51 protein-coding genes (1 of these 51 cut by a window edge) are annotated in these 56,703 nt (G+C 69.4%); 23 read left to right on the plus strand and 28 right to left on the minus strand.

The features are described 5' to 3' along the window. Positions 1–214, minus strand: the 5' portion of a protein-coding gene (locus tag ACFV6H_RS31080; protein ID WP_093603035.1) for a DUF6716 putative glycosyltransferase. Its footprint begins 1,112 nt before the window's first position; only the first 214 of its 1,326 coding nucleotides appear in the window; it begins with the start codon at positions 212–214; the stop codon falls past the left edge of the window. 188 nt (positions 215–402) lie between these two features. On the opposite strand from ACFV6H_RS31080, the gene ACFV6H_RS31085 reads away from it, so the two are divergent. Both ACFV6H_RS31085 and ACFV6H_RS31090 read left to right on the plus strand, forming a co-directional pair. Further along, entirely contained in the window at positions 403–1,386 is a 984-nt protein-coding gene (locus ACFV6H_RS31085) for a glycosyltransferase family 2 protein (protein ID WP_384981786.1), read from the plus strand. Next, positions 1,386–2,732, plus strand: a complete 1,347-nt coding sequence (locus tag ACFV6H_RS31090; RefSeq protein WP_385548850.1) for a polysialyltransferase family glycosyltransferase — start codon at positions 1,386–1,388, stop codon at positions 2,730–2,732. The genes ACFV6H_RS31085 and ACFV6H_RS31090 overlap by 1 nt, the downstream gene beginning before the upstream one ends. Positions 2,733–2,844: 112 nt before the next feature. On the opposite strand, the gene ACFV6H_RS31095 is transcribed toward ACFV6H_RS31090, so the two are convergent. Next, on the minus strand, positions 2,845–5,184 hold the full coding sequence (locus ACFV6H_RS31095) for a glycosyltransferase (protein ID WP_385548853.1): 2,340 nt from the start codon (positions 5,182–5,184) through the stop codon (positions 2,845–2,847). Beyond that, positions 5,181–6,707, minus strand: coding sequence for a hypothetical protein (locus ACFV6H_RS31100; protein ID WP_385548856.1), 1,527 nt, complete (start codon positions 6,705–6,707; stop codon positions 5,181–5,183). The genes ACFV6H_RS31095 and ACFV6H_RS31100 overlap by 4 nt, the downstream gene beginning before the upstream one ends. Positions 6,708–7,140: 433 nt before the next feature. On the opposite strand from ACFV6H_RS31100, the gene ACFV6H_RS31105 reads away from it, so the two are divergent. Next, entirely contained in the window at positions 7,141–9,279 is a 2,139-nt protein-coding gene (locus ACFV6H_RS31105; protein WP_385548859.1) for a sialidase family protein, read from the plus strand. 33 nt (positions 9,280–9,312) lie between these two features. Here the strand turns inward: ACFV6H_RS31105 and leuE are convergent, their stop codons facing one another. Both leuE and ACFV6H_RS31115 read right to left on the minus strand, forming a co-directional pair. Continuing rightward, complete coding sequence (gene leuE, locus ACFV6H_RS31110) at positions 9,313–10,017, minus strand: leucine efflux protein LeuE (RefSeq protein ID WP_385548862.1); 705 nt, start codon at positions 10,015–10,017, stop codon at positions 9,313–9,315. 116 nt (positions 10,018–10,133) lie between these two features. Then, on the minus strand, positions 10,134–11,744 hold the full coding sequence (locus tag ACFV6H_RS31115; RefSeq protein ID WP_385548865.1) for a methylmalonyl-CoA mutase: 1,611 nt from the start codon (positions 11,742–11,744) through the stop codon (positions 10,134–10,136). A gap of 219 nt (positions 11,745–11,963) precedes the next feature. Between ACFV6H_RS31115 and ACFV6H_RS31120 the strand changes: the two genes are divergently transcribed. After that, a complete protein-coding gene (locus ACFV6H_RS31120; RefSeq protein ID WP_385548868.1) occupies positions 11,964–12,908 on the plus strand; it encodes a L,D-transpeptidase family protein in 945 nt (314 codons plus the stop codon). A gap of 86 nt (positions 12,909–12,994) precedes the next feature. Here ACFV6H_RS31120 and ACFV6H_RS31125 read toward each other — a convergent pair whose 3' ends face one another. Continuing rightward, complete coding sequence (locus tag ACFV6H_RS31125) at positions 12,995–13,720, minus strand: DUF6415 family natural product biosynthesis protein (RefSeq protein ID WP_385548871.1); 726 nt, start codon at positions 13,718–13,720, stop codon at positions 12,995–12,997. 183 nt (positions 13,721–13,903) lie between these two features. On the opposite strand from ACFV6H_RS31125, the gene ACFV6H_RS31130 reads away from it, so the two are divergent. The 3 genes from ACFV6H_RS31130 to ACFV6H_RS31140 all read left to right on the plus strand — a co-directional run bounded on the left by ACFV6H_RS31130 (position 13,904) and on the right by ACFV6H_RS31140 (position 16,128). Continuing rightward, on the plus strand, positions 13,904–15,148 hold the full coding sequence (locus ACFV6H_RS31130; protein ID WP_385548874.1) for a Twin-arginine translocation pathway signal: 1,245 nt from the start codon (positions 13,904–13,906) through the stop codon (positions 15,146–15,148). 1 nt (position 15,149) lies between these two features. Further along, a complete protein-coding gene (locus ACFV6H_RS31135; RefSeq protein ID WP_385548877.1) occupies positions 15,150–15,470 on the plus strand; it encodes a 4a-hydroxytetrahydrobiopterin dehydratase in 321 nt (106 codons plus the stop codon). 112 nt (positions 15,471–15,582) lie between these two features. Continuing rightward, positions 15,583–16,128: a flavoprotein gene (locus tag ACFV6H_RS31140; RefSeq protein WP_385548880.1), complete on the plus strand. Its 546-nt coding sequence runs from the start codon at positions 15,583–15,585 to the stop codon at positions 16,126–16,128. A gap of 54 nt (positions 16,129–16,182) precedes the next feature. On the opposite strand, the gene ACFV6H_RS31145 is transcribed toward ACFV6H_RS31140, so the two are convergent. From ACFV6H_RS31145 to ACFV6H_RS31170, 6 genes are all read right to left on the minus strand, one after another. Further along, positions 16,183–16,815, minus strand: coding sequence for an HAD family hydrolase (locus tag ACFV6H_RS31145; RefSeq protein ID WP_385548883.1), 633 nt, complete (start codon positions 16,813–16,815; stop codon positions 16,183–16,185). Between the two features lie 386 nt (positions 16,816–17,201). After that, positions 17,202–18,344 (minus strand): hypothetical protein, encoded by a 1,143-nt coding sequence (locus tag ACFV6H_RS31150; protein ID WP_385548886.1) that lies wholly within the window; start codon positions 18,342–18,344, stop codon positions 17,202–17,204. After that, positions 18,344–19,237: an RNA polymerase sigma factor gene (locus ACFV6H_RS31155; protein WP_385548997.1), complete on the minus strand. Its 894-nt coding sequence runs from the start codon at positions 19,235–19,237 to the stop codon at positions 18,344–18,346. The genes ACFV6H_RS31150 and ACFV6H_RS31155 overlap by 1 nt, the downstream gene beginning before the upstream one ends. Before the next feature lie 359 nt (positions 19,238–19,596). Continuing rightward, positions 19,597–20,283, minus strand: a complete 687-nt coding sequence (locus ACFV6H_RS31160) for a hypothetical protein (protein WP_385548889.1) — start codon at positions 20,281–20,283, stop codon at positions 19,597–19,599. A 132-nt stretch (positions 20,284–20,415) separates the two neighbouring features. Then, positions 20,416–20,949 (minus strand): hypothetical protein, encoded by a 534-nt coding sequence (locus ACFV6H_RS31165; protein WP_385548999.1) that lies wholly within the window; start codon positions 20,947–20,949, stop codon positions 20,416–20,418. Between the two features lie 177 nt (positions 20,950–21,126). Next, complete coding sequence (locus ACFV6H_RS31170; RefSeq protein ID WP_385549002.1) at positions 21,127–22,737, minus strand: glycoside hydrolase family 20 protein; 1,611 nt, start codon at positions 22,735–22,737, stop codon at positions 21,127–21,129. Positions 22,738–22,936: 199 nt separating this feature from the next. Here ACFV6H_RS31170 and ACFV6H_RS31175 point away from each other — a divergent pair, with 199 nt between their 5' ends. The 9 genes from ACFV6H_RS31175 to ACFV6H_RS31215 all read left to right on the plus strand — a co-directional run bounded on the left by ACFV6H_RS31175 (position 22,937) and on the right by ACFV6H_RS31215 (position 30,104). Continuing rightward, entirely contained in the window at positions 22,937–23,908 is a 972-nt protein-coding gene (locus tag ACFV6H_RS31175; RefSeq protein WP_385548892.1) for a 2-oxo-4-hydroxy-4-carboxy-5-ureidoimidazoline decarboxylase, read from the plus strand. Between the two features lie 189 nt (positions 23,909–24,097). Beyond that, on the plus strand, positions 24,098–24,478 hold the full coding sequence (gene sdhC / locus ACFV6H_RS31180) for a succinate dehydrogenase, cytochrome b556 subunit (RefSeq protein WP_079124857.1): 381 nt from the start codon (positions 24,098–24,100) through the stop codon (positions 24,476–24,478). Between the two features lie 10 nt (positions 24,479–24,488). Further along, positions 24,489–24,983, plus strand: coding sequence for a succinate dehydrogenase hydrophobic membrane anchor subunit (locus ACFV6H_RS31185; protein ID WP_384792565.1), 495 nt, complete (start codon positions 24,489–24,491; stop codon positions 24,981–24,983). Between the two features lie 23 nt (positions 24,984–25,006). Beyond that, on the plus strand, positions 25,007–26,761 hold the full coding sequence (sdhA, locus tag ACFV6H_RS31190) for a succinate dehydrogenase flavoprotein subunit (RefSeq protein WP_384981742.1): 1,755 nt from the start codon (positions 25,007–25,009) through the stop codon (positions 26,759–26,761). Then, the gene (locus ACFV6H_RS31195; RefSeq protein WP_066944320.1) at positions 26,761–27,519 is read left to right on the plus strand and encodes a succinate dehydrogenase iron-sulfur subunit; all 759 of its coding nucleotides are present in this window, start codon (positions 26,761–26,763) and stop codon (positions 27,517–27,519) included. Before sdhA ends, ACFV6H_RS31195 begins: the two co-directional genes overlap by 1 nt. 124 nt (positions 27,520–27,643) lie before the next feature. Continuing rightward, positions 27,644–28,252, plus strand: a complete 609-nt coding sequence (locus tag ACFV6H_RS31200; protein WP_385548898.1) for a hypothetical protein — start codon at positions 27,644–27,646, stop codon at positions 28,250–28,252. A gap of 185 nt (positions 28,253–28,437) precedes the next feature. Then, entirely contained in the window at positions 28,438–28,890 is a 453-nt protein-coding gene (locus ACFV6H_RS31205; protein WP_385548901.1) for a hypothetical protein, read from the plus strand. Between the two features lie 6 nt (positions 28,891–28,896). Further along, entirely contained in the window at positions 28,897–29,310 is a 414-nt protein-coding gene (locus ACFV6H_RS31210; protein ID WP_385548904.1) for a thiol-disulfide oxidoreductase DCC family protein, read from the plus strand. Between the two features lie 29 nt (positions 29,311–29,339). Next, positions 29,340–30,104, plus strand: a complete 765-nt coding sequence (locus ACFV6H_RS31215; RefSeq protein ID WP_385549005.1) for a TetR family transcriptional regulator — start codon at positions 29,340–29,342, stop codon at positions 30,102–30,104. 21 nt (positions 30,105–30,125) lie between these two features. On the opposite strand, the gene ACFV6H_RS31220 is transcribed toward ACFV6H_RS31215, so the two are convergent. After that, positions 30,126–32,597 (minus strand): MMPL family transporter, encoded by a 2,472-nt coding sequence (locus tag ACFV6H_RS31220; RefSeq protein ID WP_385548907.1) that lies wholly within the window; start codon positions 32,595–32,597, stop codon positions 30,126–30,128. A 160-nt stretch (positions 32,598–32,757) separates the two neighbouring features. Between ACFV6H_RS31220 and ACFV6H_RS31225 the strand changes: the two genes are divergently transcribed. Both ACFV6H_RS31225 and ACFV6H_RS31230 read left to right on the plus strand, forming a co-directional pair. Further along, on the plus strand, positions 32,758–33,468 hold the full coding sequence (locus ACFV6H_RS31225; RefSeq protein WP_385548910.1) for a response regulator transcription factor: 711 nt from the start codon (positions 32,758–32,760) through the stop codon (positions 33,466–33,468). A 38-nt stretch (positions 33,469–33,506) separates the two neighbouring features. Next, on the plus strand, positions 33,507–34,988 hold the full coding sequence (locus ACFV6H_RS31230; protein WP_385548913.1) for a sensor histidine kinase: 1,482 nt from the start codon (positions 33,507–33,509) through the stop codon (positions 34,986–34,988). Positions 34,989–35,008: 20 nt separating this feature from the next. Here the strand turns inward: ACFV6H_RS31230 and ACFV6H_RS31235 are convergent, their stop codons facing one another. The 3 genes from ACFV6H_RS31235 to ACFV6H_RS31245 form a co-directional block, all read right to left on the minus strand. Further along, positions 35,009–36,562 carry an ABC transporter substrate-binding protein gene (locus tag ACFV6H_RS31235; protein ID WP_384981713.1) on the minus strand — a complete coding sequence of 518 codons (1,554 nt, stop codon included), beginning with the start codon at positions 36,560–36,562 and terminating at the stop codon, positions 35,009–35,011. 181 nt (positions 36,563–36,743) lie between these two features. Beyond that, positions 36,744–38,060 (minus strand): metallophosphoesterase, encoded by a 1,317-nt coding sequence (locus ACFV6H_RS31240; RefSeq protein WP_385548916.1) that lies wholly within the window; start codon positions 38,058–38,060, stop codon positions 36,744–36,746. 93 nt (positions 38,061–38,153) lie between these two features. Beyond that, complete coding sequence (locus tag ACFV6H_RS31245) at positions 38,154–38,399, minus strand: SCO4848 family membrane protein (RefSeq protein WP_385548919.1); 246 nt, start codon at positions 38,397–38,399, stop codon at positions 38,154–38,156. Positions 38,400–38,574: 175 nt separating this feature from the next. Between ACFV6H_RS31245 and ACFV6H_RS31250 the strand changes: the two genes are divergently transcribed. Continuing rightward, positions 38,575–39,861: a D-alanyl-D-alanine carboxypeptidase family protein gene (locus ACFV6H_RS31250; protein ID WP_385548922.1), complete on the plus strand. Its 1,287-nt coding sequence runs from the start codon at positions 38,575–38,577 to the stop codon at positions 39,859–39,861. On the opposite strand, the gene ACFV6H_RS31255 is transcribed toward ACFV6H_RS31250, so the two are convergent. Then, complete coding sequence (locus tag ACFV6H_RS31255) at positions 39,809–40,804, minus strand: YihY/virulence factor BrkB family protein (RefSeq protein WP_385548925.1); 996 nt, start codon at positions 40,802–40,804, stop codon at positions 39,809–39,811. The genes ACFV6H_RS31250 and ACFV6H_RS31255 overlap by 53 nt on opposite strands. A gap of 169 nt (positions 40,805–40,973) precedes the next feature. Here ACFV6H_RS31255 and ACFV6H_RS31260 point away from each other — a divergent pair, with 169 nt between their 5' ends. Further along, entirely contained in the window at positions 40,974–41,753 is a 780-nt protein-coding gene (locus ACFV6H_RS31260) for a decaprenylphospho-beta-D-erythro-pentofuranosid-2-ulose 2-reductase (RefSeq protein WP_385548929.1), read from the plus strand. A 38-nt stretch (positions 41,754–41,791) separates the two neighbouring features. Here the strand turns inward: ACFV6H_RS31260 and ACFV6H_RS31265 are convergent, their stop codons facing one another. Further along, positions 41,792–42,388, minus strand: coding sequence for a 2'-5' RNA ligase family protein (locus ACFV6H_RS31265; RefSeq protein ID WP_384792523.1), 597 nt, complete (start codon positions 42,386–42,388; stop codon positions 41,792–41,794). A 266-nt stretch (positions 42,389–42,654) separates the two neighbouring features. Beyond that, positions 42,655–43,668, minus strand: a complete 1,014-nt coding sequence (gene trpS, locus ACFV6H_RS31270) for a tryptophan--tRNA ligase (protein WP_385548933.1) — start codon at positions 43,666–43,668, stop codon at positions 42,655–42,657. Positions 43,669–43,837: 169 nt separating this feature from the next. Between trpS and rocD the strand changes: the two genes are divergently transcribed. Beyond that, positions 43,838–45,049, plus strand: a complete 1,212-nt coding sequence (rocD, locus tag ACFV6H_RS31275; protein WP_385548936.1) for an ornithine--oxo-acid transaminase — start codon at positions 43,838–43,840, stop codon at positions 45,047–45,049. An 85-nt stretch (positions 45,050–45,134) separates the two neighbouring features. On the opposite strand, the gene ACFV6H_RS31280 is transcribed toward rocD, so the two are convergent. Together ACFV6H_RS31280 and ACFV6H_RS31285 are read right to left on the minus strand one after the other, a co-directional pair. Beyond that, positions 45,135–45,524 carry a VOC family protein gene (locus ACFV6H_RS31280; protein ID WP_385548939.1) on the minus strand — a complete coding sequence of 130 codons (390 nt, stop codon included), beginning with the start codon at positions 45,522–45,524 and terminating at the stop codon, positions 45,135–45,137. Between the two features lie 163 nt (positions 45,525–45,687). Next, positions 45,688–47,139: a PLP-dependent aminotransferase family protein gene (locus ACFV6H_RS31285; protein WP_385548942.1), complete on the minus strand. Its 1,452-nt coding sequence runs from the start codon at positions 47,137–47,139 to the stop codon at positions 45,688–45,690. A gap of 47 nt (positions 47,140–47,186) precedes the next feature. Between ACFV6H_RS31285 and ACFV6H_RS31290 the strand changes: the two genes are divergently transcribed. Next, on the plus strand, positions 47,187–47,696 hold the full coding sequence (locus tag ACFV6H_RS31290; RefSeq protein ID WP_385548945.1) for a carboxymuconolactone decarboxylase family protein: 510 nt from the start codon (positions 47,187–47,189) through the stop codon (positions 47,694–47,696). A gap of 72 nt (positions 47,697–47,768) precedes the next feature. On the opposite strand, the gene ACFV6H_RS31295 is transcribed toward ACFV6H_RS31290, so the two are convergent. From ACFV6H_RS31295 to ACFV6H_RS31325, 7 genes are all read right to left on the minus strand, one after another. Beyond that, positions 47,769–48,509, minus strand: a complete 741-nt coding sequence (locus ACFV6H_RS31295) for a hypothetical protein (protein WP_385548948.1) — start codon at positions 48,507–48,509, stop codon at positions 47,769–47,771. A 255-nt stretch (positions 48,510–48,764) separates the two neighbouring features. Next, entirely contained in the window at positions 48,765–49,190 is a 426-nt protein-coding gene (locus tag ACFV6H_RS31300; protein WP_385548950.1) for a hypothetical protein, read from the minus strand. Beyond that, positions 49,177–50,958 carry a hypothetical protein gene (locus ACFV6H_RS31305; protein ID WP_385548953.1) on the minus strand — a complete coding sequence of 594 codons (1,782 nt, stop codon included), beginning with the start codon at positions 50,956–50,958 and terminating at the stop codon, positions 49,177–49,179. Before ACFV6H_RS31305 ends, ACFV6H_RS31300 begins: the two co-directional genes overlap by 14 nt. A gap of 227 nt (positions 50,959–51,185) precedes the next feature. Further along, positions 51,186–52,175: a malate dehydrogenase gene (locus ACFV6H_RS31310; RefSeq protein WP_385548955.1), complete on the minus strand. Its 990-nt coding sequence runs from the start codon at positions 52,173–52,175 to the stop codon at positions 51,186–51,188. A gap of 274 nt (positions 52,176–52,449) precedes the next feature. Beyond that, positions 52,450–53,640 carry a DUF2690 domain-containing protein gene (locus ACFV6H_RS31315; RefSeq protein ID WP_385548958.1) on the minus strand — a complete coding sequence of 397 codons (1,191 nt, stop codon included), beginning with the start codon at positions 53,638–53,640 and terminating at the stop codon, positions 52,450–52,452. A 417-nt stretch (positions 53,641–54,057) separates the two neighbouring features. Further along, positions 54,058–54,726 carry a DUF3017 domain-containing protein gene (locus tag ACFV6H_RS31320; protein WP_385548961.1) on the minus strand — a complete coding sequence of 223 codons (669 nt, stop codon included), beginning with the start codon at positions 54,724–54,726 and terminating at the stop codon, positions 54,058–54,060. 29 nt (positions 54,727–54,755) lie between these two features. Next, a complete protein-coding gene (locus ACFV6H_RS31325; protein WP_384981665.1) occupies positions 54,756–55,619 on the minus strand; it encodes a bifunctional methylenetetrahydrofolate dehydrogenase/methenyltetrahydrofolate cyclohydrolase in 864 nt (287 codons plus the stop codon). A 347-nt stretch (positions 55,620–55,966) separates the two neighbouring features. On the opposite strand from ACFV6H_RS31325, the gene ACFV6H_RS31330 reads away from it, so the two are divergent. Further along, entirely contained in the window at positions 55,967–56,575 is a 609-nt protein-coding gene (locus tag ACFV6H_RS31330) for a hypothetical protein (RefSeq protein WP_385548964.1), read from the plus strand. The last annotated feature ends 128 nt before the right edge of the window (positions 56,576–56,703 follow it).

A 56,703-nucleotide genomic window follows, 5' to 3' on the forward strand; every position in this document is an offset into this window, starting at 1 on the left:
TGCCGGTCACCTCACGCAGCGCGTCCGCCTCCGCGCCGACCTCGGCGAGCTGGCGGGCGGTGGGCGTGGCTCTGCCGCGCAGCAGATAGCCGCTCAGCTCGGTGGAGCGGCCTTCCGGGGCAATGCGGCGCGCGGTCAGCGCACCCCACTTCCACCGGGTGTCGGAGTCGGCGAGCACTGCGACCCGGACCGCTTCATTGGTACGTGATGGCACGACGAGGACGTTAGAAAGAGTTTCCGTTTGTCGGCCGAACTCAATGGCAATAAAGGGTTAACAACACATCTACGGATGGCGAAGTCGGCCCAGGAGAGCCGTGCTTCACGGTTCCGCCATCCTTCGTTCACCTTCCATACGCCCAGATGTCAGAACGAATGGTCTTGTGCCGCCTAGCGTCTCCGGTCGTGGTCAAGCTCTCCGTCGTCGTGCCGTTCTACAACGTGCAGACATACGCCCTCGAAACCCTGAGAAGCCTTCGCGCGAACAGCCGCGACGACTTCGAGTTCCTGCTGGTCGACGACTGTTCGACCGACGGAACCCCCGAGATTCTCGAACAGGCCGCCCGCGATCTTCCAGGAGCGGTCCTGCTCAGACATGAAAAGAACGGCGGACTGGCTACGGCACGCAATACCGGACTCGACGCCTCGCGCGGTGAGTACGTGACGTTCCTCGACGGCGACGACTGGGCGGCGCCCGGCCACTTCGAGCGGCTCGTGGCCGCCATCGAAGGGCTGGGCGTCGACTTCGTCCGGACCGACCATGTCCAGTTCACGGCCAGGGAGCGGACGATCCACCGCGTCCCGGTCGGCCGCCGCGACGAGGTGCTGAAGCCGCGCGACGCGATCCTGCCGGTGAACCGCACGAACTCCGTCGACTACGCGTACGCCTGGGCCGGCGCCTACCACCGGCGTCTGGTCGACCGCGGTGTGGTGCACTTCACGGACGGGCTGCGGACCGCCGAGGACCGGCCGTGGATCTGGCGGCTGCACCGCGAGGCGGAGTCCTTCGCCGTCGTCGGACTGCTCGGTGTCTTCTACCGGCGCGGAGTCGCCTCGTCCCTCACCCAGATCGGCGATGTACGGCAGCTCGACTTCATCCGGGCCTTCGACCAGGTCATCGAGGAGACCGCGAAGGACGCGGAGGCCGACCGCTTTCTGCCCAAGGCCGTACGTACGTACTGCGCGATCATCGCCCACCATCTCGCGGCGAAGGACCGGTTCGAACCGGCCGTGGCGCGCCAGCTGCGTACGATGAGCGCCGCCGCCCTGAAGCGACTGCCGCAGGACCTCCTGAAAGAAGCACTCGACTCGATGGATCTGGACCGCTCGGCCCAGTTGCGCCGGCTGCGCCGGCGGATGGTCTCCTCGTCCGGAAAGGCGGCGGCCTGATGGACCGGTCCGACCGCAGGACGACGCAGATCTTCTGCGCCTCCACGCTCTACGGAGCCGCCACGATCGCCGCCGCGATCGACGCCGGTCTCTTCCGCCCGGCCGCCCGGCGGGTGCTGCTCGTCAGCAACAACGCGGGCACGCCCGAGCTGACGCCCTCGGTGAACGAGATGCCGGGATTCGAGCAGCTCCGTGACCGGTTCGACGATCTCGTGTCGTGGAACGAGACGATCGCGCCCTCGCATCCCGGAGTCTGGGAGCCGCGGCCCGAGGACATCCCGATGTGGGAGCGCCATCTGCGGCTGGCCTGGAGTCTGGGCGACGACCGCGTCGAGCTGATCGTGGAGTCGATCCAGGTCAATCCGGCCCTGGCGATCGCGCAGATCCTCACCGACGCGAGCCTTGAGGTGTATGCGGACGGGCTGATGAGCTACGGGCCCACCCGTAACAAGATCGACCCGCTGGTCGGCGAGCGTGTGCGCCGGCTGCTCCATCTCGACCTCGTACCGGGACTCAAGCCGCTGCTCCTCACGGAGTTCGGCGTCGGGCCCGAGCTGGTGCCGACGGACGCGTTCATCCGCGTCCTGGACCAGCTCTCCGACGCCGTGACCGGGATCCGGTCGCCGTCGGCGCCGCCCGCGCTGCTCCTCGGCCAGTACCTCTCCGCGCTCGGCATCATCAGCGAGCGCGAGGAGGAGGAGCTGCATATCCGGATGGTGCGCGGAGCGGTCGCGCTCGGCCACACCGAGGTGGTGTTCAAGCCGCATCCCACCGCGCCCGCGGTCTGGTCGCAGCGTCTTGAGCGGGAGGCGGAGAAGCTCGGCGCCGAGCTGACCATCCTGGACTCGCCGGTGCTCGCCGAGGTGCTGTACCGGCGGCTGAAGCCGGCGCTGGTCGTCGGCTGCTTCTCCACGGCGCTGCTCACGGCCTCCGCCTTCTACGGCATCCCGGTGGCGCGCACGGGCACGGAACTGCTGCTGGAGCGGCTCACCCCGTACCAGAACAGCAACCGCGTACCGCTGACGATCGTGGACGCGCTGCTGCCGCCGCTGAACGGCGAGGAGAAGCAGGAGCCGGAGACACGGCTCGCGGATCTGGTCGCGACCGTCGGCTACGCGATGCAGCACCGGATGTATCCGGAGCTGCGGCCCACGGCCGAGAGCTATCTCTCTGAGCGGCTGAACGACCGGACGTGGCGGTACTTCAAGCGGCGTCGGCTCACCTCGCTCGGGCTGCCCGGCGGTATCCCGGAGCAGCTCAACCGGCTGCCGCGCAACCCGACCGCCCAGCGGATGGTGCGCCGGGCCCGGAGGCTGCGCAGAGCGGTGCTCAAGGGCGCGAGCTAGGACCGCGGCTCCGGGGCCCAGGCCCCGGAGCCGATTTCGTCCTCGAACGCCAACCGCGGGGGGGCCTGGATTCCAGCCCGCCCGGCGTTCGAGGAAAAGGATCAGACAAGGATCAGCGGACCGGAGTCCCCAGGATCGTCCGCAGGTCCGCCGCGTTCGCCTGAGTGATCTTCCACAGCTCCTGCTGCCGGCCGTGCACATCGGCGACGGACGCGGCGTGATCGTCCAGCAGTCCCACCGCGCGCTCGGTGAGCACCGCGCCGAGGTTCTTGTCGTGGACGGAGACGCCCCACTCCGGGCGCTCGATGTCGGACAGGAAGTACGCCATCTTCGGGTGCGAGATCAGGCTGATGATCGGCGTCCCGCAGCCGAACGGGATCATTCCCGCGTGTCCGCGCATACCGATGACCAGCTTCGTCCGGGCGTAGGTGTCCCGGATCTCGTCGTTCTCGAAGTCGTACATCGGGATGACCGGCATCGAGATGCCGTGCTCACGACGGAGATCGAAGGCGATCTTCTCGTCGTCCAGCGAGTGCGCCACACACTTCACCTCGGCGTGCTCGCCCAGCGCGCGCACCGCCTTGGCCATCTCCGCGAGGAAGTGCGCGTAGTCATGGCCGAAGCGCAGCCCGGCCCGGTCGTACGCGGCGTTGATCATGACCGTGTTCTCGCGGAACGCGGGATCGGTCCAGCCGTCGACAAGCTGCCGGGTGACCGTGGTCGGGCAGGGCTGGAAGCGCACCTTGTCCTGGAGCTCGGCCGGCAGCAGCGCGCGGACCTTCTCGATCGAGCCGTGGTTGCGGAGCCCGAAGAAGGCCGCCTGCTCGACCAGCAGACGCAGACTGGCGTTGAAGCGCTCGGCGCGGTACGACTGGCCGTCGAAGGCGTTGAAGCCGACCGCGTACACCACGATCGGTACGTCGATCCCCCTGAGGTGGTCGTCCGGGACGTTCCACTGCCAGGCGCTGTTTCCGTTGGGCGCGGTGTCCGGGATGAACAGCCCGCCGCCGCCGATGACCAGTCCGCGCCGGGAGTTGACGCGCTCCAGCGCCGCCTCGTCGAAGTAGCGGTGGGCGTGGATCGAGTGCCAGCGGCGCGGCCCGGTCTCGGAGTCGAAGGTCAGCCGTACGGACTCCGGCAGCAGCTTGTCGCCCGCGTTGCCCTGCTGAGGCATGTAGAAGGCGACATGGGCGAGCTGGTCCTCGGGCGCGCCCTCGCGCGGTCCCGGCACATCCTGCGTACGGAGCCGCATCAGCCGGTTGGCCCGGTGCGTGGGATCGACGGAGAGCCCGTCCAGCGCGTAGCTGCGCGCCGTCTCGTCGTCGCCGTGGATCCACGCGATCTGGGCCAGCCGGGAGTAGGAGGTCGCGGCCCGGTTGGGAGCCGAGGTCGCCAGCAGGAGCTGGGCCTCCGCCTCCTCGTAACGGGACACGCTCATCAGCGCGTTTCCGTACACCTCGTGCGGCCAGGCGGAGTCCACCGGGATATGCACGGAGCCGAGGATGTCCACGGCTTCCTGGAACCCGCCCGCGCCGATGTGCGCCAGCGCCACCCGGCGCGCGCACTCCACATCGCCGGTACGGGCGACATGCGGCGTGCCGTAGTGCACCAGCAGATCGTGGTGGGTGGCCCCGGATCCCGCCATGTACGCGGCATGGAACTCGGCGTCGGAGAGCTCGAACTCGCGCCAGCGGTCCTCGGCCTTGCCGTAGCCGTGCTCGCCGCCCTGCCAGGGCTTGTGCCGCCCGGTGAAGTGCAGGATCGCGGTCTCGTCCGGTACGGCCAGATCGCCGGAGAGCCGCCGCTTGACGAAGTTGTAGCGGCTGTCGAGCTGGACGAAGTCACCGTCCAGGACGGCGTTGAGGATGCCCTGGTCGTGCTTGTCCAGCTCGTAGTCGCCGCTGCGGCCCACGGCGTCGATCCGCGCGCAGAACTCGTCGCTCAGATACTCGCGCTGGATGACCAGGAGACCGCTGTTGAGCTTGTGCTGGCCGTAGAAGAACTGCGGTACGGCCGCGAGCCCGTCGCGCAGCTTCAGCAGCTCGCCCAGATCGCCCAGCACCACCATGTCGGTGTCCAGGGTGATCACGGTGTCGTAGTCCCGGATACGGAACACATCGAGGATGAAGTACGCCTTGCGCACCAGGTAGTTGTCCTGGTCGCCCTTGGCGTACGAGTCGTAACGGGCCGCGTCGACACGGCGCAGCTCGATACGCGGGTGCAGCGCGCGGATCTTGGCGATGGAGGACGGCCGCAGATCGTCGTGCAGGACGATGAAGTCCTCGCACACGCCGGGATTGGAGAGGGCGAGGCTGCGCAGCAGCACCAGGAAGCCCGGCAGATAGTTCTCGTCGACGAAGCTCGCGAACGCGACGCGACGCTTGCCCGTCAGCGCGCTGGCGGACGCGGCGGCGGAGGGACGGCCGACGGCGGAGAAGGTGGTGGCGGTCATCGCAGGGAGATCCTCGCATCGGTCACGCTCTGGGCGCGTTCCATGACCCACGCCTTCTCGCTGGTGTACTCGTGCACGGAGGTGATGGGCATCTTCATCGCCTCCTTGAGGCGGTAGGCGCCGCTCTCGTAGAAGTCGAAGCCGATCAGATCGAGCTTCGGGCTGACGTCCAGGAAGTCCAGCAGCCAGAGCATGTTGAAACCGCTGGTCGGGATGGAGCTCCAGACATCGGCGCCCAGCTTGCCGATGTTGCGCACCGGCCAGCGCAGGGACTCGTCGCCGAGATACTGCTGCGCTCCGGGCACCAGCCGGTTGCGCAGGGAGTACTTCCAGTCGCCCGAGATCCCGCCGAAGATCAGCCGCGTGGTGACCTTCTGGTCCCAGTTGAAGCCGTGCTTGTGGATGGAGACATGGATGTCGGTCCGCTTGCCGGTGGCCGGCGCGTCGATCTTGTACGAGTTGAAGCGCACGACGAGGTCGTACGCGTCGATCTCGCGGCCCATCGATCCGTTGCCGACGCGCTGGGAGTTGGCGATCAGACAGATCGACTTGCCGGCGATCTGGTTGCGGAACTCACCGAGGGTGAGCCACTCGACATCGCCGAAGGTCGGGTCCGCGACCGGGCCGCGGAGCCGGTTTCTGCGCTGCTCGGCGTAGAGGCCGACGAGATCGCGCAGCTCGGAGGCGTCGCCCGCGTTCACACCGATCCGCAGATCGAGATAGTGCGCGATGGCCTCCTGGAGGTCCTGCACCGGATACGCCGTGTCCCGGGCCATGGTCAGGAGCGCGCCGACCAGCCGCGGCTCGGCCTGGGCCCAGTCGCCGAGGTCGTTCAGGGCGAGGCCCTCGGCCCAGACGTCGGTGGCCGGTCCGCCGTGGAGCGCGGCCCTCGGGGACTCGCTCTCCAGCAGCCGCAGCAGCTCCTCCTGGCGCTGCCGGCCGATGCGCAGGCCGGCGTTCCTGGACACGACGCCGAATCCGTCGTCGTCGGTGAGCGCGAGATAGCGGTCGTACGCCTCGATGGTCCCGGCCTCGTCGCCCAGGGCCTCCAGCGTTCTGGCACGCAGCCGCCAGCCGGCCCGCGATCCCTTGCGGGCGGTGAGCACGGTGTCGCTGATGAGCGCGGCGAGCTTCAGCTCGTCGTCGTAACGGCACTCCAGCGCCTTGTTGCCGACGGCCAGCAGGGCGTCGAGCAGCTCGCTGCTGAGGTTGCTGCCGCCGCTGCCGGTGGCGGCCTTGGCGCTGCGCCGGAGCAGCGCGGTGGCGCCGCCGCCGGAGGTGGCCGAGGCGCGGGCGGCCGAGGACTGCGTCAGGGCGTAGGTGGCGAGCAGACCGCGCAGCTTCTCCGCGAGCTCCGTGCGTTTGCGGTCCAGGCTGGCCACCAGCTTGCCGCTGTGGACGGCGCAGGCCTGAATGCAGTCCTCCAGCTCGACCGGATTGATCCGGGCCTGTGGTGCTCCACTGTCGGGCGTAACGGCCGGACTCCCCCCGTTACGCGGCCTCGGCCATCGGTTACGGCCCATTGTCATGCTTCTCCAAGCGTTTGCTGCCCCGCTGACGAATGGCGGGTCGGCAACAAGCTAGGAAACGCACACGACTCGAAGGTGAACTCAATACATCCGTCCGGGAAACGTCGCTTCTCGGACCGGGCAGGGACCTGCCCGCCCGAGCTGCCGGTCGTCACCGTACGTTCGGAGCCGTCACGTGTCGTGGCGGAAAAAGAGCAGGTAGGACCCGTACGCCCTCGTTGATCCCCCTCTTGTGGACGGATCACTCGCCGCTCAAGATGGTCCGGGCCGCAGCAGCGGGTCAGGAAACACCGACCAGGGGGGTCCAGGTAATTCCATGACCGAGACAAGAAGAAATTGGGGAAACCCGGGAAATCCAGGAAATCCGGGAATTTCATACCGAACCGCTATCGCTGCTCTACTGGCCGCTTTTATGATGGCGGCCCTGATGGTCAACGCCTTTCCGGCCGCCGCCGAAGGAATCTCCGGCGAGACGACCGTCTACTCGAACACCCAGGCCGCGGGCGACGGCTCCCGTACGCCCGACGTCGTGGCCGTGAACGCCAATGAGGCCGTGGTGGCCTGGCGGGAAGGGCTCGACGCCGGGAAGGTGGACATGGGCGTGATCAAGTACGCCTACACCACCGACGGCGGAGCGACCTGGGTCCGTCCCACCACGCCTCTCGCCGCCACCACCGCGGAGTACGCCTGGCACTACGTCACGCTCTACAAGGCCGGTGACGCCCTCTACGCCTATCTCGGCCGGACGCCCGCGACCTCCACCACCGGCCTGCCCGTCACCATGACGGCCAAGCGGAGTCTCGACAACGGCCACACCTGGCAGGACTTCGCCGTCGAGACTCCCGCGATCAACAACCTCGTCATCGCGGGCCGCCCGCTCACCCTGGGCTCCACGCACATCATGCCCTTCTGGTCGGGCAACAACAGCGGTGTGCTGCGCTCCACCGACCTGGTGCACTGGACGCTCGGCGGATATGTCCCGGACCCGTCCGGTTACAAGGGCGGTGAGCCGCAGATCGTGGTGGACCAGAACGATCCGGGCACACTGCTGATGGCGGCGCGCGCCAGGTCGTACCCGGCGGAGGCATACATCGACGGCCCTGCCTACGCGGTCACCTCCACCAGCACCGACGGCGGGCTGACCTGGTCGGACTTCCGGCTCGACACCGACATCCCCAACTACAACACCAAGGGCTTCCTGGCCAAGGACAGCAACGGGCAGTACCTGGCGATCTACAACACCGCGGGCCAGGCCTGGACCGGCCCGACGCCCGCGCTGTCCCGCTCGGTCCTGTACTACAAGGTCAAGCGGCCCGGTGAGCGATGGGGCGCGGGACAGTTCCTGGCGGACGGGCCCGCCGTCACCACCGGCACCGGCGCGGGCTGGGACACCTATGCGATGGCGGACGAGTACGCGCCCGGCAAGTACTTCGTCGCCTGGGAGCACGACACCAGCGGGATCAAGTTCAGCAAGCTGGATGTCTCCGACGCCTTCACCAATGTGACCAGCGAGTTCGACTCCCTGGGCGGCTGGACGACCGATCCCGGCGGCGCCGTCTCGATCGCACCGGCCGGTGAACTCGCCCTGCGCAGCACCGGTTCCGGCGCGGCCTCCGTCAGCCGCGTGTACGGCCCGCCCGCCGGCTTCATCATGACCGTACGCGGCAAGGTGACCGACTACTCGGCTCTCGATCCGGCCACGGGAACCGGCGCGAGCCTGGCGGTACGGGTGAACACCGGCGCCAGGCAGTTCGCGCTGAGCATCCAGTCCGACGGTGTCTACGCGCCGAACGGCAGTGGCACCTGGACAAGGATCCTGACCGGCGCGAACGACAGCGAATGGCACACCTGGAAGGCGGTCGTCGACGCGGCCGGCCGGGCCACGCTCTACAAGGACTCGCTGGAGACCGGCGCCTTCTGGACCGTCCAGGACAGCACCGCACCGCCTCGTACGCAGGTGTGGTCGTCCGGCACGGCCGCCGATCCGGCCGCGGCCCAGGTCGACAGCTTCGGTCTGTCCCGCGACATCACCAGCACCACCTGGAACGATCTGTCCGGCTGGACCGCCACGCCCAACGGCGGCACGGTCGCGGTCACCACGGACAACCGGCTGCGGCTGCGGAACGCGGGCGGCGGAGTGAGCGAGGCGCGCCGGGACACCGCGCGGATGTGTGATCCCACGCTCGACTTCCGCGGGCAGGTCACCGATCCGAGCGTGCTGAACACCAGCAACGGTGTGGGCACTTCCATGGCGGTACGCGTCGACACGGGAGCCCGCCGTCTCATGCTGACCTTCCAGTCCGACGGTGTGTACTCGATACGGAAGGGCGAGACCCAGTGGTCCCGGGTCTACGCCGGCACCACCGCGGGCGCGCTCGCTTCGTGGAAGGTCGTCACGGGCAGCGGCGGCGAGGCCAGGCTCTACCGCAACGGCACGGACACCGGCGCCTCGTGGACGATCCAGGACCTCGCCTCGACGCCGACCGTGCGGCACTGGAGCTCCGGGACGGCGAGCGATCCGGCCGAGTCGTATGTCGAGTGGACCAGGGTCACCTGCACCGACTAGAGCCCCTGGTTCGGCCAGGGCCTCTCGTTCGGCTCAGGCGCTGCTCAGGGAGAGCTTGACGGCGAAACCGAGGAACAGCGCGCCCGCCGCCGAGGTCATGCCCGCCGAGAGGCGCTTGCGGCGGCGGAAGGCGGCGGCCAGGTGTGTGCCGCCGAAGATGAGGGCGGAGAGATAGAGGGCGCTGGCCAGATTGGCGAGAAGCCCGAGCAGGACGAACGACAGCGCGGGATGCGCGTATCCCGGGTCGACGAACTGCACGAAGAAGGAGATGAAAAACAGAATCGCCTTCGGGTTGAACAGGCTGATCACCAGGGCCCTGCGGTACGGCCGCTCGACCGCGGCCGGCGAGGCGACCGTCACGTCCGACGGCGTACCGGACGCTTCGCCGGACGCGGCAGCGGCGCCGGACGCGGCGGTCTGCTCGTGCTGGTGCCGAGTGCGCCAGAGCGACCGGGCCGTGCGCAGCATCCCGATCGCGAGCCAGGTCAGATATCCGGCACCCGCGTATTTGACGATCCCGAAGAGGAGTTCATTGGCCTGGAGGAGCGAGGCGACGCCCGCGGCCGAGAGCACCATCAGCACCGTGTCGCCGCACCAGACACCGGCCGCCGCGGTGTAACCCGCGCGTATCCCGCGGCGGGCCGCGACCGAGAGCACATAGAGCGAGTTCGGTCCCGGCAGCAGAACGATCAGAACGAGGCCCACCAGATAGGTCGGCAGATCAGTGACACCCAGCATGGAGCGGAGTGTCGCACACGCGCACGAACGGACGCATTTGGGTTCGGCCATGTCGAGTTCAGCACGCGCTCAACCGCTCGTTCATCCGCCCGGCCGCCCGGCTCTCCGGCCGCGGATCAGCCTCGGAACGCGTCCGTCGTCACGTACGTCCCCCACACCTCACGCAGCGCGTCGCACACCTCTCCCACCGTCGCCCGCGCCCGCAGCGCCGACTTCATCGGCGGGAGCACATTGTCCATGCCCTCCGCCGCCTTCTTCAGCGCGGTGAGCGCTCCGTCCACCGCGCGCCGGTCGCGCTCCGCCCGCAGCCGGGCCAGCCGGGCCGCCTGCTGGGCCTCGATCGCGGGATCGACGCGCAGCGGCTCGTACGGTTCCTCCTCGGTCCCGTCGATGGTGAAGCGGTTGACGCCGACGACCACGCGTTCGCCGCTGTCGGTCTCCCGGGCGACGGTGTACGCGCTGCGCTCGATCTCGCCCTTCTGGAAGCCCCGTTCGATCGCCTCGACCGCGCCACCGAGCTCCTCGACGCGGCTCATCAGCGCGACCGCCGCGGCCTCCAACTCGTCCGTCATCCGCTCGACGGCGTACGAACCGGCAAACGGATCGACGGTGGCGGTGACATCGGTCTCGTACGCGAGCACCTGCTGCGTACGGAGCGCGAGCCGGGCCGCCTTGTCCGTCGGCAGGGCGATGGCCTCGTCGTAGGAGTTGGTGTGCAGCGACTGCGTACCGCCGAGGACCGCCGCGAGTCCCTGCACCGCCACCCGTACGAGATTGACCTCGGGCTGCTGCGCGGTGAGCTGCACGCCCGCCGTCTGCGTGTGGAAGCGCAGCATCTGCGACTTGGGATCGCGGGCGCCGAACTCATCGCGCATGATCCTGGCCCAGATCCGGCGCGCGGCACGGAACTTGGCGATCTCTTCGAGGATCGTCGTGCGGGAGACGAAGAAGAAGGAGAGCCTGGGCCCGAAGTCGTCGATGTCCATGCCGGCGGCGACGGCGGTCCGTACGTACTCGATGCCGTCCGCCAGCGTGAACGCGATCTCCTGCGCGGGCGTGGCTCCGGCTTCCGCCATGTGGTAGCCGGAGATGGAGATGGTGTTCCATCTGGGCAGTTCGGCGCGGCAGTAGCGGAAGATGTCGGCGGTCAGCCGCAGCGAGGGCTTGGGCGGGAAGATATACGTACCGCGCGCGATGTACTCCTTCAGTACGTCGTTCTGGACGGTGCCGGTCAGCGCGGCGGCGGACACGCCCTGCTCCTCGGCGACGAGTTGGTAGAGGAGCAGCAGGAGGGCGGCGGGCGCGTTGATGGTCATCGAGGTGGAGACCTGGCCGAGCGGAATCCCGTCGAAGAGCGTCCGCATGTCGTCGGCCGAGTCGATCGCGACGCCGACCTTGCCGACCTCGCCGCTCGCGATCGGCGCGTCGCTGTCGTATCCCATCTGGGTCGGCAGATCGAAGGCGACGGAGAGGCCGGTCGTACCGTGGGCGATCAACTGCCGGTAGCGGGCGTTGGATTCGGCGGCCGTGCCGAAGCCGGCGTACTGGCGCATGGTCCATGGCCGGCCCGTGTACATCGACGGATAGATCCCACGGGTGAAGGGATACGAACCGGGCTCGCCGAGCTTCTCGGCCGGGTCCCAGCCGGCCAGTGCGCCGGGACCGTAGACGGGCTCGACGGGCAGTCCGCTCTCGGTGGTCCGGGTGCCGCCGGGCTCACTTGCCATCGTTCCGCCTCCCGTTGGTTCATCCGTCGCTGCCACCGACTTCCTGACGGACTGTAATGGCAGACGTACACCGGGCGACGGGTCACACGCGGGACGGCGGCGATGGTTACCTCCGTGCTTGCGCAACCCTTCCGGGCGGAAAGCTGTCTGAGGGAAGACTGAAGGAACACATGCCATGCCATGGGACGCGGGACACGGGAGAGACAGAGAGACAGGGGGATGACAGTGCTCAGGACATCAGCCCTACGCGCGGGCTTCGGCGCGGGCTTCGCCACGGCCGCCGTGCTGGCGGTGAGTGTCGGCTGTACGGTGCAGCCCACGGGCGGCGGGCCGTCGGCGGACGCCAAGCCGGGCGGCGCTCCGGTGGGAGCGTCCGTCACGCCCGGCAGTGAGTCGGCCGAGCCGTCGCGGACGGAGTCCGGAGAACCGTCGGCGCGCCCGGCGGCCGACCGTACGACACTCCCGCCGCCCGCGCCCACGCCGAGCGAGAGCACGCCCGAGGCCGCACCGACGCCGGAACCGGAGCCGAGGCCCAGGCCGCTGATGGCGAGCGGCGACGAGAGCGAGCAGGTACGGGAACTCCAGGCCAGGCTGCGCCAGATAGGCCACTTCGACCGCGCTCCCACCGGCTACTACGGCTCGGTCACGGCCGCCGCCGTCGCCTCCTTCCAGACCAAGCGCGGCCTGGACGCCACCGGCGAGACGGACGCCGTCACCTGGGAGCGACTGCTCGCCCTGACGGACCGGCCGACCCGCGACGAACTGCGCCCGCCCACCACCAGACCGGTCGCGAAGCCCGATCCACGGTGCCTGAAGGGCCGGGTGATGTGCATCAGCAAGAACAGCCGCACGCTCTCCTGGATGGTCGACGGCACGGTGAAGTCCTCGATGGACGTCCGCTTCGGCTCTCAGTACACCCCGACCCGCGAGGGCACCTTCACCGTGGGCTGGAAGTCCCGTCACCATGTCTCGACGCTCTACGACACACCGATGCCGTACGCGATGTTCTTCAGCGGCGGCCAAGCCGTCCACTACTCCGCAGACTTCGCAGCCCGCGGCTACACAGGCGCCTCGCACGGCTGCGTCAACGTCCGCGACGAACCAAAGATCGCCGCACTCTTCGACGAGGTCCGCACGGGCGACAAGGTCGTCATCTACTGGTAGCTCCGCTGGCTGTGGCGGCCGTGGTGGCGGGCTCCCGGACCACTTGAGTGCCTGCTGCCAGATCGTCGGCCGCTCGGGCTCGGTCGTCATGCGGTTACCGTGATCTCTGCGGCCAGGGCACCGTGCAGCAGCTCGGCGTCGGTCAGGTAGCGCGTCGCGGTCAGCGGGACGGCCCAGCGGATGCGGCGGGACGTGTCCGTGAAATGCGCGGGCGGTACCGCCACGAACGTCGCGACGCCCAACGGCACAACCTGCTCCGACGGAAGGTCCCACGCGTCCGCGGTACCCGGAGCCACGAGCCAGTAGAGGGCCGACCCGTACATGTCCTGGATGACCGCGCCGCTGTTGCCGCCCAGGTGCTTGATCACACGCTCGCCGACATTGGTGCGTACCCGTACGGCGTCCCAGTACCGCCCGGCGGCCACCAGCACCATGGCCGTCCCGGCCGGCGGCGCCCAGGCCCGCGGGGACTCAGGCACGCCGGGCTCCCGACCGTGACCCAGGTACGCGCACAACGTGAGAACGGACCGCGCCAGGGCATGCACGTACCGAACCGTCCCGAGCGATCCGGGACCGGCGTCCATACGCCGCCGCGCCTCCTCGATACCGGCCGAGGAGAAACTCCCGAGCTGCTGCTCCGCCTCCGGGACCAGCAGCCCCAGAAAGCCACGCAACTGCAACGCGGCCACCTCCGGCTCCAGCACTCGGGCACCCGAGTCGAGCAAACGCCGCGCCGTCTTCACCATCGTGGCGAAGTCGAGCGGCAGGGAGTCAGTGTCGGCGGCATCCTGTACGGCTGGTGGCTCATTCATGGCGTCCGTCCCCCGGGGGAAGTCGTTTCAGGGGGCTGCACATCCGATTCCTGGGCGCCCCGCTGGCGTTCACACCGATGATGGAAGTGCACGTCCGGTACGGAATAGGCCGTTGCGTGGCCATCAGCGGCCATGTAGCGGCCATGGCAGAAAGTGCGAGCGATGACGGGGAAGACTGGTGCCGTGAGCCGCAACGATGCGCTGAGAGCAGCTCGGCTTCGCCGTGGCTGGCGCACCCTTGAATCTGCCGCCGCCGCACTGCAAGAGCATGGGCAGCAGCTCCTGGACGACCGCCAGTTCACCGTGTCCGCCCGCACATGGCGGCGGTGGGAAGGTGACCGTCCGGGCTGGCCGCCGGAGGAGACCGCGGTCGTCCTGCACGATGCGCTCGGCCGCTGGCCGGAGGACCTCGGTTTCACCACTCCGCCGGGCTGGATCCGGCCCGAGCATCACGAAGAGGCCGACGTGAAACGCCGCGCTTTCGTATCCGTCACCGCCGCGGCGCTGGCCCCGGGCCCCGTGGGCCGGCAGCATGTCGACCCCGCGCTGATCGACTACTTTCAGCAGCAGTTGGAAGGCCACTACAGGGCGGATATGTTCCTTGGCCCGCACGACCTGATCGGCACAGTGTCCGCGCAGTACCAACTCATCGACAAGCTTGTCCGGAGCGCTACGGGCGAGACGCGCCGTGGCCTGCTCCGTGTCGGCGCGGCATACGCCGCACTCGTTGGCTGGCTCTACCAGGACGCTGGTGACATGGACGGTGCCAGCTTCTGGCGCGGGGTGACGCAGGAAATAGCGATGCGGTCCCGGGACCCCAACCTGATCGGCTATTCGCTGGTGAACCAGGCCCAGGTGCGGACCGATTTGGGCGACGGCCACGCGGTCATCGACCTGTGCGAGGCCGCCCTCGACGACGCCCACCGTCTCGCCTCGAAGGTCCGCGTGATGTCCCTTCAGCAGCAGGCGCACGGAGCCAGCCTCGTCGGCGACCGTCCGGCAGTCGACCAGCTCATCGACCAGGCTGACGGGCTCCTTGCGTCCGTCGATGATGACCTGCCCTGGGGCAACGCGTGCCGCAGGACGCCGGGGTATCTGGAGGTGCAGCGCGCCACCTGCTACGGGCGCCTTGGTCTCGGGGCGGAGGCGGGCGCGTTGTGGGCGCAGGTCCTCGACGTCGTGCCCGAGACGGCACGCCGCGACCGCGGGGTCTACATGGCCCGGCAAGCCACGGCCGCCGCCGTCGCGCGGGAACCGGATCAGGCCGTGGACATCGCTCGTACGGTCGCGACGATCGCGGTGGAGACCCGGTCGGCCCGTATGCGCAGGGAGCTCGTGACGCTGGAGCGGGCGATGCGGCCGTGGCAGGATGCCCCGGTCGGCCGGGACCTGAGAGAGGTCTTGGCCCCGGTGACCGGAAGGGGATGACATGGCAGACCTACCGCCACTGACCGAGCAGGAGATCACCGAGCAGTTGGAGGCCGTACCGGGGTGGGGACGGTCCGGGGACGAGATCACCCGTACGTACGGGATCCGGTATCACGGCGGCGTGGCCATGATCGTGCATGTCGCGGACGTTGAGCGGCTGATCGGTCATCACGCGGACATCGACCTGCGGTGGGACCGGGTGCGGTTCGGGATCACGACGCACGATGCAGGACACCGTCTGACGGAAGCAGACTTCGATCTGGCCCGGCGGATCGACGCGATTGCTGCCGCGCACGAGGCGCGACCGCTTGACCGTGCGTAGACCCGGCTGTCCGTCAAGCGACCCTGATCTCGACAGCGAGCTGGACCGGCGCCTGACCGAGCTGACGGGCCGGTGAGCGACGCCATGCGTGGCGATCTGGTGGACTCCGGGCATGACGACGCGAGTTCTCTATCTGATCGCCTGCGCTGCCGGCCCCACTCAGTACATCGACGAAGGCGTCCGGCAGGCTCAGGCTGTCGGGTGGGACGTCTGCCTGATCCTGACGCCGTCGGCGGCCCGCTGGTGGGAGCCGCGCATGGCCGAGCTGGAGACGCTGACAGGGCATCCGGTGCGGTCGCAGTACAAGCTGCCGTGGCAGTCCGACGCCCTGCCGAAGGCGGACGCGATGCTGGTGGCTCCGCTGTCCGCCACGAGTCTGAACAAGTGGGGTGCGGGCATTGCGGACACGCTCGCGATAGGACTCGTGTCGGAGGGCGTGAACATGGGCGTGCCCGTGCTTGCGATGCCGTACTTCAACCAGGCCCAAGGCGGCCAGCCGGCAGTGGCCCGGAGCATCGTGGATCTCCGCGCGCAGGGGGTGCGGTACCTGGACGGCCCCGATGGGTACGAGTCACATCGCCCGAAGAACGGCCGTCCCGCCGAGTTCCCCTGGCGACGGGCGCTGGCTGCGGTCGCGCATACGGTCGCGGAGAGCTGAGAAGCGCAGGCGCGCCCAGCTGGCAGTATCGGACGATTCGCACCCGCTCGGATGTCAGAGGGCCGTCAGGTCCATGAGGCTGTTGATTCGCCAGTCCGCGGCGTCGACCACTGCCGGGTCATCCGCCCACAGGTGGCCCCACGGACCACGCCGCAGGTGCGCGGTGAGTAGACCAGCCCGCCGGGCGGGGAACAAGTCGTTCGCGGGATGGTCGCCCACGTACAGCGTCTCGTGGCCAAGGGTCCCCGCGGCATCGAGGACACGGGCGAAGAACTCCGGGTCCGGCTTCGGGACGCCCCACTCGGCGGAGGTGGCCACCAGATCGGCGGGCAGATCGAGGCGGCGCAGCAGGTCACCGGCCTTGACGGTCTGGTTGCCCGCGAGCACGACACGGATCCCGAGTGCCTGTAGACCGCCCAGCGCGGGCCGTACGTCCGGATAGAGATCGGACTCGTCAAGCTGCTCGCCCCGGCCGGCCGCCTCACGCGCCGCGTACTCGGCGTCGATATCGATGTCCGGCCGCACCAGGCGCAAGGCGTCGCCGTTGTCCCTGCTCTGCGCGACGACGGCCCCGACGAGAGCCGAGATCGTATGCCGCGGCATGCCGAGCCAGTCGGCCCAGGAGGCCCAGTAGCGGTCATCGCGTACGAGGGTTTCACCGATGTCGAGGACCACTGTGCGGATCATGGCCGCATCGTAGCCAGCGCGACGGCACGCGGCGCCCGCCAAATAGCCTGTACCGTCTCGGTCCGGCCCCGCGCCCGCGAGAGTGGCCCGTTTACCGGGCGGTCCGAAGGGTGCTGGACGCCGCCCACCGGAGGCACGTCTCCGCCATTGAGCAACCCCCAGCCACAGCAACCACATCTGCGAAAGCGGCGTCGGCTTAGGCGCAAAGGCGGGATGGCGCGGGCGGGACCGGGGGAACGTGACCCGCCCGCGCCTAGTGCGCTGAGCCGAAGGTACGGGGGGAACCCCGGCTCGATGCGCGGCCGATGACCAGTCGGCTCACTCTTAACTGCGTCACGGTCCGGAAAAACGTCACACTTGATGGCCCATGACAGGGAACCAGCAGGTCAGAGTGGCGGGAGCGACGATCCGTCCGGATCCGGGTCCGGGTGTGTGGTGGACGGTACGGGTGTCAGGAGTGGCGTCGGGGCGACGGACGACGGAGTCGGCGCCCAGAGGACCGGGCCGTCCGGCGGTCCGTTGTTGTCCTTTCCTCCGCCACCGGCCCCGTTGCCATTGCCGTTGCCGTTCTCCGGGCCCTGCCCGTTGTCGTCGCCATGGCCGTTGCGGACCGAGCCGTCGCCTCTGCCGTCGTGGCCTCCGCTGCCGCCCTTGTCGTCCGTATCGCCCTTGCCGTCCAGCAGCCGGTCGCAGAAACGCTTCGCTCCTCCGGTGCCGTCGGCCGCCGACTCCAGGGCCGCCTTGCGCTCCTTGTCGATCGTGCCGTCGCGATAGGCGCGGCAGGTGTCGAGCGTCTCGCGGTACAGCGTGCCCGCCCGGTGTCCCTGCGCCGAGGCCGACAGACCGCTCCCGGCGAGCGCGCCGTCCTCGTCCTGCCCGGAATCGCCTTCCGCATGCGCGCCGTCGGTGCCGTCCGGGCCCTCCTCGGACGAGGGATGCGGTGTGAACAGTTCCTCGCGGTCCGGTCCCGGAGTCTCCGAGGGACCGGCGGTGTCCCGGCCGCCGTCGGACGGTCCGGAGACGCGTGGTCCCGGAGTCGTCACCGACGAAACGGAGTTGGCCGGTACGGGATCGTGCTCGCCCGCGAACAGCGGCGGCATGACTCCGGCGCTCGCCGCGACGGCGATACCGCCGAGCGCGCAGCCGGCCACCGCCACGGCGAGTCCTCTCCGTACGGGCCGGCCGAGGCGCGGTGCGCCGGTGTCACCGGACGCGGCGGCGAGCCGTACCGCACCGAGCAGACTCCCGCCGACACCGGCAGCCGCCCCGACGCCAGCACCGGCACCGGCGCCCACCGCGCCCGTCGCGCTCCCGCCCGCCGTCCTCGCGCGGCGGAAGGCGGCCAAGGCAGCGGCTTCGCCGGGGAGTTCGATGTCGTTTGCGTACGTGACGGCGGCCATGTCCCGCAAGGCCTCGGTGAGCCGTTCGGTTCTGGCCAGGACATGCTCATCCATGGCCTCCACGGGCTCACCTCGCAGCAAACTCTCCGCCGCGTCCTTGTCGAGCCACGCGTCACGCTCGTCGGCCATCACATGTCCTTCTGCGTCCGCAGGCGCGAATGCGTCACACCCGCGGACGCCGCGACCTCCGGTCGAGCGGTGCGCTGTGGCGGTACGGCACCGAGTCCGCCGCCGTGACCTGCGGAGGCACGGCGCGCGCCGCGATGACCGCCGCCGTCGGGCGCGTCGCCGGATCCGGTGGCCGCCGCTCCGGACGTACCGCCGGGCGCATCACCGGGCGCGCCGCCGTCCGCGTCGCCGGACCTGCCACCCGTACCGCCCGTACCTCCGCCGGACCGGCCGTCCCGGGAGTAAGCGTTTTCCCGAGAGCCGTCAGTACCACCGGACTTATCGGGATAACCAGGACATTCCTCATCGGAGTCAAGAAGTTCCGCCAGCCGCTTGAGTCCGCGGTGCGCGGCCGTCCGTACCGCGCCGGGCCGCTTGCCCAGCGTCCGCGCCGCGCTCTTCGCGTCGAGTCCGACCACCACGCGCAGCACGACGGCCTCGGCCTGGTCCTGCGGCAGCCGCGCTATCAGCGCCATCGTCCGGCCGGTGGCGAGCGCCTCGATGGCCTCGTCCGCCGTGTCGGACTCGGCGGGCTGACCGGTCAGCTCGGTCTCGTCGGCGCCGATGGCCGGGCGCCTGCCGCGCATCCGGATGTGATCGAGCGCGCGGTTACGGGCGATACGGGCGGCCCAGCCGCGGAAGCGGTCGGCGTCCCCGGTGAACCGGCCGAGGTCACGGGCGATCTGGAGCCATGCCTCGGAGGCCACGTCCTCGGCGTCCGGTTCACCGACGAGTGTCCGTAGATAGCCCAACAGCCGCGGGTGCACCGCGCGGTACACAGTACGGAAGGCGTCCTCGTCCCCGTCCTGTGCCGCGAGCACCGCGGCGGTCAGCTCCGCGTCGTCCCCCAGCACTCCCACAACCTGTCCTGAAATCGCGGCTGGTCACTGCCGCGCCGCCTCACGCGTTCCTGAACGCTACGGCCTTCCCGCGCTCTCGTCCATGACTTGTACAACCTGCAACAACTTGCTGACGTTATGCGGTGTGACAGAAAACGCATCCACGGCGCTGAGATGAGTACGGGGCCGCACTGCGGCTCCGGCGGACGGCGACCGGGGCCTCTCCTGTGGGGGGTGGCGGCCCCGGTCGTCCTCCTGAAGCGTCTGGCGCGGCATCCGGCGCGCGGTCGGCCGTACGACAGTTCCGGCCTCCGGCATCCGGTCCCCGAAGTCGCTCTCGCTTACGCCTCACAGCCCGTACGCGGCCTCGCGTGTCAGCCCTGTGCCCTGGCGCGCCGTGAGACCACCGCGCGCAGCACGCGCTGTCCTTCGGTCGACAGATCCATGGCCTGGCGCACACCGGCGGGCCCGTCCGTCTCGGCCAGGATCTCCAGGATGCGGATCTGGCGCCGGAGTTCACCGGCGACCAGCGGGCCGACACCGTCCGTACTTTCCGCGCCGTCCACCGCGTCCGAGACCGCGGCCGTGTCCTCGCGGGCCCGTGCCAGCCGCTCCGCGGCGGCGGCGCTCCCGCCCTCGCCCACCGCGTCGAGCTTCTGATGGATCTCCAGCGCGGCGACGGAGCAGATCTCCGCCCAGTCGCGCAGCGGCCCGGCCGCCCACTCCGCGGGCGCGGAGGCGAGCATGGTCCGTACGAGCGCCACGCTCTCGGCAGCCGAAGCCACGTCAGACCCAGGCTCCGGCTGAGGCCCAGGCTCCGACGTCGTCCCCTGCTCAGGTCCCGGCTCGGCGTCCAGAACCGACGCGGCGGCCTCCACGGCCTGCCGTGACGCGGCCAGCCGGTCCGGCCAGTCCTGTTCACGGACCGCCACACCCGCCCACAGCGGTCGCAGCACATCGGCGTCGTCCGCGAGCAGCGGCAGACATCGGTCGAGGCAGGCGAGTCCGCTCGCGGCCAGGCCACGAGCATCCGCCTGTGCGATCAGCTTCACCAGGCTCATTCAAGTCTCCCGTCGCGGAGGCGGTACTGGGCGTACTGGCGGTACTGACCACTACTGCGCCGGGCGGCTGGAATACGTCACTCGGTCACCGCGCGTAGATGACCCGCGACCCCCTTCCGGGCCGCGTACGCATCACTCCACCCGGTCCGGAACACCACGAAGATCCGGTACGCCCGGAATTCCGAGCCCGTCGAGCAGCCGGAAGAAGAGCACTTCGGCGAATGATTCAGGCCGCCGCGCGCTCAGTACATCGAGGAGCGTCTCCGGCTCGGCCGTCCCGCCCGCCTCGGCCGCCCAGTCGGCCGCCCGCCGCGCCGCGTCCTCCGCCGGCAGGAAGAGCTCCTCCAGCTCCAGGCCGCTCGGCGCGAGATGACGGGCCATCGGCTCCCGGGCCAGACAGGCGTACCAGGAACCGCTCCCCGGCGCCGCCGCCTCCACCGCCACGCACTCGCTGCCCATCACGAAGCCGAAGAGCACCGGCGATCCCATGGCGCGGGCGAGCGCGCCCATGTCACCGATATCGGGCTCGCTGGGATGGCGCCACACCTGCCAGCCGTCCGACCGCCGCTGATGGAGCGTCAGCTCGGACCGTACGGCGGAGAGCGCGGGTTCCTCCGCGAGCGGCCGATCGCTGCGGCCCACCACGAGATAACCCCAGAAGCCCATGTGTCCCACTCCCCCCACACCCACCATGACGGGCTCCAGCCTCGCCCGGCCGGGCGCCCGCCGAGCCCCGGCGCACAGCCCTGCCACAAGGCCGCCACGCTTCGAGCACACCCGCGCCCCGCACACTGCACTGCACTGCAACACCCGCACGCCGCAGCCCGCACGCCACGCCCCCGCTCAGGCCGGGCCGCCCACCTTCCTCGCGAGTGCCGTGAATCCGCTCCAGTTCAGCGACGGCTTCGCCGGATTCCACAGCTTCTGCGTCAGCGCGGCCAGCGGCAGCCGGATCCCGCGCGCCACCTGGTCCTCGGTCTGCGCGTTCGGGAAGTCGCTCCAGACCGCGAGCCGTCCGCCGAGGATCTGCTTCGAGTACTTGGCGTCGACCGGTTTCGTACCGCGCAGCACCAGCGGCGTCCACTGCTCGTAGATCCGCTGACCGGTCGGATACATGAAGTTGTTCGGCTGGCCGAGCACGTAATAGAGGTACTCGTCGTTGAGGTTGACCACCGGCCGGCCCTCGTCCAGATACTCCACCGGCTGCCGCGCCCCGATCTCCCGGCCCGTCCAGTACTCGATCTCCAGGTCCTTGTCCGCCTGGACGACTCCGTCCCGGAAGACACCGTCGTTCCACACCTTGTTCGTCCGCTTGAGCTGGCGCATCGTCGCGGCGCGGTCGTTCGTCCAGCCCGTCGTCAGATCCTGGATCCGGCCCTGGCTGCCGTACTTCTGCACCGCCAGCGCGGCCAGCTTCGGATACGACGCCTCGGGATCGGCGACCACCAGCGCCTGGTACTCGTCCCCGCCGAGATGCCAGAACCGGCCCTTGAAGAGCCCGGCGAACTCACGCAGCAGATCGTCGATGAGCCGCGCCGAGGCGGGCTGCGAGATGTCGATCGCGCCCTTGGTGGCCACACCGTCCGCGTTACGGAGCTGGAGCGAGGGATACGCGGCCAGCACCGCGCCGAGATGTCCCGGCGAGTCGATCTCCGGGACGACCGTGATGTGCAGCCGGTCGGCGAGGTCCAGGATCTTTCTGACCTCGGCCTTGGAGAGATGCTGCTTGGAGACGATCTCGGGATGGGTGGTGGACTCGATACGGAAGCCCTGGTCGTCGGAGAAGTGCAGCCCGAGCATATTGAGCTTGAGGTCGGCCATCTCGCGCAGCCGGTTCTCGATCCAGCCCGGCGTGTAGTACTTGCGCGCGATGTCGAGATTCAGCCCGCGCTGCGGCCGGCCGGGACTGTCCTCCACTACGCCTTCGGGCATCACCGCGTCCGCGCGCAGCGACTGCTTGAGCGTGCGGGTGCCGTAGAAAACACCGGCCTGATCGGGTCCGGTGATCCGCACCTGACCGCCGCTGGTGGTGAGGGTGTACGACTCGGCGGCGCCGCTGCCGCTCTTGAGGGCCAGTTCGACATCGCCGGCGCCGGCGGCGGCCGTACCGCGGTAGGCGATCTTCAGCTCGTCGGCCAGCAGCTTCCCTTCGTCGGCGAGGCCCTCGCTGCCGCTCGCTATGACGACACCGCTGCCGGCGGACGGCTTCCAGCCGGGTCCGCGGGCGGCCGTGTACTTGCGTACGGAGGGAATGACACGCGGCGCCGAGGAGAGCGGGTACGTGCCCGAGGGCGAGGGCGCGGCGGCGAGTGAGGAGCGTGCGGAGGAGGCGCGGTCCGAGGAGTCGGCGCCGTCGGAGGAGGCGGCGGCGACGCGCGACGACTCCGATCCGTCCGTCGCACCCGCGCTCCCGCTGCCGGAGTCACAGGCCGCCATCGTGGCGGCGGCGGCCATGGCGACCACTGCGCCGACTGTCCGATGACGCCGAGCATGCCGAGCACGCCGAGTACTCCAGAAACGCCGGGATATTCGCATCACTCCGCAACCTCCCACAGAGGGCCAGGTGCACCCCCGACACCGCGAAAGTGCGGCGCACTTACGGCGAAGGTCCCACGGCGGCGTCCATCCCGCGCGGGGAAACTCTCCCATCCGGGTGAAAATCGCGCATCCGTCGGACGTACCCCGCGGCGCGTCGATAGCGTTACGGCGCATCCGCCTCTTCCGGCCCAAGCGTCACACGGGCCGGTCCGACAGCCCACCGGCCGGCCCAACAGGCCCACCCGGTCGGCTCAACCGACACCCTGGCAGCGTCAACCGACGTACCACTTCTCACGTCTGTCCTTACGTCCCCACCTCGCCCGCTTCTGCCCTTACGTTCATACGTTCGGCCGCCACTGCGCCGACCACCGCCCATGACCACCGCCCACCACCACCACCGCCCGCCGCGTTCGAGGAGCCCCCGCTGTCCAGCGCATCCCACGCCGGCCACCCGAACGGCCTCCACCGTTTCAACACCGCCGCGCCACTCGCCGCCGAAACCGCGCTGCTCAGCTGCTGCGGCAGCCGTCGCTGGGCCCAGCGGCTCGCCGCGCACCGCCCGTACCCGGATCTCGACACCCTGCTCGCGGCAGCCGACGAGGCCAGCTACGACCTCTCCCAGGCCGACCTCACCGAGGCGCTCGCCGACGAGTCGTCCTCGGGCCCGCCGCACAGCGCGCCGCCCGCCGCCCGTACCGCCCTGCGCGCCGCGCACGCCGCGTACGAGAGCAGCTTCGGCCACGCCTTTGTGATCAGCCTCGACGGCCACCGGCCCGAGGAGTATCTGGACGAGGTGCTCGCGGGCATCCGCACCCGGCTCTCCCACGAGCCCGACCACGAGCGGGCCGTCGCCGCGGACGAGCTGCGACGGCTCGCCCGGAGCCGGATCGCGCTGCTGATCGCCACGCCCAGGGAGCCGGGGTACATCGGACCGGACGACACCGGGCCGGGCGGTACCGACCGCGCACCCGGCCATACACCCCATGTCCCACAAACCAGCTATACAGCCCATACGAGCTATGCAAGCCAAACGAGCCATTCGGGATGCGGCCCCTCCGGAGCCGGGCTCTCCGGGCCGGCCCGATAGCCCGTCCGTGGCTCTTTGATTGCCTGTTTGATCACACCTACGGGCCCCCGGGCGGAGGAACCGACAACACGTCGCTACCATGGCCAGGGCCGGTGGACCGTACCCGGCCGGGCGCGACCGACACCACTGTGCTTATTGAGTAGAAGATGGCGGCCGGCTCTTCGATCACCGCTCCCGGAGGGTTTTTCCGTGCCGGCTGGAACGCTGTACCGCGGCCGGGAAGGAATGTGGTCCTGGGTGGCTCATCGAGTCACCGGCGTCCTCATCTTCTTCTTCCTGTTCGTACACGTGCTGGACACCGCTCTCGTCCGTGTCTCTCCCGAGGCCTACGACGATGTCGTAGCGACCTACAAGAACCCGGTCGTCGCACTGCTCGAGTACGGCCTTGTGGCCGCCATCCTCTTCCACGCGCTCAACGGCCTGCGTGTCATCGCCGTGGACTTCTGGTCCAAGGGCCCGCGCTACCAGAAGCAGATGCTCTGGACCGCCGTGGGTATCTGGCTCGTCCTGATGGTGGGCGCCCTCTACCCCGTGCTCGGCCACGCCGCGCGCCAAGTCTTCGGGAGCTGAGAGTCCGCCCATGTCTACCAACAACACAGTCGCCGACAGCACCACCTCTGCGATCAGTGACGTCGAGGGCGAGAGCCTGTACGACGCCGACTTCCCGGCTCCTCTCATCGAGGCGCCGCGCAAGCGGACCGGCAAGACTCCGAAGTCGACCCGCGGCAACTTCGAGATGGCCGCGTGGCTCTTCATGCGCCTCTCCGGTGTCGTACTGGTCGTCCTGGTCATCGGCCATCTGATCATCCAGCTCGTACTGGACGGTGGAGTGTCCAAGATCGGCTTCGCCTTTGTGGCCGGCCGCTGGGCCTCGCCGTTCTGGCAGGTCTGGGATCTGCTGATGCTGTGGCTGGCGATGCTGCACGGCGGCAACGGCCTCCGTACGGTCATCAACGACTACGCGGAGCGCGCCACGACGCGCCTGTGGCTCAAGGGCCTGCTGTACACCGCCACGGTGTTCACCATCCTTCTCGGCTCGCTGGTGATCTTCACCTTCGACCCGAACATCCGCTAAAGCCGGGGCTGACGAGACTCACTATGAAGATCCATAAGTACGACACCGTCATCGTCGGCGCCGGTGGCGCCGGTATGCGCGCGGCCATCGAGTCGACCAAGCGCAGCCGTACCGCAGTGCTGACGAAGCTCTACCCGACCCGGTCCCACACGGGCGCCGCGCAGGGCGGTATGGCCGCCGCGCTCGCCAATGTGGAGGAGGACAACTGGGAGTGGCACACCTTCGACACGATCAAGGGCGGCGACTATCTGGTCGACCAGGACGCCGCCGAGATCCTGGCGAAGGAGGCCATCGACGCGGTCCTCGACCTGGAGAAGATGGGCCTGCCGTTCAACCGGACGCCGGACGGCACCATCGACCAGCGCCGCTTCGGCGGCCACTCCCGCAACCACGGCGAGGCGCCGGTCCGCCGGTCCTGCTACGCCGCGGACCGTACGGGCCACATGATCCTCCAGACGCTGTACCAGAACTGCGTCAAGGAGGGCGTGGAGTTCTTCAACGAGTTCTACGTCCTGGACCAGCTCATCACCGAGGTCGACGGCGTCAAGACGTCCGCCGGTGTGGTCGCGTACGAGCTGGCCACCGGCGAGATCCATGTCTTCCAGGCGAAGTCCGTGATCTACGCGTCCGGCGGCACCGGCAAGTTCTTCAAGGTGACCTCCAACGCGCACACGCTGACCGGTGACGGCCAGGCCGCCTGCTACCGGCGCGGACTGCCGCTGGAGGACATGGAGTTCTTCCAGTTCCATCCGACGGGCATCTGGCGCATGGGCATCCTGCTGACGGAGGGCGCCCGCGGTGAGGGCGGCATCCTCCGCAACAAGGACGGCGAGCGCTTCATGGAGAAGTACGCGCCCGTCATGAAGGACCTCGCCTCCCGCGATGTGGTGTCCCGGTCCATCTACACGGAGATCCGTGAGGGCCGCGGCTGCGGTCCCGAGGGCGACCATGTCTATCTGGACCTCACGCACCTCCCGCCGGAGCAGCTCGACGCCAAGCTGCCCGACATCACCGAGTTCGCGCGGACCTATCTGGGCATCGAGCCGTACACCGACCCGATCCCGATCCAGCCGACCGCGCACTACGCCATGGGCGGCATCCCGACCAATGTCCAGGGCGAGGTCCTCGCCGACAACACGACGGTCGTGCCCGGTCTGTACGCGGCCGGCGAGGTCGCGTGTGTCTCCGTGCACGGCGCCAACCGTCTGGGCACCAACTCGCTGCTGGACATCAATGTCTTCGGCCGCCGGTCCGGTATCGCCGCCGCCGAGTACGCCCTGAAGAACGACTACGTCGAGCTGCCCGAGAACCCGGCGGCCCAGGTCGAGGCGCAGGTCGAGCGGCTGCGCGCGTCCACCGGCAAGGAGCGCGTCGCCACACTGCGCCTTGAGCTCCAGGAGTGCATGGACGCCAATGTGATGGTGTTCCGTACGGAGCAGACCATCAAGACGGCCGTCGAGAAGATCGGCGAGCTGCGTGAGCGCTATCTGAACGTGTCCGTCCAGGACAAGGGCCGGCGCTTCAACACGGATCTGCTGGAGGCGATCGAGCTGGGCAATCTGCTCGATCTGGCCGAGGTGATGGCCGTGTCCGCGCTCGCCCGCAAGGAGTCCCGCGGCGGTCACTACCGCGAGGACTACCCCAACCGTGACGATGTGAACTTCATGCGCCACACCATGGCGTACCGCGAGGTCGGCGACGACGGCAACGAGTCCATCCGTCTCGACTACAAGCCGGTCGTCCAGACCCGCTACCAGCCGATGGAGCGTAAGTACTGATGGCTACACCCGTACTGGACAAGGTCGAGGCGGAGTCCGCCGCCTCTCCGTACATCACGGTCACGTTCCGGATCCGCCGCTTCAACCCCGAGGTCTCCGACGAGGCCCAGTGGCAGGACTTCCAGATCGACATCGATCCCAAGGAGCGGGTGCTCGACGGTCTCCACAAGATCAAGTGGGAACTGGACGGCTCGCTCACCTTCCGGCGCTCCTGCGCGCACGGCATCTGCGGCTCGGACGCGATGCGTATCAACGGCCGTAACCGGCTGGCGTGCAAGACGCTGATCAAGGACATCAACCCGGACAAGCCGATCACGGTCGAGCCCATAAAGGGACTCACGGTCCAGAAGGACCTGATCGTGGACATGGAGCCGTTCTTCCAGGCGTACCGCGATGTGATGCCGTTCCTGGTCACCTCCGGCAACGAGCCCACGCGGGAGCGGCTCCAGTCCGCCGAGGACCGCGAGCGCTTCGACGACACCACCAAGTGCATCCTGTGCGCCGCGTGCACCTCGTCCTGCCCGGTCTTCTGGAACGACGGCCAGTACTTCGGTCCCGCCGCGATCGTGAACGCGCACCGCTTCATCTTCGACTCGCGTGACGAGGCCGCGGAGCAGCGTCTGGAGATCCTCAACGACAAGGACGGTGTGTGGCGTTGCCGCACGACGTTCAACTGCACGGACGCCTGCCCGCGCGGTATCGAGGTCACCAAGGCGATCCAGGAGGTCAAGCGCGCGCTGATCACGCGTCGCTTCTGAGCGCGTCCGCTCCTCTGAGCGCGTTCGCTCCAAGGGCCCGTTTCTGTGGGGAAGTCCATTCAGAAGCGGGCCCTTCCTGTGCCAGGATCGGTGGTGCATTCGGGACCAGGGGAAGCGGGGAGAGATGACGGAGCCGAATCCGTACGCGGACGGGGAGTACACATGGGGGCCGCCGCCGCAGTCGCCGGGCCCGGGGCCGGTAACTGGGCCGGGAGCGACCGGAGGGCCGGGCGCACCGGGCACGCCGGAGTACGACTTCCCCAATCCCACGCTCATCGACGGCGGATCGGGCTCGATGCCCGGCTACGGCCACCCGGGCGCCACGCCCCCGCCCGGCTACGGCTATCCGCAGGCCGGCGCCCCGTATCCCGTACCGATGGGCGGCGGCACACCGCTGGTGTCGATAGGTGACATCACCGTGCTGCCCGACTCGATCGTGACGCCGTCGGGCACGCTGCCGCTCAAGGGCGCGGTCTGGAACGCGACGGACATGTCCCGTACGGAGGAGAAGATCCCGGCGTACGCCATCGTCCTGGCGATCGTCTTCTTCCTCCTCTGTCTGGTCGGTCTGCTCTTCCTGCTGATGAAGGAGAAGACGACGACCGGCTTCATCCAGGTCTCCGTGACCAGCGGCGGCACGCACCACTCGACCATGATCCCGGCCAACCACCCGGGCGCCTTCCACGCCGTCATGGGCCAGATCAACTACGCCCGCTCGCTGAGCGCCATGTGACCGACTGACACAGCCATGTGACTGACTGACACAGCTTCACCATCGCGTCCGGCGCCGGGAACTCCCCGGCGCCGGACGCGTTTTCGCTGCCCTCCGCCGCCCGCCACGCCGGCTTGAACATGTTCAAAAACAGGGCTACAGTCCATGACATCAGCTTTTGAACGTGTTCAAAGGGAGGGTGGGGGATGGACCTCACTGTTGTCGCGTATGTGGTCTACCTGCTGATCAGCGTGGCGCTGACCGTGTGGGTGGCCCGGACACTGAGCAGAAACGGGCGGATCTTTCTCGCCGATGTGCTCCAGGGGGACGAGAAGCTCGCGGACGCCGTCAACCATCTGCTGGTGGTCGGCTTCTATCTGGTCAACCTCGGCTTCGTCGCGCTCTATCTCAAGAACGCCGACGCCGTCGAGAACGCCCGCGGGCTCTTCGAGGCGCTCTCGGTGAAGATCGGTGTGGTGCTGCTCGTGCTCGGAGTGATGCACCTCGGCAATGTCTATGTGCTCAACAAGATCCGGCGGCGCGGAATCATGGAGCGCGAGCAGCGGCCTCCGGTGCCGCCGCAGGGCTGGACGGGACCGGCCGACAAGGGTCCTTGGGCCGGTCCGGCCGCTCCGGCCGCTCCGGCCGCCGGAGTGTGAGCGGCCATGACCGGGACCGAAGTCCGCACGCCCGTGCACCGGTTGACCGTGCTGTACGACGCGCAGTGCCCGCTCTGTGTGCATGTACGGCACTGGCTGCTGCGCCAGCGTCAGCTCGTACCGATCGAGCTGGTGCCGGCCGCCTCGCAGGAGGCGCGGCAGCGCTATCCGGACCTCGATCACGGCTCCACGCTGAAGGAGATCACCGTCATCGGTGACCGGGGCCAGATCTACCGGGGTACGGCCGCCTGGATCGTCTGCCTCTGGGCCCTGGCCGAACACCGGCCCAAGGCCCACTGGCTGGCCACTCCGGTCGGCGCTCCCTTCGCCAAGGTGACGGTGCTCGCCGCCGCGAAGTACCGGGAGCTGACGGCGGCGTCCTGCGACGAGGCGTGCGAGGTGCCCGCTCCGTCGCATTAGGCTCGGGCACTGTGAAGGACGAGAACGCTGTGAAGGACGCGCAGGACGCCGGAAACCCCAGGGCCACCGGCAGATCCAAGGCCCCGGTCGCCAAGAGCGAACAGACCCGCACGCTCATCCTCGAAACCGCGCTGCGGCTCTTCCAGGAGCGCGGTTACGACAGGACGACCATGCGGGCCATCGCCCAGGAGGCCGGTGTCTCCGTGGGGAACGCGTACTACTACTTCTCGTCCAAGGAACATCTCGTCCAGGGCTTCTACGACCGGATCGCCGCCGAACACCGGGTGGCGGTCCGGCCGGTGCTGGACCGTGAGACCGATCTCGAAGCGCGGATGGCGGGCGTGCTGAAGGTCTGGCTCGACATCGCTTCGCCGTACCACGAGTTCGCCGCGCAGTTCTTCAAGAACGCGGCGGATCCCGAGAGTCCGCTGAGCCCTTTCTCCCCGGAGTCGGAACACGCCCGCGACGCCGCCATCGCCGTCCACCGCGAGGCACTGGCCGGCTCCAAGGCAAAGGTCGCGGACGAACTGGCCGACATACTCCCCGAGTTGATGTGGCTCTCGCAGATGGGACTCGTTCTCTACTGGGTCTTCGACCGCTCGGAGAACAGCGCCCGCAGCCGCCGACTGGCAGAGCGCGGCGCCCTGCTGACCGCACGAGGCGTCGCGCTCTCCCGGTTCCGGGTGCTGCGACCGCTCGTCCGCGATGTGCACGAGCTGTTCACGGACTTCCTCCCGGGCATGGCGGAGGCGGCGGCCTCGCGCAAGGCGAGGACCAGACCCGACCGTACCTGACGCTCCGTCAGTTCGACCCGTTCAGTTCACCGCGTCCACGGCCGTCTCCTCCAGGACCAGATCGTGTACGGTCGGCTCCTCGCCGATCACGATATGCCGCGTCTGCGACTCGTAGCCGGGAGCTGTCACCGTCATCGCATACGGTCCGGGCGCCGGGGCCGCGAGGATGTAGGAGCCGTCTGCCAGGGACTCCACGCGGTCGAGCTGCCGGCCGGCCGGAGTGAGCAGGGTGAGTGTGGCCGAGCGGACGGGCTCGCCCTCGGGCGACCGTACGAAACCGTGCACCGCCGTCGCGTGAGTCGGACCGGAGGTCGTGCCCGGAGTCGCTTCGGGCATCTTTCCGGGCGCTGGCGTCTCCTCCGCCGGCTCCACCGCCAGATGCGGCAGCCGCTTGTCCAGCCACTGCGGCAGCCACCAGTTGGACCGTCCCAGCAGATGCATCGCCGCCGGTACCAGCGCCGTACGGAGGATGAACGCGTCCAGCGCGACCGCCGCCGCCAGTCCGATGCCCGCCATCGCGCCCTCCAGGTCACCGCTGAGCACAAAGGCGCTGAAGACACAGATCATGATGAGCGCCGCGCAGTTGATGACCCGGCTGGTCTCGGCGAGTCCGACCCGGACCGCCCGCGCGTTGTCGCGTGTGTGCACCCACTCCTCGTGCATCCGGCTGACCAGGAAAACCTGGTAGTCCATCGACAGACCGAACAGCAGCGACAACATGATGACCGGCAGGAACGCGGTGATCGGTCCCTCCTTGCCGATACCGAGCAGCTCCGTGCCCCAGCCCCACTGGAAGACCGCCACCAGCACACCGAAGGACGCCGCCGCCGCGATCAGATTCATCAGCGCGGCCGTGAGCGGTACGACCAGCGAGCGGAACGCGACGAGCAGCAGCAGGAAGCCGAGCCCGATGATGGCGGCGACAAACGCGGGCAGCCGCTCGCCCGTGACGGCCGCGAAGTCCTTGAACGTGGCGGTGACTCCGCCGACATGGACCTCAAGACCGGACTCCGGGACGATGTCGTCGCGCAGCCGGTCGATCAGTTCGTCCGTCTGCTCCGACTGCGGTGAGGTCGTCGGCACCACCTGGATCACCGCGACGGAGGCTTCCGGCGGTGTCGGCAGCGCCGTCGCCATGGCCACGCCTCGCTCCGTACGGACGCGCTCGACAAGCCCGTCCACGGCGGCCCTGTCCTCGGCCGTACCGCCGACCTCGGCGACCAGTTGCAGCGGCCCGTTGAAGCCCGGGCCGAAGCCCTCGGCGAGCAGGTCGTACGCCTGCCGTGTCGTGGTGTCCTCGGGATGGTTGCCCTGGTCCGTCGCGCCGAGCCGCAGCGACAGCAGCGGGACCGCCAGAGCCGCCATCACGGCGAGGGCGACCACCGCGACCGCCCTCGGCCGCTTCTGCACGGTGGCCGACCAGCGGGCGGCCAGTCCCTTCGCCTCCTCCGACTCCGGTCCGCTCGCCGCCAGCCGGGCGCGCTGGCGCCTGCTCAGCACCCGCTCGCCCAGAAGCCCGAGCAGCGCGGGCAGCAGAGTCACCGCGGCCAGCACGCTCAGCACGACCGTCAGCGAGGTCGCGATGACGACTCCGTCCAGGAAGCGCATCCGCATCACCAGCATCCCGGCGAGCGCGATACAGACGGTGCCGCCCGCGAACAGCACCGCGCGGCCCGAGGTGTTGAGCGCGAGGACCGCCGCGTCCTCGGGCGCCCGGCCGCGCAGGATGTTCTTGCGGTGCCGGGTGACGATGAAGAGCGCGTAGTCGATACCGACGCCGAGACCGATCAACGAGCCCAGCAGCGGCGCCACTTCGGGTACGTCGGTGACATGGCCGAGCAGTCCCGTCGACAGCATGCCCGTGCCGACGCCGAAGACGGCCACGACGATCGGCAGCAGCATCGAGAACACCGAGCCGAAGGCGAGGAAGAGCACGACCGCGGCGGCCAGAATGCCGACGCCCTCGGCGATCCCGGTCGGCGGCTCCTGGATGCGGGTGATGGCCTGGCCGCCCACCTCGATCTGGAGCCCGGCGCGCTCGGCGTCCCGTGCGGTGTCGACGACGTCCTGGACGAGTTCCTTCGGTACGGCGTTGGCCTGTTCGGCGAAGGTGACCTGCGCGTACGCGATCCGCCCGGTCTCGCTGATCTGGCCGGCCGCCGCGTCCGTACCGTACGGGCTCCGGACCTCGCCGACGCCCGGCATCGCCGCGATCGCGCTCAGGGCCGGCTCGATCCGCTCGCGTACGGAAGCGTCCCGTACCGTCCCGGTGTCCACGCGCCAGACCACGGTGTCCGTGTCGCCCGAGCGCTCCGGGAAGGCCTGTGCCATCCGGTCGTACGCCTCGGTCGAGTCCGTGTCCGGCAGTGTGAACACATCCGAGTAGTTGCTGCCCGCGGTGGTGCTCGCGGCCCCCAGGCCCAGCAGCGCCGCCACCCACAGCACCAGCACCACCGCCTTGTGCCGGTAGCACCAGCGTGCCCATGCCTCCACGATGTCCGCCCCTCTTCTTCGGTCGCTTCCCGGCCGTCCCGCCGGCCGGATCCCAGAATCGGTCCGCGACGAGACGTACGGCGTGGCGCGGCCATGACTCACAAGGAACTCCCAAGCGGCCGGCGGTGCCCGAGGCGAGCGCGGTGCGGATACTGGGGGCATGACAGCTGGGGACGGGACGGCAGCGGCGGCGACCGTGCTGGTCGTCGAGGACGAGCCGAGCATCGCGGACGTCCTCGCCATCGCCCTGCGGTACCACCGGTTCGAGGTGGTCTCCGCCGGGAGCGTGCGGCAGGCCGCGGAGGCGGTACGGCGGACGCGGCCCGATGTGGCGCTGCTCGATGTGATGCTGCCGGACGGCGACGGCCGTGAGATCGGCCGTCAACTGCGCGAGTGCCACCCGGAGATCGCGGTGGTCTTCATCACCGCGCGGGACGCGCCCGCCGAGATCGTCGGCGGCCTCGGGCTCGGCGACGACTACATCACCAAGCCGTTCAATGTGGACGAGGTGATCGCCAGGATCCGGGCGGTGCTGCGCCGTACGCGGCCCGCGGACCGGCTGCCCGCCCGGCCGCCGCTGCGCTACGCGGATCTGGAGCTGGACGAGGCGACGTACACCGTGCGCAGGGCGGGCCGGCCCGTGGATCTCACGCCCACCGAGTACGCGCTGCTGCGTTTCCTGGTGCGCAACGCCGGTTCCGTGGTGACGAAGGAGCAGTTGCTCCGTCATGTCTGGCGGTACGAGCACGCGGCCGAGTCGACCGTCGTGGAGACGTACATCAGCTATCTGCGCCGCAAACTCGATCCGCTGGGACCGCCGTTGATCACCACGCGCCGAGGTGTGGGATACGGCCTGGCGAGCCCGGCGTGAGCCGGACCGGGCGTCCGCACCGCACACCTTCGCGACGAATGCGTCCGCACCGCACGCATTCGCTGCGGACCAGGCTCACTCTCGTCAATGTGCTGCTGCTCGCCCTCGGGATCACCGTCGCGACCGCCGTCAGCCTCTTCGGGCTCCGGCACTATCTGCTCGGCGCCATCGACTCCGAGCTGACCGGCTCGCGCGAGGGCCTTCAGCGCAGCGGGATCACCATGAAGCAGATCGAGTCCCTGAGCGCGCTCGCGGCGGTACGGGACATCCTCGCGCCCGGCGACTCGGGCGCGAGCAATCTACCCAAGCCCGACACGGTCTTCGTGGTCGTCGACGCCTCCGGCAGACCGCTGTTCTTCGCCGGGATCATGCCGAGCGAGCGCCAGCGGGCGCTGGCCGTGGCGGTCGAGGATCCGGTGGCGGCGGCCCGTTACGACACCGCGCGCGATGTGGACGTGGACGGCGAGCCGTACCGGACGACGGCGGCCCAGCTCGCTGACGGCTCGGTGGTCCTGCTCGCGAAGTCCACCAAGACCGTCCACCAGAGTCTCCAGCGCGCGCTCAAGCTGGATCTGGCCTTCGGGACGCTGCTGCTGGTCCTGCTCGCGGTCATGACGCTGATGAGCGCGGGCCGTACGCTGCGCCCGCTGGAGGACATGGTGGAGACCGCGTCCGCCATCGCCGAGGGCGATCTGACGCGCCGGATACCGGGCCGTCACGACACCATCGCGGAGACCGAACAGCTGCGGCTCGCGCTCAACTCCATGCTCCAGCAGGTCGAGTCGGCGTATGTGACACGCGAGCGTAGCGCCGCCCAGCTCCGCCGGTTCGTCGCGGACGCCTCGCACGAGCTGCGTACACCGCTCGCCGCGATCCGCGGCTATCTCCAGCTCTACGCCCGCGGGATGCTGCGCGAGCGGGCCGAGCGTACGCGCGCCCTGGCCCGGATGAACGCGGAGGCGGACCGGATGGGCCGGCTCGTCGACGAGCTGCTGACGCTGGCCCGGCTGGACCAGCGGCCCGAACTGCGGCTGCGGCCGGTGGATTTGAGCCGACTTGTCAGGGACGCGGCGGACGATCTGCGCGCGCAGCAGCCGGACCGTACGGTCGAGGTGGCGGCGGACGGGACGATGCTCGTCCAGGGCGACGAGTCGGGGCTGCGGCAGGTCATCGGGAATCTGCTGACGAACATCCGCGTCCACACTCCGGTGGCCGCGCCGGTGACGGTGGAGCTGGCGCGCTCGAAGTGCGGTGAGGTACGGCTTCGTGTCGCGGACCAGGGCCCTGGGATGGAAGGCGCCGACGCCGACCGTATCTTCGACCGCTTCTTCCGGGTGACGGGCGGCACGGGCGGCGGCAGCACCAGCGGCAGCGACACAGACGGGAACGGCAACGGCAGCGGGCTCGGCATGTCCATCGTGCAGGCGGTGGTGGCCTCGCACGGCGGCGAGGTCACGGTGGAGACCGCGCCGGGCGCGGGCCTCGCGGTCACGGTGACGCTGCCATGCCCGTCACCGTGACCACTCAAGGAAGGGGACCGTCAGAGCCAGCCCAGTGCCCACAGCCGCCAGAGGCCCGTACCGTCCGAGAGATACTGCGAGCCCGTGATGTCCTCGGTGCTCAGCACATAGTCCTTCTTCTGCCACAGCGGCAGGACAGGCACATCCGCCGCCACCACCCTCTGGAGCGTCCTGAAGTCCTGCGAGGCGCGGGCCCGTTCGCTGTACTGCTGCGTCGACTCGATCAACTGGTCGACCTGCTCGCTCGCATAGCCGTTGTGCAGCGTGGACTCACGGCCGACCAAGGGCTGTACGAAGTTGTCCGGGTCCGGGAAGTCCGGGAGCCAGCTCACGCAGTACGCGTCGTACTCGCCCTGGGAGTAGCCCTTCTGGAACTCCGTCCACTCCTTCTCTACGATCTTCACCTTGAACAGCCCGGTGGCTTCGAGCTGTTTACGCAGCTCCGCCGCCTCCGGCGCCGCCGAACCGCCCTGCGCGTGGGCGAGCGTGAACCGTACCGGCGTCTGCACTCCCGCGTCCGCGAGGAGTTGCTTCGCCCGCTCCGGGTCCGGATCCGGATAGGAGTCGAAGAAGGGCGTGGTGTGCGAGGTGATGCCCTGCGGGATCAGCGAGTAGAGCGGATCGACGGTCGAGTCGTAGACGCCGGTGACGATCTCGGCCCGGTCGACGGTCGCGGCGATCGCCTTGCGTACCGCCTTGTCGGCCAGCGGCGAGCCCTCACGGACATTGAAGACGAGATTGCGGATCGCGGCGCTCTCGGACTCGTTGACGCGGATGCCGTCGTTGCCCGCGTCCAGCCCGGCGATCAGCGACGGCGGGAGCTGGCGGTGCGTGACATCCACCGTACGGGCCTTCCAGGCGGCGGCCAGTTGGTCCGACGTCTCGAAGTAGGCGATGTCGATGGGGCCGCCGGTCTCGTCGACCGCGCCGTGGTAGCCGGGATTGGGCACGAGATGGGCGCTGGAGCCCGGTGTGTAGGCCGTGAGGATGTACGGGCCCGAGCCGTCGGCCTCGAAGCCCGCGCGCAGCACATCCGCCGGATAGCGGGTGCGGTCCACGATCGAACCGGCTCCCGTGGCGACCTTGAGCGGGAAGGTCGCGTCACGCGAGGTGAGGTTGAAGGTGACCGTCAGGCCCTTCGCCACCACGGACTTGAGCGTGGTGAAGAGGGACCGCGGACCGACGTCCGACTTGATCGTCAGCACCCGGTCGAAGGAGTACTTGACGTCCTCGCCGGTCATCGCGCGCCCGCTGGGGAAGCGCAGATCGTCGCGGAGCTCGCAGCGGTAGGTCCGCAGCTCCGTTCCGACGAAGGCGCACTCCCGGGCTGCGTCCGGCACGGGCGTGACCGAATCGGGTTTGAACGTCAGCAGGGATTGGTAGATGTTGCTGAACAGCGCCCAGGATCCCGCGTCGTAGGCGCCCGCCGGATCGAGCGACGTGACCACGTCGGTCGTTCCGACGGTGATCGGTTTCTGCTCGGCCGGATCGGACGGAAGCAGTTGCCAGCCGCCCACTCCCGCGACGACCAGTACCAGACATGTGATGAGTATCCGCATACGGATCGACCGCATCGCTGTGCCCCTCTATCACGCCCACCCCTGACCGTGATGGCGCTCACCCAACCACAAGGGAAAGACGCGTGTAAGCCAAATCGCGTGTCTCACAGGTAACGGTCGTGAACGCTCATCCGGGACGCAGGGGACGTCCGGAAGAGCCGGCCGCGGTGGCGCGGCCGACCTCCTCCGGCGGTTCTCAGGCCTGGCGTGACGCGAGCTGTACGAGGGTGATGTCGGAGGGCGCTCCGACCCGTACGGGCGGGCCCCAGGCGCCCGCGCCGCGCGTTACGTAGAGCTGGGTGTCGCCGTACCGCTCCAGACCGGCCACGGTCGGATTGGCCAGCTCGGCAAGGTAGTTGCCCGGCCAGAGCTGGCCGCCGTGCGTGTGTCCGGAGAGCTGGAGATCGACACCGTGGCGTACGGCGTCATCGATGACGACGGGCTGATGGGCGAGGAGTACGGACGCCCTGGCCCGGTCGCGGTCGCCGAGCGCCTTCTCGAAGTCCGGGCCCGAGCCCTCGCTCTCGCCCGCGACATCGTTGACACCGGCGAGATCGAAGCCGGAGATCTCCACGCGCTCGTTCTCCAAGGGCCGCAGCCCGAGCTCGCGTACATGGTCGACCCAGGCGGCGGCGCCGGAGAAGTACTCGTGGTTGCCGGTGACGAAGAACGCGCCGTGCGGTGCCTCCAGAGCGGCGAGCGGCTCCGCCGCCGGGCCCAGATCCTCGACGCTGCCGTCCACCAGGTCACCGACGACCGCGATCAGATCGGGACGGGCGGAGTTGATGGTGTCGACAATGCGCTGGGTGTGGGCACGGCCCAGGATCGGGCCGAGATGGATGTCGCTGACGACGGCGATACGGAAGCCGTGGGCGCTGCGCGGAAGTCTGGCGAGCGGTACGGTCACGCGCTTGATCCGCGGGCCGCGCAGCACGCCGTAGGTGCCGTAGCCGACGGTGGCGAGCGCGGCGGTCGCGGCGGCGCCGCCGACGACACGGGAGACGAAGAGTCGGCGGGAGGGCGAGGCGCTGGCGGCGGTGCCGGTAGCGCCGGTGGTTCCGGTAGCGCCAGTGTCGGTGTCCGGACGGGCGGCCTGATCGTCGCGCGGACCGTCACCGTCGGATATCCCGAGGCCGGCTCCGGTCGAGGCTCCGACGGTGACCAGGTCCGCCGCCGGCTCACGCGCCGTCTCCCTGCGGTCCATCAGACGCCTCAGCAGCGGCCGTACGGCCTCGCCGACCACCAGGGCCAGCACCAGATACAGCAGCACCGCGAGCCACAGGAAGCCCGGCCAGGCCAATACCTGCTGGAGCCAGAACGGCGTCGCGGACCGTCCCGCGCTCACTCCGGCGACGGACAGTAACGGCAGTACGACGATGGCGACGGTGCCCAGTCTGCGGACCGTACCGCTCGACTCCGTCGTGTCGCGCACCAGGCGCCGCCACACGAACCAATGCGCTCCGACGAGCAGCGCCACGACGGCGAGCACCGTCAGAACGACCACGACGACCACGAACGGTCCCCCTTATCCATGTCTGTGTTTGTTGGCGGTATTGGCGGTATTGCGGCATTGGCGATATTGGCGCTGACGGCGGTTTCCGGCCGGTCAGCGCTGTTCGCGTCTGAGCGCGCGTACGCCACGGAACCCGATCGCGCCCACGGCCGTCCCCAGAAGGAAGGACGCGATGGCGAGCAGCAGGTGCACCCAGAAATAGCCCGTCGGATCACCGGCGTCGTCGAAAGCGAGTCCGCTCCCGTCCTGCCAGAGGTTCTTGACGAAAGTGATCCAGATGAACCAGCTCCACACCCCGAACACGAGCAGGAACCAGGACACGGGGCGGCTGAGCTTCATGGATTCAGTATCACCGGCGTTCTCCGGGCGGCGGCAACGGGGTCCTGGGGCCGGGCGGCCGGAACGGGCCGAAGTCAGGCCAAAGGTGCAGGACGTTGGGCCGGTACGGCGGAGGGAGCGGCGGTTCACCACGCCGGTGTCGGAATTGAACTCGTCACAATGTACGTTTCCGATCGTGTCCGCTTTGAAAAAGACCGCATTGACGGTCCTCGCCGCCGCATTGCTACCCATTCTGACCGCTGTGCCCGCGTCGGCGGACACCAAGGCCGAGGGTCCCGACAAGGAGCCTCAGCCGCCGGCGTCGATGTCCAAGGTCGGCGGGGCCAGACTCAGCAAGGCGGGCACCCAGGTGAACCTCGGCGCCGGAGCCCCGGTCCTGCCCAAGAAGCTGAGCGGCAGGTCCTGGATCGTCGCGGACGCGGAGTCGGGCGAGGTGCTGGCCTCGCACAATGCCCACTGGCGGCTGCCGCCGGCCTCCACACTCAAGATGCTCTTCGCGGACACACTGCTGCCCAAGCTTCCCAAGACCAAGTCGTACAAGGTGAAGCCCAAGGACCTCGAACCCGTGGGCGCGGGCAGCAGCCTCGTCGGGGTCAAGGAGAATCTCTCGTACACCGTCCATGATCTGTGGCTCGGAGTGTTCCTGCGCTCGGGGAACGACGCCGTCCACGTGCTCGCGGCGATGAACGGCGGAGTCGCCAAGAGCGTGCAGGACATGCAGGAGCACGCCGAGGAGCTTCAGGCGCTCGACACGAATGTGGTCTCGCCCGACGGTTACGACGAGCCGCTCCAGGTCTCCAGCGCGTACGACCTCACTCTGATCGCCCGCTCGGGCCTTCAGAAGAAGGACTTCCGCGAGTACTGCGCGACCGCGACGGCCAAGTTCCCGGGCGAGCCGATCAAACCGGCGAAGGGCGAGAAGCCGGAGAAGGACAAGAAGGGCAAGCCGAAGCGCGAGTTCTTCGAGATCCAGAACACCAACCGGCTGCTCACCGGCGCGCCCGGGATCGCTCCGTACAAGGGCATCGCGGGTGTGAAGAACGGCAACACCACGCACGCGGGCGCGACCTTCACCGGCGTCGCCGAGCGGAACGGCAAGGTGCTGCTGGTCACGGTCATGAATCCGTCCTCGCACGAGGGCCAGGCGGTCTACCAGGAGACCACACGGCTGCTGGACTGGGGCTTCGCGGCGTCCGGCAAGGTGAAGCCGGTCGGGACGCTGGTGCCGCCGAAGTCGGCGGCGACGAACGTCTCGCCGACACCCACTCCGGTGGGAGCCGACGCGATCAAGGCCGCCGAGCAGGACAAGCCGCTCGCCGCGGCGAACAGCGGCGGGACGGGCGGTATCGGGACGGCGCTCGCACTGGCGGGCGGAGCGCTGATCGTGCTGGCCGGCGGTGTGTATCTGGTCAACCGGCGCTGGCCGCTCCCCGATCTCGTCCGGCGGCGTCCGCGCGAGTAGCGGCGTCCGCACGAGTAGCGCCGTCGCAGCGGGCCGGGCCGCCGCCGTCATAGGCGACGGCCTCGTCCTCGGCCGGAGTGTCCCTGTCAGGCGTCGCCGTCCAGGCGGCGCAGAACAGCAGCAGCTTCGCCGTGAAATTGATCCACAGCAGCAGCGCCACCGGCACTCCGAACGCGCCGTACGTGCTCTTCGCCGCCACGTCCTTGATATAGCCGCCGATCAGCAGCTTGAGCAGTTCGAAGCCGACGGCGCCGATGAGCGCGGCGACGAGAAGCCGGTGGCGCGCCGGCTGCACTTGAGGCAGCAGCGTCAGTACGTACAGCAGGATCATGAAGTCGGCTCCGACCGCCACCAGCAGTACGGCGGTCTGCAACACCGCTCCGCCCACGCCGCCCTCGGGAATGCCCAGCCGGGCGGCGGTCCAGCCGATGGCCGTGGAGCCGAAGGTGGAGGCGCCGAGCGAGCCCAGTCCGACCGCGCCGAGGCCCGCGAGCACCACCGCGTCCTTGGCCTTGAGCACGATCGGATTGCCCTTCTCGGCCTTGTCCAGCTCCCAGACGGCCCGCAGACACTCGCGCATCGAACCGATCCAGCCGATCCCGGTGAAGAGCAGCAGCGCGCCGGCCACCAGGCCGACCGTGCCGGCATTGGCCACCAGGGCGTCGATGTCGAGTTCGCCGGAGATACCGGGCACCTGCTCCTCGGCCGTCCGCTTGATCCGGTCGAGCCGGCCCTGGCTGAGCAGCGCGGCACCGATCGCCGCGCTCACGGTGATCAGCGGGAAGACCGCGATGAAGCTGATGAAGGTGATGGCGGCGGCCAGCCGTGTCCAGTGGACCCGGTCGAGCGTCTCGTACGAACGCCAGACATGCGTCCGCGCCAGCCGGTCCACGAGCGGGCCGATCCGCGGCCCGATCACCGGGATTCTCTTCAGCCAGTCCATGGTGGAGACCTACCCCGGGATCGGCCGACCAGTGTCGGACATCACCGGCCACCCATTCATACGAGTTCATACGAGCGCGACAGGAAAGCACGACAGGAAAGGCGACAAAGAATCCTTTACAGGGCGATACGGTCACCACCATATCTGCCGACCTCCAGGAGCAATCACCATGAAGGACGCCTTCGGCATCCCGCAGTCCCTGCTCGTCCTCGGCGGTACGTCGGAGATCGGGCTCGCCACCGCGCGCCGGCTGATCGCCCGCCGTACGCGTACGGTCCGGCTGGCGGGCCGTCCCTCCGCCGCCCTGGACACCGAGGCCGACCGGCTGCGGGCGCTGGGCGCGGACGTCCGTACCGTCGCCTTCGACGCCCTGGACACCGCCTCCCATCCGGAGGTGCTCGGAAAGGTCTTCGCGGAGGGCGACATCGACATGGTGCTGCTCGCGTTCGGGATCCTCGGCGATCAGGCGCACGACGAGGCCGATCCGCCCGCGGCCGTCCGTGTCGCGCAGACCAATTACACCGGCGCGCTCTCGGCCGGACTGGTGTGCGCGGGCGCGTTGCAGACGCAGGGACATGGCTCGCTGGTGGTGCTCTCGTCGGCGGCCGGTGAGCGCGCGCGGCGCGTGAACTTCATCTACGGATCGAGCAAGGCAGGCCTCGACGCGTTCGCCCAAGGGCTGGGCGACGCCATGCAGGGCACGGGCGTACAGGTGATGACCGTACGGCCCGGCTACGTACGGTCGCGGAAGACGGCCGGTCTTGGCGAGGCGCTGCTGGACAGCACCCTGGCCACCACGATGGCCACCACTCCGGAGGCGGTGGCGACGGCGATCGAGCTGGGACTGCGGCGCCGCTCGGAGACGGTGTGGGTGCCGGGGTCGGCGCGGGTGGTGATGTCGGCGCTACGGCATCTGCCGCGTCCGGTGTTCCGCAGACTGCCGGTCTGAGCGGATCGGCTCAAGTTGGAGCGTTCAGGGGTAGGAGCTCAGGGGCTCAGCGAGGCGGGCCCGACCGAGGTGTCCTGGCAGCCCTGGAAGGGCACTCCCGAGACCTCCTCGTCGCCGCCGAACGCGTACTCGTGCAGCTTGCGCCACACGCCGTCGGCGCCCTGCTCGTACAGCGCGAAGGAGGTGCAGCTCCAGGCCGCACCGTACTCGGACAGCTCCTCGTAGGCCCGGTCCATCGCCTCCTCGGCGATACCGTGCGCCACGGTCACATGCGGGTGGTACGGGAACTGGAGTTCGCGGACGAGCGGTCCCGAGCTGTCCCTGACGCGCTTCTGGAGCCAGGTGCAGGCCGACGCGCCCTCCACGACCTGGATGAAGACGACCGGCGAGAGCGGACGGAACGTACCCGTACCGGACAGCCGCATCGGGAAGGGCCTGCCCGCCGACGCGACCGAGGCGAGATGCGCCTCGATCGAGGGCAGCGCCGACGCGTCGACCTCGGTGGGCGGCAGCAGCGTGACATGCGTGGGAATGCCGTGCGCGGCGGGATCGCCGAAGCCCGCACGCCGCTCCTGGATCAGGCTGCCGTACGGCTCCGGGACCGCGATCGAAACGCCGAGCGTTACGGTCCCCACGTCGTTCTCCTCAGTCCGTGTGTCGTCCGTGTGATCGGGTGGTGATGGAGCAGGGCCACCGTCCGCCAGTGTGACGGTCGCACCGGCCGACTGGCCAGCGCTCGCCTCTCCGCGTACGCCGACCGACGGACGGAGCGGCCGTCCGTGTGTGGCCGCCGGCCCTTCATGGGCGGTGCCCGGCGGGCGGTCGGGCGCGCGACGGACAGCCCGTACGGCCTGTCCGTCGCGTCCGTGTCGCCCGTTCCGCCCGTGCCGTCCGTCCGGTCTCAGTGCTTGGCGGGCAGGAAGCCGACCTTGTCGTACGTCTGCGCCAAGGTCTCCGCGGCGACGGCGCGGGCCTTCTCCGCGCCCTCGGCCAGGATCGAGTCCAGCGTCTCCGGATCGTCCAGATACTCCTGGGTCCGGGTCCTGAACGGAGTGACGAAATCGACCATGACGTCCGCCAGATCCGTCTTCAGCGCGCCGTAGCCCTTGCCGACGTACTTCTCCTCCAGCTCCGCGACGGTCGTACCCGTGAGCGTGGAGTAGATGGTGAGCAGATTGCTCACGCCCGGCTTGGCCTCGGTGTCGAACCGGATCTCCGTGCCGGTGTCGGTGACCGCGCTCTTGATCTTCTTCGCGGTGGTCTTCGGCTCGTCGAGCAGATTGACCAGGCCCTTGGGCGTGGACGCCGACTTGCTCATCTTGATCGTCGGGTCCTGGAGGTCGTAGATCTTCCCGACCTCCTTGAGGATGTACGGCGCCGGGACCGTGAACGTGTGGCCGAAGCGGGCGTTGAACCGCTCGGCGAGATCGCGCGTGAGCTCGACGTGCTGGCGCTGGTCCTCGCCGACCGGCACGGAGTTGGCCTGGTAGAGCAGGATGTCCGCGACCTGGAGGATCGGATACGTGAAGAGGCCGACCGTGGCGCGGTCCGCGCCCTGCCTGGCCGACTTGTCCTTGAACTGCGTCATCCGGGAGGCCTCGCCGAAGCCGGTGATGCAGTTCATGACCCAGGCGAGCTGGGCGTGTTCGGGCACATGGCTCTGGATGAAGAGCGTGCAGCGCCGCGGATCGAGACCGGCGGCGAGAAGCTGGGCGGCGGCGAGGCGCGTATTGGCGCGCAGCTCGGCCGGATCCTGCGGAATGGTGATCGCATGCAGGTCCACGACCATGTAGAAGGCGTCGTGGGTGTCTTGCAGCGCCACGTACTGGCGCACCGCACCGAGGTAGTTCCCGAGGTGGAACGAGCCTGCGGTGGGCTGGATTCCGGAGAGTGCGCGCGGACGTTCTGAGGCCATGTCCACCATTCTCGCAGGTGCGACCGACCGCCGGTGAACGGATCTCCGTCGGGCACACGGTCGGGCACACCGGAAGCAAGGCTTCTTCCCGTACCGGGCGAGCGACGATAGAAAGTGGGGCATCGCCCCGCGCACGCCGGACAGTTTGTCCTGACCGATCGGAGAGTCCGTGTCGACTACGGAGAGTGCCATCGCCTCGGCCGAGGCCCACAGCGCGCACAACTACCACCCGCTGCCCGTCGTCGTCTCCTCGGCGGACGGCGCCTGGATGACGGATGTCGAGGGACGGCGCTTCCTCGACATGCTCGCCGGATATTCGGCGCTCAACTTCGGCCATGGCAACAGAAGACTCATCGACGCCGCCAAGGCTCAGCTCGAAAGAGTGACGCTGACGTCCCGGGCGTTCCACCACGACCGGTTCGCCGACTTCTGTACGCGGCTGGCGGAGCTGTGCGGCATGGAGATGGTCCTGCCGATGAACACCGGCGCGGAGGCGGTGGAGACCGCCGTGAAGACCGCCAGGAAGTGGGGATACCGCGTCAAGGGCGTGCCGGACGGGATGGCGAAGATCATCGTCGCGGCGAACAACTTCCATGGCCGTACGACCACCATCGTCAGCTTCTCCACGGACAGCGAGGCGCGGGCGGACTACGGACCGTACACACCCGGGTTCGAGATCGTTCCGTACGGCGATCTCACGGCTCTGGACGCGGCGATGACCGAGAACACCGTGGCGGTGCTGCTGGAGCCGATCCAGGGCGAGGCCGGAGTGCTGGTCCCGCCGGCGGGCTATCTCGCCGGCGTACGGGAGATGAGCCGGGCGCGCGACGTGCTCTTCATCGCGGACGAGATCCAGTCGGGCCTGGGCCGTACGGGAAAGACCTTCGCGTGCGAGCACGAGGGCGTGGTGCCCGACATGTATGTCCTCGGCAAGGCCCTGGGCGGCGGAGTGGTGCCGGTGTCGGCCGTGGTGTCGTCGGCCGAGGTGCTGGGCGTGTTCCGCCCGGGTGAGCACGGCTCGACGTTCGGCGGCAATCCGCTCGCCTGCGCCGTGGCGCTGGAGGTCATCGAGATGCTGCGGACCGGTGAGTTCCAGCAGCGCGCCGCCGAGCTGGGCGACCATCTCCACCATGAGCTGGGGCTGCTGGTGGGCGGCGGCGCGGTGGAGGCGGTACGGGGCCGTGGGCTCTGGGCCGGAGTGGACATCGTGCCGTCGCGCGGGACGGGCCGGGAGATCTCGGAGCGGCTGATGGACCGTGGCGTGCTGGTGAAGGACACCCACGGCTCCACGATCCGTATCGCTCCGCCGCTGGTGATCAGCAAGGAGGACCTGGACTGGGGCCTGGACCAGCTGCGCGCGGTGCTGACGGAAGGGGCCTGACCGTTCGCGAACCCGGGCGAACCCTTGAGGGCGGCGGAACCGCCGCCCTCAAGGTGGGCGTATTAGGCCCTAGCTCTCGCCGCTGCTAGCTCGCGCCGCCGCCGTAAGGACGCGTGATGGCTTCCATGGCGTGACCGACCGGATCGATGAAGTACACGCCGCGACCACCGTCGTTGTGGTTGATCTCGCCCGGGTGCTTCTGGTGCGGATCGGCGTAGAACGTGACGCCCTTGTCCTGGATGCGCCGGAAGATTCCGTCGAAGTCTTTCTCGCTGACCAGGAAGGCGTAGTGCTGCGGGACGATCGACTCCGGCGGTATGGAGGCGAAGTCGAGAGTCACGCCGTTGCTCAGTTCGACGGGAACGAACGGGCCCCATTCGGTCCCGACCGGCAGGTCGAGGATATGGGCCAGGAACTCGGCGGATTCCCGGTTGTCCCGGGAGTGGACGATGGTGTGATTCAACTGGATGGACACTGTGGAATGCCTCCGTAAGGCAAACTCACGGGCACCTCCATGCCTCACCCGGACGGTGACCGACACGCGATGCCGTACTGATGATCCTAATTCGGGCTCCGGGGGGTGTCGACCGGCACCGCACGGAGGCGCAGGCCCCTTGGTCCCGGTCCCCGTCACGGACTTACGGCAGGACCCGGCACAGCGCGTCCAGCGCGCCCGGCCACGCGCTGTCCGACGGCGTGCCGTAACCGACCACCAGGGCATCGGTGCCCGGCGCGACGGACGGATGCCGGAAGCGGCTCATGCCGTACACCGCCAGGCCCTGCCAGGCGGCGGCCTCGACGACCGAGCGCTCGGTGCCCGGCGGGAGTTCGACAACGGCGTGCAGACCGGCCGCGATCCCGGTCACCCGGATCTCCGGAGCCCGTTCCGCGAGCGCCGCCACGAGCTGGTCGCGGCGGCGCCGGTAGCGCAGCCGCATGGAGCGGACATGGCGGTCGTACGCGCCCGAGGCGATGAACTCCGCGAGCGTGAGCTGGTCGAGCACGCTCGACACCCAGTCCACCTCGCCCTTCGTCCCGCTCACCTCGCGGACCAGTTCCTCCGGCAGTACGAGCCAGCCGAGCCGCAGTCCGGGCGCCAGGGACTTGCTCGCGGTGCCGAGGTACACCACCCGTTCGGGATCGAGTCCTTGAAGGGCGCCGACGGGCTGTCTGTCGTAGCGGAACTCACCGTCGTAGTCGTCCTCCAGGATCAGCCCGTCCGTGGCGCGCGCCCAGTCGACGGCGGCCGAGCGCCGGTCCGGGTGGAGCGCCATGCCGAGCGGGAACTGGTGCGCGGCGGTCAGCAGTACGGCTCCGACGCCGCGCAGGTCGGACAGCTCCTCGGTGCGGGTGCCGCGCGCGTCCAGCGGGAGCGGCGGAGTCCGCAGGCCCGCCTTGGTCAGCGCGTTCCGGTGGAAGTCGAGACCGTACGACTCGACGGCGACCGCCCGTACGCGCCGGGCCCTGAGCACCTGGCCCAGCAGCATCAGACCGTGAAGGAAGCCGGAGCAGACGACGATCCGCTCCGGAGCCGCGTACACGCCTCGGGCGCGCGCCAGATAGTCGGCGAGGGCGGTACGCAGTTCGATCCGGCCCAGCGGATCGCCGTATCCGAAGGCCTCGTGCGGCGCGGCCGTCAGCGCCCGGCGGGCGGCCGTGAGCCACTGGGCGCGCGGAAATCCGGCGAGGTCGGGAGAGCCGGGCAGCAGGTTGTGGGCGGGCCCGCCACGGGCCGGCCGGGTCCTGGGCGGTACGGGCGTGGCCCTGCGCGGCGCGGACCGCCGGGCCACGCGGGTGCCCGAGCCCTGCCGGGCGGTGAGCCAGCCCTCGGCGGCCAGTTCGGCGTACGCGTCGGCCACGGTGTTACGGGCGATGCCCAGGTCGGCGGCAAGCGAGCGGGAGGACGGCAGCCGGGTGCCCGGCGCGAGCCTGCCCGTACGGACGGCTTCGCGCAGGGCGTCCATGAGCCCGGCGCGCAGCCCGGAGCCACGCAGCTCAAGATGGAGATCGACACCGAGGACGCCACCGACTGCGGGTCCGGCCGTGGAAGCAGCAGGTCCTGCCGCGGAATTGGCCCAGGAATCCGTCATGGGAATGGACCATACCTCTGTGCCACCAGACGCGTAGCGTCGTAGATATGACAACGCACACAGAGAACGAAACGAACCGATACGCACCCGAGCACTCGCCGCGTCTGGACGTGGCCAAGCTCGTCCCCGAGGTCTACAAGGCCATGGTCCGGCTGGACGCCGCCGCCCGGCACGGCGTCGATCCGACACTGCTCGAACTGGTCAAGATCCGCGCCTCCCAGCTCAACCACTGCGCGTTCTGCCTCGACATGCACACCAAGGACGCGCTGGCGGCCGGTGAGTCGGTGGAGCGTGTCATCCAGCTCAGCGCGTGGGAGGAGTCGCGGCACTTCTACACGCCGAGGGAGATCGCGGCGATCGAGCTGACGGAGGCGATCACCGTGCTGACCGACGGTTTCGTGCCGGACGAGGTGTACGAGAAGGCCGCGGAGCAGTTCGACGAGACGGAGCTGGCGCATCTGATCGCCGCGATCACGGTGATCAACGCCTGGAACCGGTTCGGTGTCTCCACCCGGATGGTGCCCGGCCACTACACACCGGGCCAGTTCGCGCACTGACCGCCCAGGCCCTGTCCGGCGCCGCGCCGGAGCCGCGTCGGAGTCACGCCGGAGCCGCGTCGGAGCCGTCTGTCAGCTCCAGCCGGGCTCGAAAGGTTCCAGGACCGTGCCCAGCAGTTGCCGCAGGTCCGCCGCCTCGCCCGCAGGAGCGGCCACCAGCACCGCGTACTGCCCGCCGTCGGTCGCGGTGAAGACCCGCTCGATGACCTGGCGGCGGCCTCCGGCCTTGTCGCTGTCGTACGAGTAGACCAGTTCGGCGGCGTCACCGGCCGGATTCTCGTCGCCGCCGACGACCGTACCGACGGCGACCTCCGTATAGCCCTTGTTCCTCGCCGCGAGATCCGCCGACGACTGCTGGACCAGATCCAGCGATGTCATGTTCTCCTCCGAGATCGCGAAGACCTGGATCAGGCTGCTCTCGTCGCTCGTCGTGTAGAAGACGCCGTTGCTGCGCGAGCTCCGCTCCCAGCCTTCGGGTACGGCGATGGTGAAGCCCTTGGGATCCTCGGCCACCTGGTAGCCGGGCGGCAGAACGCCGGTGGAGGGATCATCGGTCACGTCGGTGGCGCCGAGGCCGTCCGTGGGAGTGTCGGTCCCCGCGTCGGTGGAGGACGCCGAGGAGCCCGGGGAGTCGGAGGAGTTCGAGGAGTCCGACGGGTACGCGGACTCGGAGACGCTGACACCCGGCCCTGCGGCCGAGCCGTCCTCGGCGCCGTCCCGGCCCCAGGTGATCCAGACGGCCACAGCGCCCGCGCCCAGCACGGCCGCGACGGCGATCACCACGAGCGGCATACGGCGGGATCTCTGGCCCAAGAAGCGACCGTACGAATCAACCGGGCCGGTCTGAACGAAGCCTGTCTGCTCAGCACCCGTCTGCTCAGCACCCGTCTGTCCGGCGCCTTCCTCCCAGACGCCGGCCTGAGAATGCGCCTGCTTCTGGCCCTCCCCCTGGTCGTACGGCGCGAACAGCGGCAACGGAGGCGGCGGCGGAACGTACGCCAACGGCGCGCCGCCGCTCTCCCACCGCTGGGTCTCGGCATTCCAGCGCGGCCTGGCCCCGGCCATCCGTCAGCCGCCCAGCAGCGCGCCGACGGCCTGGCCGACCGCGACGCCGGACGCGAGCGTCCCGGCGACACCGCCCGCCAGCGCCAGCGCGTCCCGGAGACGGGCCAGCCTGCCGGGGCCCGCCGCGCCGGCCGTGGTGATCTCCTCCTCGGCGGCGACGAGTTCCGCGTCGAGCACGGCCGTACCGTCCGTCGCGACGAAGCGCGCCAGATCCTCGCGCAGCGCCCGTACCGCCGCCAGCAGCTCCGCCTGGGCCGGATCGCTCACCTGTCCCGCGCCACCCGTATTGGTGTTGGTGACGGTGTTGTGGTCACCGATGCTGATCGCGCTGCCGCTCACCGAGCCGATCCGCACCGCCGCACGCGCCGGCTCCACCGACTCCGCCGGCTGTGTCCGGCGCGCCTGACCGCCCTCGTCAGTTGCCGCCATTGCTGCCTCCCCCTGCCTCGTTGCGGTTGTCGATCGTGTTGTGATCGCCGATGCCGATGGCACTGTTCTGCGCGGACTCGATGAAGACTCCGCCGTTGGTGACGTTGATGATCTTCTGTTCGAACTCGGCCGTCTGCCAGCCCGCTTCGTACAGCGCGTGCCGCACTCCGCCCGCCACCCGGTCCTCCACGCTCTTGAGATACCGGCTCACATCCATCTCCTGGAAGAGCGAGGCCTCGTTGTCGGAGCCGAGTTCACGGATGGAGACCGCGGGCCCGGCCGGCAGCGCGCCGCCGTATCCGCCGCCGAGCCGCCGCCACTCCACGACGGCGGACCGGCCCAGGGTGAGGAGCGTCTGCCCGATCGATCCCGGCGTGTGCGTCAGGGCCCAGACGGCCTTGCCGAACCAGGAGTTGTTCAGATACTGGTGCGCCAGCCGGTCCGCCTCACGGAACTGGCGCCGTACGGGCAGCAGCACATGCGGAGCGACCTCCAGCATCAGCATGCCGCCCTGGGTGTGCACCCGTACGAAGACGGTGACGACCAGTTCCTCGTGCCATCCGCCCACTCTGATACGGAGGAAGTGGCGCCGTGACTCGCCTCCCTCCTCGACGGAGTCGGCGCGGTGCCGGGCGAAGCTCTCGGCGTCGTACGGCGCTCCGTCCCGCTGTCGGAGCCCGTCGACCGGGAGGAAGACGCACTCGTCGACGCGCAGCTCGCGCAGCCGGTCGCGTACGGCCGCCGCGGCTTGCGGAGAGCCGTGCGGGGAGGGTACGCGCAGGGCCTCCAGCAGCGGCACGATCTGGCGCAGGACCTCGCCGTTGTCGATCGGCACCGGCCCGCTGCCCGTACCGCCCTTGCCTGCCTTGCCTCCCTCGCCGCCTTCGCCGACCTGCTGGTCGTTGCGAGGGCGCAGTTCGACGGCGAGCGTCCAGGGCCGGAACGGCTCTCCGACGCCCAGGAACGGGTTCGCCGAGTGGTACATCACCAGAGGTGCGTGCTGCTCGGCACGGATACGGGCGCTCAGCCGCTGAAGACGGCCGCCGGTGGCCAGTTCGGCAGGATCGGAGGAGACCGCGGGAAAGCGGTGCTCGGAGAGTTCGTTCGTCATCACCCGGGCGAACTGTCCGCGCCGCAGCCCCACTCCGACGGCGATCAGCAGCAACAGGATCACGGCCGTCCAGGCCCGGCCCGGATCCGCGAGAGCGCCGGCGCCGTCCGAGACACTCGGGATGCCGGGAACCAGTGTGCCGGTGTCCAGTACCGCCCCGCTCGATGTGTCGCCGGCGAACGCGTCGGACCCGGCAGACCCGTTGGATTCGTCGGATCCGCCGGAGAGGCCGACTGCCATCGAGACCAACAGGCTCACGATGACGACCGCCAGCATGAACCGCCCGTACCAGCGCACCACGAGCGCCGCCGCCTTGCGGTACCACGGCGTACCGGACCCACGGCCTCTGATCCACGGTGCGATCGCGAGCAGCAGACACGGAAAAACGAAGAGCAGCAGAACCCAGTCGGTGAGCGGGACGGCGACGATCCAGAGCGCCAGCATGCCGGCGCTCCAGGCCAGTTCGGTACGGCGGGCACGCACGGCGTGCGCGAGCACCCGAGCCGCGTCGAAGCCGGTCGAGGGAGCGATGAAACGCTCCTCGTGGACGTACAGCTCGTCGAGGACGGCGTCCCGGAAGCCTCTGTCCATATGCACTCCGGCGCAGAGCAGCCGGCACGCCTCACTCGCGGCGGGCGCCATAGCGATCCCGGTCAATGAGTCCCCCGTGTGCCGCAAGAGTCAGCAGAGTCAACTTCCCTTGTTCGACTGGGAGTTGACAGCGATGAAACACGCATCGTAGGGCATCCCCACGACACCGCGCACACGTCTTTTCACTCGCTGTACGACGGAACGCCTCCGACGGGTGTCGGAGGCGTTCCGGTGTTCGCAGCTCTTCGGTGTTCCGGTGTTCTTAGCTCCTCAGGCTTCGGACTTCGGGATCGTCAGATCAGGCCCAGCGCGCGCACCGCGTCGCGCTCCTCCTGGAGCTCGCGTACGGAGGCGTCGATCCGGGTGCGCGAGAACGCGTTGATGTCCAGGCCCTGGACGATCTCGTACGCGCCGTCCCTGGCGGTGACCGGGAAGGAGGAGATCAGGCCCTCCGGCACACCGTAGGAACCGTCCGACGGGATGCCCATGGAGGTCCAGTCGCCCTCGGCGGTGCCGTTGACCCAGGTGTGGATGTGGTCGATGGCGGCGTTGGCGGCGGAGGCGGCCGAGGAGGCGCCACGGGCCTCGATGATCGCCGCACCGCGCTTGGCGACGGTCGGGATGAACGTGTCGGCCAGCCAGACCTCGTCGTTGACGGTCTCGGCGGCGTTCTTGCCGGCGATCTCCGCGTGGAAGATGTCCGGGTACTGGGTGGCGGAGTGGTTGCCCCAGATCGTCAGACGCTTGATGTCGGAGACGGCGGCACCGGTCTTCGCGGCGAGCTGCGAGATGGCGCGGTTGTGGTCGAGACGGGTCATCGCGGTGAAGCGCTCGGCCGGTACGTCGGGCGCGGCGGCCTGCGCGATCAGCGCGTTGGTGTTCGCCGGGTTACCGACGACGAGGACCTTGATGTCGTCCGCGGCATGGTCGTTGATGGCCTTGCCCTGGGGCTTGAAGATGCCGCCGTTGGCGGAGAGCAGATCGCCGCGCTCCATGCCCTTCGTACGGGGACGGGCGCCGACCAGCAGTGCCACGTTCGCGCCGTCGAAGGCGACGTTCGGGTCGTCCGTGATCTCGATGCCGCCGAGCAGCGGGAAGGCGCAGTCGTCCAGCTCCATCGCGGTGCCCTCGGCGGCCTTGAGGCCCTGCGGGATCTCGAGGAGACGGAGCTTGACCGGCACGTCCGCGCCGAGCAGATGGCCGGACGCGATGCGGAAGAGCAGCGCGTAGCCGATCTGGCCGGCCGCGCCGGTGACGGTGACATTCACGGGAGTGCGGGTCATGGCGGTCTCCGTAAGACGCTGGCGGTGGGGGTCCCTGCCCCTGGTGCGGGACATCTCCTTGGCCGCGAATCTTGACGTGAAGAGATATCCGGCGATCAGGCTATCCGACCCGCGTCCGCCCGAGCCGTCGGCCCCTTGTGGCACGGCTCACGACGGCGTGTCCGTACCGGTACGGCGGGACGTGCGGCCCTCTGCCGAGCCACCGGCCGGGCCGTCTGCCAGGCCGCTGCCGAACCGCCCGCCAGGCCGCGCGTGTCACCGTCGGCCGCTCCGCTCACTGCGTCGAGGTACAGCCCGTCTCGCCCGTCGTGAGTGTCGCGCACGCCTTCGCGCTGCCGGGATCCGGTACGGCGACCATCGGCGTGTACGCGTTGGTGGCCACCTCCACCACACCGTTCTGGGCCTTGCCGCCCGCGGTGATCCGTACCTCGTCGCCCGTCGTGGCCTGAGTGATCCGCGCCCAGGCGGCCCCGCACGTCCGGCTGTGGCGTACCTCGATCAGGGCCGTACCGACCGTGGCGCTGGAGACGGTCGTGGCGAACTCTCCGCCGCAGCCCATCGTTTCCGGGTCCTGTCCTGAGCAGTCGTCACCACCGCACTTCACACCGGGCGGCAGTACGGGGCTGCTGCTGACGGACGGCGAGGGCTTCGGGGGCTCCGCGACGGTCTTCCCGCCACCGTCACCGCCGATATCGGTCAGCAGCACCGCGGCGGCCACCACCAGCAGCGCGCCGACGACACCCGCGGCGAAGACCATCGCCTTGCGCCGTCCGCGCCCGCCGCCACGTCCTGGGCCCGGCGACGACGGCGGCCGTGGCGGGGCCGCCGGGCCACCGGGCGGCGGTACGGCGCGGGCTCCGGGCCCGCCCAGGTCGGCGCTCCGGCCGCGGCCGAAGTCAAGGGTGGCTCCACCGGACCGGCCGGCGTGGCCGACACCGGGGCCACTCGGGCCATCCGATATACCGGAGCCCACGGGCCCAACAGGCCCAGCGGACCGCCCGGAACGGCCTGTGCCGCCAGTCCTGTCGGAGACACCGGGGCCGCCGGACCGGCCGGATCCACCAGACCGACCGGGTCCGCCGGAACCGCCGAGGTCACCGGGCAGTCCGACAGCCGGGTTCTCGCCGGTCTCGGCCAGCGCCGCCCGCGCCTGGGAGATCCGTATCGCTTCCATGGTCATGTCGTGGCGCATCTCGGAGCGGCTCCACGCGCGCTCCGCCAGCTCCCACATCGTGGTGAGATGCATCGGATTCGTGCCGGTGACATCGGCCAGCGCCACGACCGCGCCCTTGGGCGCGAGCAGCCGCCCGTTGAGATAGCGCTCCCAGGACGTCTTGCTGTAGCCCGTTCTGTCGGCCACCGCGGCGATACTCAGACCGCTGCGGTTCACCAGCCTGCGGAGCTGACTGGTGAACTCCTTGACTTCCGGATCGAGTTCGTCCGGTAGCGCCTTCCAACGAGGCATGTGCCTCCCCCTTGTCCCCCCGCGACGTGCCCAACGTGCTCCGCGATACCCACAGGGATGCGCCGGGCCAGGATGGCAGTTCCTACGTCGGCAGCGCACGGAGGCATTGGGGGCAGTATCGCGCTCCCTTGCGCGCCCCCTGTACCGAACCCCGCGTCAAGTCTCGCATCCGTTGCCCGTTGATCACACCATGGCGGAATGGTCACCTCCATGCATCAGGCGATAGGCAACCCTTGAACCCCTTTGGCGCGTCCATGACGCTGATATCTGTGTCGCAGAACACCGCGGGCGGCACCGCGGACGGGCACCGAGGGCGGACGGCGCCCGTCCTTCCTCGGGGGAGAGGACGGCCGCCGTTCACCTTTCCCACGTCTGCTCGGCGGTTCCGGGACTCGACGGCTCTACGGCTCGACGGCTCTACGGCACGGTCGAGTGGACGATGTCCTCCAGGAACGGGATCTCCAGCCATGGCTTGGGCTGAGTCATGAGCGAGAGCATCACGATCACAACGCCCAGCAGGCCGTACGTGACCATGTCGGTGAAGCGCGAGCGCACGGCGAGCATGCCGACGGAAGGCAGCACACGGCGCAGCACGGCGCCGCCGATGAGGGCGAGGCCGATCAGGATCGTGCCGATCCGGAACGCCTCGGCGAACGGGTGCAAACCGACGATCAGCAGCCCGAGTCCGGTCGTCCCGAGCACGCTGAGCAGCGGCCACTGACGGACGGGCGCGGCCGCGTCTCCCGGAGCGGCCCGTCCGCCGCCCTCGGGCCGCGCGGTGTCCCGGGTGACCGCCGAGAACCGCTGGCTCGTCTCCTCGGGCGCGCCGACGTCAGCGCCCGCGGCACTGTCGGCGCTGTCAGCACCGTCCGTCTTCACCTCATCGGACGCGGCATCCGGAGCGTCCAGTACCGCCTGCGTCGTGTCCGTCTGCTTCACATCCGTCGGCTCGGACACCTCGGACACCTCCGGGACCGGCACGACGGCAGCCGCAGCCGCCGCGCGCTCCGGCGCCTCCTGGGCGTCGCGCCCCGGTCGGGCCGCGTCGCCCGTGCTCGTACCAGCACCCCTCGTACCAGCACCCATGGATGCCCCTTTCCGCGTCACCGTACGGTTCAGCCCGCGTCGGCGACGGCGCGTTCCGCCGCCTCGACCACGTTGACCAGCAACTGCGCGCGGGTCATCGGGCCCACACCGCCCGGGTTGGGCGAGATCCAGCCCGCCACCTCCGCGACGCCCGGATGGACATCTCCGACAATCTTCCCGTTCTCGTCGCGGCTCACGCCCACATCGAGAACCGCCGCGCCCGGCTTCACGTCCTCCGGCTTGACGATATGCGGCACGCCCGCCGCCGCCACGATGATGTCCGCCTGCCTGAGCTGCGCCGACAGATCACGGGTGCCCGTGTGGCACTGCGTCACGGTCGCGTTCTCGGACTTACGCGTCAGCAGCAGCGGGATCGACCGGCCGACCGTGATACCGCGGCCCACGACCACCACATGCGCGCCCGCGATCGCCACGCCGTGGTGGCGCAGAAGCTGGATGATGCCGTACGGAGTGCACGGCAGCGGCCCGGTCTCGTTGAGCACCAGCCGCCCGAGGCTCATCGGATGCAGTCCGTCCGCGTCCTTGGCCGGATCCATCAGCTCCAGCACCCGGTTGGTGTCGATGCCCTTGGGCAGCGGCAGTTGCACGAGGTATCCCGTGCACTCGGGGTTGGCGTTCAGCTCCGCAACCACCGCCTCGATGTCCTCCTGGGAGGCCGTGTCGGGCAGTTCGCGCTGGATCGAGGCGATCCCGACCTGCGCGCAGTCGCGGTGCTTGCCGTTCACATACCAGCGGCTGCCGGGATCGTCCCCGACCAGCAGGGTTCCCAGGCCGGGCGTGACACCTCTCGCCTTCAGGGCCGCCACTCGGGCGGTCAGGTCGGACTTGATCGCGGCTGCGGTGGCCTTGCCATCGAGAATCTGGGCGGTCATGCCCCCATCCTCGCGGATGCCTCTCTCCGGTTCCAATTCGCGTTCCGATTCACGGCCCGACCACGACCCGATCACGGCCCGATTCGCGGCCCGCCGGTGGCCTCCGTCACACATCCGCCGGACGCCCCCGGTCGCGCAGCCGCACCCGGTCGCGGTCGCGCCGGTCAAGCGGACAGGAGATTGCACTTGCACAACGCCCGCGTAATGCCGCTGGACAAAATACGACGTTGATAACACGATTACCGCGCAATGCGCGGCCGGCGTCGGGGGGCAGTCCGCTCAGTTCTGAGAAGTTCCTCCTGCCCGGGTCGTAACGTCCCCAGCTTCACCAACGGAGGAACCCCGCCATGAGCTTCGGCGATCCCAACAACCCGTACGGCCAGCAGGGCCAGCCGGGCCAGCAGCCCGGCTACGGTCAGCAGCAGGGCCAGCCCGGCTACGGCTACCCGCAAGGTCAGCAGCCCGGTTACGGCTATCCGCAGGCGCCGCCGGTCCAGCCGTACGGCGGCTACCCGGGCGCTCCCGGCGGCCAGCTGGAGATGCCGGGCGGTGTCAAGGCGGCCCGCGTGATGCTGTGGGTCATCTTCGGCCTCAGCCTGATCGGTATGTTCATCTTCGCCATCGCCGCCGCGGCCGTCTCCGCCGCCAAGAACGACGCGCAGCTCCAGGACGACGTCCAGTTCCAGCAGCTCGCCGACTACTCGGGCGGTCTGCTCTGGGGCATGACCGCCATCGCACTGGTGACGACCGTGGGCGCGATCGTCCTCGCCGTGAAGTTCGGCAAGGGCGGCAACGGCGTCCGTGTCGCGGGCATCGTGTTCGGTGTGATCGTCGCGATCCTCGGCGTCTATCCGTTCGTCGGGTTCGGCCTGATCTACACGGTCCTGGCCATCCTGATCGCCGTCTTCGTCGGGAAGGCCGACGGCGCCGCGTGGTTCAACCGCCCGCGCTACTGACGACCGGCATGTCTTCCTTACGCGCTTACGCGGCGCTTCCGCCGTACGCCTCGCCCGAGGGCCGTGCCCCCCCCCCACCGCGCGGGGGGCGGCCCAGGCGTGGCGGGGCAAAGGGGTCAGTTGCCGGC

Origin of the sequence: Streptomyces sp. NPDC059743 (genome assembly GCF_042732975.1) — a bacterium.
Taxonomy (GTDB): domain Bacteria; phylum Actinomycetota; class Actinomycetes; order Streptomycetales; family Streptomycetaceae; genus Streptomyces.

What these genes read in the sequence shown, in the direction of transcription:
- sdhA (WP_384981742.1), top strand. Translation starts at nt 25,007, where the DNA reads ATGAAGATCCATAAGTACGACACCGTCATCGTCGGCGCCGGTGGCGCC.
- ACFV6H_RS31090 (WP_385548850.1), top strand. Translation starts at nt 1,386, where the DNA reads ATGGACCGGTCCGACCGCAGGACGACGCAGATCTTCTGCGCCTCCACG.
- ACFV6H_RS31210 (WP_385548904.1), top strand. Translation starts at nt 28,897, where the DNA reads ATGACCGGGACCGAAGTCCGCACGCCCGTGCACCGGTTGACCGTGCTG.
- ACFV6H_RS31160 (WP_385548889.1), bottom strand. Translation starts at nt 20,283, where the DNA reads ATGAGCCTGGTGAAGCTGATCGCACAGGCGGATGCTCGTGGCCTGGCC.
- ACFV6H_RS31125 (WP_385548871.1), bottom strand. Translation starts at nt 13,720, where the DNA reads ATGAATGAGCCACCAGCCGTACAGGATGCCGCCGACACTGACTCCCTG.
- ACFV6H_RS31105 (WP_385548859.1), top strand. Translation starts at nt 7,141, where the DNA reads ATGGTCAACGCCTTTCCGGCCGCCGCCGAAGGAATCTCCGGCGAGACG.
- ACFV6H_RS31140 (WP_385548880.1), top strand. Translation starts at nt 15,583, where the DNA reads ATGACGACGCGAGTTCTCTATCTGATCGCCTGCGCTGCCGGCCCCACT.
- leuE (WP_385548862.1), bottom strand. Translation starts at nt 10,017, where the DNA reads ATGCTGGGTGTCACTGATCTGCCGACCTATCTGGTGGGCCTCGTTCTG.
- ACFV6H_RS31225 (WP_385548910.1), top strand. Translation starts at nt 32,758, where the DNA reads ATGACAGCTGGGGACGGGACGGCAGCGGCGGCGACCGTGCTGGTCGTC.
- ACFV6H_RS31100 (WP_385548856.1), bottom strand. Translation starts at nt 6,707, where the DNA reads ATGGGCCGTAACCGATGGCCGAGGCCGCGTAACGGGGGGAGTCCGGCC.
- ACFV6H_RS31245 (WP_385548919.1), bottom strand. Translation starts at nt 38,399, where the DNA reads ATGAAGCTCAGCCGCCCCGTGTCCTGGTTCCTGCTCGTGTTCGGGGTG.
- ACFV6H_RS31315 (WP_385548958.1), bottom strand. Translation starts at nt 53,640, where the DNA reads ATGCCTCGTTGGAAGGCGCTACCGGACGAACTCGATCCGGAAGTCAAG.
- ACFV6H_RS31290 (WP_385548945.1), top strand. Translation starts at nt 47,187, where the DNA reads ATGACAACGCACACAGAGAACGAAACGAACCGATACGCACCCGAGCAC.
- ACFV6H_RS31300 (WP_385548950.1), bottom strand. Translation starts at nt 49,190, where the DNA reads ATGGCGGCAACTGACGAGGGCGGTCAGGCGCGCCGGACACAGCCGGCG.
- ACFV6H_RS31095 (WP_385548853.1), bottom strand. Translation starts at nt 5,184, where the DNA reads ATGACCGCCACCACCTTCTCCGCCGTCGGCCGTCCCTCCGCCGCCGCG.
- ACFV6H_RS31330 (WP_385548964.1), top strand. Translation starts at nt 55,967, where the DNA reads ATGAGCTTCGGCGATCCCAACAACCCGTACGGCCAGCAGGGCCAGCCG.
- ACFV6H_RS31120 (WP_385548868.1), top strand. Translation starts at nt 11,964, where the DNA reads ATGACAGTGCTCAGGACATCAGCCCTACGCGCGGGCTTCGGCGCGGGC.
- ACFV6H_RS31205 (WP_385548901.1), top strand. Translation starts at nt 28,438, where the DNA reads ATGGACCTCACTGTTGTCGCGTATGTGGTCTACCTGCTGATCAGCGTG.
- ACFV6H_RS31325 (WP_384981665.1), bottom strand. Translation starts at nt 55,619, where the DNA reads ATGACCGCCCAGATTCTCGATGGCAAGGCCACCGCAGCCGCGATCAAG.
- ACFV6H_RS31165 (WP_385548999.1), bottom strand. Translation starts at nt 20,949, where the DNA reads ATGGGCTTCTGGGGTTATCTCGTGGTGGGCCGCAGCGATCGGCCGCTC.
- ACFV6H_RS31285 (WP_385548942.1), bottom strand. Translation starts at nt 47,139, where the DNA reads ATGACGGATTCCTGGGCCAATTCCGCGGCAGGACCTGCTGCTTCCACG.
- ACFV6H_RS31170 (WP_385549002.1), bottom strand. Translation starts at nt 22,737, where the DNA reads ATGGCCGCCGCCGCCACGATGGCGGCCTGTGACTCCGGCAGCGGGAGC.
- ACFV6H_RS31235 (WP_384981713.1), bottom strand. Translation starts at nt 36,562, where the DNA reads ATGCGGTCGATCCGTATGCGGATACTCATCACATGTCTGGTACTGGTC.
- ACFV6H_RS31150 (WP_385548886.1), bottom strand. Translation starts at nt 18,344, where the DNA reads ATGGCCGACGAGCGTGACGCGTGGCTCGACAAGGACGCGGCGGAGAGT.
- ACFV6H_RS31145 (WP_385548883.1), bottom strand. Translation starts at nt 16,815, where the DNA reads ATGATCCGCACAGTGGTCCTCGACATCGGTGAAACCCTCGTACGCGAT.
- ACFV6H_RS31310 (WP_385548955.1), bottom strand. Translation starts at nt 52,175, where the DNA reads ATGACCCGCACTCCCGTGAATGTCACCGTCACCGGCGCGGCCGGCCAG.
- ACFV6H_RS31185 (WP_384792565.1), top strand. Translation starts at nt 24,489, where the DNA reads ATGTCTACCAACAACACAGTCGCCGACAGCACCACCTCTGCGATCAGT.
- ACFV6H_RS31255 (WP_385548925.1), bottom strand. Translation starts at nt 40,804, where the DNA reads ATGGACTGGCTGAAGAGAATCCCGGTGATCGGGCCGCGGATCGGCCCG.
- ACFV6H_RS31135 (WP_385548877.1), top strand. Translation starts at nt 15,150, where the DNA reads ATGGCAGACCTACCGCCACTGACCGAGCAGGAGATCACCGAGCAGTTG.
- trpS (WP_385548933.1), bottom strand. Translation starts at nt 43,668, where the DNA reads ATGGCCTCAGAACGTCCGCGCGCACTCTCCGGAATCCAGCCCACCGCA.
- ACFV6H_RS31200 (WP_385548898.1), top strand. Translation starts at nt 27,644, where the DNA reads ATGACGGAGCCGAATCCGTACGCGGACGGGGAGTACACATGGGGGCCG.
- ACFV6H_RS31230 (WP_385548913.1), top strand. Translation starts at nt 33,507, where the DNA reads ATGCGTCCGCACCGCACGCATTCGCTGCGGACCAGGCTCACTCTCGTC.
- ACFV6H_RS31320 (WP_385548961.1), bottom strand. Translation starts at nt 54,726, where the DNA reads ATGGGTGCTGGTACGAGGGGTGCTGGTACGAGCACGGGCGACGCGGCC.
- ACFV6H_RS31115 (WP_385548865.1), bottom strand. Translation starts at nt 11,744, where the DNA reads ATGGCAAGTGAGCCCGGCGGCACCCGGACCACCGAGAGCGGACTGCCC.
- ACFV6H_RS31195 (WP_066944320.1), top strand. Translation starts at nt 26,761, where the DNA reads ATGGCTACACCCGTACTGGACAAGGTCGAGGCGGAGTCCGCCGCCTCT.
- ACFV6H_RS31260 (WP_385548929.1), top strand. Translation starts at nt 40,974, where the DNA reads ATGAAGGACGCCTTCGGCATCCCGCAGTCCCTGCTCGTCCTCGGCGGT.